At 55.5% G+C, this 44,447-nt stretch carries 42 protein-coding genes; 14 read left to right on the top strand and 28 right to left on the bottom strand.

The window, feature by feature from the left end; genetic code table 11:
- Window positions 1-850 (bottom strand): tRNA uracil 4-sulfurtransferase ThiI (gene thiI / locus H7A81_RS07705; protein ID WP_182057178.1); only part of this gene is annotated, 850 nt, incomplete at its 3' end.
- A gap of 233 nt (window positions 851-1,083) precedes the next feature.
- On the opposite strand from thiI, the gene xseB reads away from it, so the two are divergent.
- The 4 genes from xseB to H7A81_RS07685 all read left to right on the top strand — a co-directional run bounded on the left by xseB (window position 1,084) and on the right by H7A81_RS07685 (window position 5,147).
- The gene (gene xseB, locus H7A81_RS07700) at window positions 1,084-1,326 is read left to right on the top strand and encodes an exodeoxyribonuclease VII small subunit (protein WP_034831045.1); all 243 of its coding nucleotides are present in this window, start codon (window positions 1,084-1,086) and stop codon (window positions 1,324-1,326) included.
- The gene (gene ispA / locus H7A81_RS07695) at window positions 1,326-2,225 is read left to right on the top strand and encodes a (2E,6E)-farnesyl diphosphate synthase (protein WP_182057177.1); all 900 of its coding nucleotides are present in this window, start codon (window positions 1,326-1,328) and stop codon (window positions 2,223-2,225) included. The genes xseB and ispA overlap by 1 nt, the downstream gene beginning before the upstream one ends.
- A 19-nt stretch (window positions 2,226-2,244) precedes the next feature.
- Window positions 2,245-4,110, top strand: a complete 1,866-nt coding sequence (dxs, locus tag H7A81_RS07690) for a 1-deoxy-D-xylulose-5-phosphate synthase (protein WP_182057176.1) — start codon at window positions 2,245-2,247, stop codon at window positions 4,108-4,110.
- A gap of 62 nt (window positions 4,111-4,172) precedes the next feature.
- On the top strand, window positions 4,173-5,147 hold the full coding sequence (locus H7A81_RS07685) for an aldo/keto reductase (protein ID WP_182057175.1): 975 nt from the start codon (window positions 4,173-4,175) through the stop codon (window positions 5,145-5,147).
- A 149-nt stretch (window positions 5,148-5,296) separates the two neighbouring features.
- Here the strand turns inward: H7A81_RS07685 and pgpA are convergent, their stop codons facing one another.
- From pgpA to nrdR, 6 genes are all read right to left on the bottom strand, one after another.
- Window positions 5,297-5,785: a phosphatidylglycerophosphatase A gene (pgpA, locus tag H7A81_RS07680; RefSeq protein WP_182057174.1), complete on the bottom strand. Its 489-nt coding sequence runs from the start codon at window positions 5,783-5,785 to the stop codon at window positions 5,297-5,299.
- Window positions 5,775-6,752 (bottom strand): thiamine-phosphate kinase, encoded by a 978-nt coding sequence (gene thiL / locus H7A81_RS07675; RefSeq protein WP_034831036.1) that lies wholly within the window; start codon window positions 6,750-6,752, stop codon window positions 5,775-5,777. The genes pgpA and thiL overlap by 11 nt, the downstream gene beginning before the upstream one ends.
- A gap of 47 nt (window positions 6,753-6,799) precedes the next feature.
- Entirely contained in the window at window positions 6,800-7,219 is a 420-nt protein-coding gene (gene nusB / locus H7A81_RS07670) for a transcription antitermination factor NusB (protein WP_038648596.1), read from the bottom strand.
- Between the two features lie 19 nt (window positions 7,220-7,238).
- A complete protein-coding gene (ribE, locus tag H7A81_RS07665; RefSeq protein ID WP_034831031.1) occupies window positions 7,239-7,709 on the bottom strand; it encodes a 6,7-dimethyl-8-ribityllumazine synthase in 471 nt (156 codons plus the stop codon).
- A 93-nt stretch (window positions 7,710-7,802) separates the two neighbouring features.
- Window positions 7,803-8,906, bottom strand: coding sequence for a bifunctional diaminohydroxyphosphoribosylaminopyrimidine deaminase/5-amino-6-(5-phosphoribosylamino)uracil reductase RibD (gene ribD / locus H7A81_RS07660; RefSeq protein ID WP_182057173.1), 1,104 nt, complete (start codon window positions 8,904-8,906; stop codon window positions 7,803-7,805).
- A gap of 3 nt (window positions 8,907-8,909) precedes the next feature.
- Complete coding sequence (gene nrdR / locus H7A81_RS07655; protein ID WP_034831027.1) at window positions 8,910-9,359, bottom strand: transcriptional regulator NrdR; 450 nt, start codon at window positions 9,357-9,359, stop codon at window positions 8,910-8,912.
- 172 nt (window positions 9,360-9,531) lie between these two features.
- Between nrdR and lysM the strand changes: the two genes are divergently transcribed.
- Together lysM and H7A81_RS07645 are read left to right on the top strand one after the other, a co-directional pair.
- Complete coding sequence (lysM, locus tag H7A81_RS07650) at window positions 9,532-9,969, top strand: peptidoglycan-binding protein LysM (RefSeq protein WP_182057172.1); 438 nt, start codon at window positions 9,532-9,534, stop codon at window positions 9,967-9,969.
- 15 nt (window positions 9,970-9,984) lie between these two features.
- On the top strand, window positions 9,985-10,548 hold the full coding sequence (locus H7A81_RS07645; RefSeq protein ID WP_182057171.1) for a DUF3251 domain-containing protein: 564 nt from the start codon (window positions 9,985-9,987) through the stop codon (window positions 10,546-10,548).
- Between the two features lie 59 nt (window positions 10,549-10,607).
- Here the strand turns inward: H7A81_RS07645 and secF are convergent, their stop codons facing one another.
- The 5 genes from secF to queA are packed head-to-tail and all read right to left on the bottom strand — an operon-like array spanning window position 10,608 to window position 16,051.
- Window positions 10,608-11,576 (bottom strand): protein translocase subunit SecF, encoded by a 969-nt coding sequence (gene secF / locus H7A81_RS07640; protein WP_038648607.1) that lies wholly within the window; start codon window positions 11,574-11,576, stop codon window positions 10,608-10,610.
- Between the two features lie 10 nt (window positions 11,577-11,586).
- Complete coding sequence (gene secD / locus H7A81_RS07635) at window positions 11,587-13,434, bottom strand: protein translocase subunit SecD (protein ID WP_160867942.1); 1,848 nt, start codon at window positions 13,432-13,434, stop codon at window positions 11,587-11,589.
- Window positions 13,435-13,459: 25 nt separating this feature from the next.
- Complete coding sequence (yajC, locus tag H7A81_RS07630) at window positions 13,460-13,792, bottom strand: preprotein translocase subunit YajC (protein WP_034831018.1); 333 nt, start codon at window positions 13,790-13,792, stop codon at window positions 13,460-13,462.
- A gap of 25 nt (window positions 13,793-13,817) precedes the next feature.
- On the bottom strand, window positions 13,818-14,942 hold the full coding sequence (gene tgt, locus H7A81_RS07625) for a tRNA guanosine(34) transglycosylase Tgt (RefSeq protein ID WP_034831015.1): 1,125 nt from the start codon (window positions 14,940-14,942) through the stop codon (window positions 13,818-13,820).
- A gap of 38 nt (window positions 14,943-14,980) precedes the next feature.
- Window positions 14,981-16,051, bottom strand: coding sequence for a tRNA preQ1(34) S-adenosylmethionine ribosyltransferase-isomerase QueA (gene queA, locus H7A81_RS07620; RefSeq protein WP_182057170.1), 1,071 nt, complete (start codon window positions 16,049-16,051; stop codon window positions 14,981-14,983).
- Between the two features lie 105 nt (window positions 16,052-16,156).
- Here queA and H7A81_RS07615 point away from each other — a divergent pair, with 105 nt between their 5' ends.
- The 3 genes from H7A81_RS07615 to H7A81_RS07605 all read left to right on the top strand — a co-directional run bounded on the left by H7A81_RS07615 (window position 16,157) and on the right by H7A81_RS07605 (window position 19,947).
- Window positions 16,157-16,738 (top strand): ACP phosphodiesterase, encoded by a 582-nt coding sequence (locus tag H7A81_RS07615; RefSeq protein ID WP_182057169.1) that lies wholly within the window; start codon window positions 16,157-16,159, stop codon window positions 16,736-16,738.
- A 164-nt stretch (window positions 16,739-16,902) separates the two neighbouring features.
- On the top strand, window positions 16,903-17,712 hold the full coding sequence (locus tag H7A81_RS07610) for an inositol monophosphatase (protein WP_182057168.1): 810 nt from the start codon (window positions 16,903-16,905) through the stop codon (window positions 17,710-17,712).
- A 282-nt stretch (window positions 17,713-17,994) separates the two neighbouring features.
- Window positions 17,995-19,947: an acyltransferase family protein gene (locus H7A81_RS07605; protein WP_182057167.1), complete on the top strand. Its 1,953-nt coding sequence runs from the start codon at window positions 17,995-17,997 to the stop codon at window positions 19,945-19,947.
- A gap of 127 nt (window positions 19,948-20,074) precedes the next feature.
- Here H7A81_RS07605 and proY read toward each other — a convergent pair whose 3' ends face one another.
- The 6 genes from proY to phoB all read right to left on the bottom strand — a co-directional run bounded on the left by proY (window position 20,075) and on the right by phoB (window position 27,525).
- Window positions 20,075-21,430 (bottom strand): proline-specific permease ProY, encoded by a 1,356-nt coding sequence (gene proY / locus H7A81_RS07600; RefSeq protein WP_097117508.1) that lies wholly within the window; start codon window positions 21,428-21,430, stop codon window positions 20,075-20,077.
- 67 nt (window positions 21,431-21,497) lie between these two features.
- Window positions 21,498-22,817, bottom strand: a complete 1,320-nt coding sequence (gene brnQ, locus H7A81_RS07595) for a branched-chain amino acid transporter carrier protein BrnQ (protein WP_160867946.1) — start codon at window positions 22,815-22,817, stop codon at window positions 21,498-21,500.
- A 402-nt stretch (window positions 22,818-23,219) separates the two neighbouring features.
- A complete protein-coding gene (locus tag H7A81_RS07590) occupies window positions 23,220-24,323 on the bottom strand; it encodes a cobalamin-independent methionine synthase II family protein (RefSeq protein WP_182057166.1) in 1,104 nt (367 codons plus the stop codon).
- A gap of 173 nt (window positions 24,324-24,496) precedes the next feature.
- Entirely contained in the window at window positions 24,497-25,417 is a 921-nt protein-coding gene (locus H7A81_RS07585) for a PstS family phosphate ABC transporter substrate-binding protein (protein ID WP_045833908.1), read from the bottom strand.
- A 92-nt stretch (window positions 25,418-25,509) separates the two neighbouring features.
- Window positions 25,510-26,820 (bottom strand): phosphate regulon sensor histidine kinase PhoR, encoded by a 1,311-nt coding sequence (phoR, locus tag H7A81_RS07580; protein ID WP_160867947.1) that lies wholly within the window; start codon window positions 26,818-26,820, stop codon window positions 25,510-25,512.
- A 15-nt stretch (window positions 26,821-26,835) separates the two neighbouring features.
- Window positions 26,836-27,525, bottom strand: a complete 690-nt coding sequence (phoB, locus tag H7A81_RS07575; protein WP_034830536.1) for a phosphate response regulator transcription factor PhoB — start codon at window positions 27,523-27,525, stop codon at window positions 26,836-26,838.
- 197 nt (window positions 27,526-27,722) lie between these two features.
- Here phoB and sbcD point away from each other — a divergent pair, with 197 nt between their 5' ends.
- From sbcD to H7A81_RS07560, 3 genes are all read left to right on the top strand, one after another.
- Window positions 27,723-28,934, top strand: coding sequence for an exonuclease subunit SbcD (gene sbcD, locus H7A81_RS07570; RefSeq protein ID WP_182057165.1), 1,212 nt, complete (start codon window positions 27,723-27,725; stop codon window positions 28,932-28,934).
- Window positions 28,931-32,608, top strand: coding sequence for an SbcC/MukB-like Walker B domain-containing protein (locus H7A81_RS07565; protein WP_182057164.1), 3,678 nt, complete (start codon window positions 28,931-28,933; stop codon window positions 32,606-32,608). The genes sbcD and H7A81_RS07565 overlap by 4 nt, the downstream gene beginning before the upstream one ends.
- Window positions 32,609-32,800: 192 nt before the next feature.
- Window positions 32,801-33,220, top strand: a complete 420-nt coding sequence (locus tag H7A81_RS07560) for a cell envelope integrity TolA C-terminal domain-containing protein (RefSeq protein ID WP_182057163.1) — start codon at window positions 32,801-32,803, stop codon at window positions 33,218-33,220.
- Here H7A81_RS07560 and H7A81_RS07555 read toward each other — a convergent pair.
- Together H7A81_RS07555 and H7A81_RS07550 are read right to left on the bottom strand one after the other, a co-directional pair.
- The gene (locus H7A81_RS07555) at window positions 33,180-34,241 is read right to left on the bottom strand and encodes an AraC family transcriptional regulator (RefSeq protein WP_182057162.1); all 1,062 of its coding nucleotides are present in this window, start codon (window positions 34,239-34,241) and stop codon (window positions 33,180-33,182) included. The genes H7A81_RS07560 and H7A81_RS07555 overlap by 41 nt on opposite strands.
- Before the next feature lie 353 nt (window positions 34,242-34,594).
- The gene (locus tag H7A81_RS07550) at window positions 34,595-35,599 is read right to left on the bottom strand and encodes a phosphotransferase enzyme family protein (RefSeq protein ID WP_182057161.1); all 1,005 of its coding nucleotides are present in this window, start codon (window positions 35,597-35,599) and stop codon (window positions 34,595-34,597) included.
- Window positions 35,600-35,869: 270 nt separating this feature from the next.
- Here H7A81_RS07550 and eat point away from each other — a divergent pair, with 270 nt between their 5' ends.
- Window positions 35,870-37,234, top strand: a complete 1,365-nt coding sequence (gene eat, locus H7A81_RS07545; protein ID WP_034830527.1) for an ethanolamine permease — start codon at window positions 35,870-35,872, stop codon at window positions 37,232-37,234.
- 63 nt (window positions 37,235-37,297) lie between these two features.
- On the opposite strand, the gene mak is transcribed toward eat, so the two are convergent.
- On the bottom strand, window positions 37,298-38,209 hold the full coding sequence (gene mak, locus H7A81_RS07540; protein ID WP_034830525.1) for a fructokinase: 912 nt from the start codon (window positions 38,207-38,209) through the stop codon (window positions 37,298-37,300).
- Window positions 38,210-38,354: 145 nt separating this feature from the next.
- On the opposite strand from mak, the gene rdgC reads away from it, so the two are divergent.
- A complete protein-coding gene (rdgC, locus tag H7A81_RS07535; RefSeq protein WP_034830523.1) occupies window positions 38,355-39,266 on the top strand; it encodes a recombination-associated protein RdgC in 912 nt (303 codons plus the stop codon).
- Window positions 39,267-39,301: 35 nt separating this feature from the next.
- Here rdgC and H7A81_RS07530 read toward each other — a convergent pair whose 3' ends face one another.
- The 7 genes from H7A81_RS07530 to H7A81_RS07500 form a co-directional block, all read right to left on the bottom strand.
- Window positions 39,302-39,637, bottom strand: a complete 336-nt coding sequence (locus tag H7A81_RS07530) for a type II toxin-antitoxin system RelE/ParE family toxin (protein WP_370529942.1) — start codon at window positions 39,635-39,637, stop codon at window positions 39,302-39,304.
- An 18-nt stretch (window positions 39,638-39,655) separates the two neighbouring features.
- The gene (locus H7A81_RS07525) at window positions 39,656-39,925 is read right to left on the bottom strand and encodes a hypothetical protein (protein WP_182057159.1); all 270 of its coding nucleotides are present in this window, start codon (window positions 39,923-39,925) and stop codon (window positions 39,656-39,658) included.
- Window positions 39,926-40,129: 204 nt separating this feature from the next.
- Window positions 40,130-40,414, bottom strand: coding sequence for a pyrimidine/purine nucleoside phosphorylase (ppnP, locus tag H7A81_RS07520; RefSeq protein WP_034830521.1), 285 nt, complete (start codon window positions 40,412-40,414; stop codon window positions 40,130-40,132).
- A gap of 104 nt (window positions 40,415-40,518) precedes the next feature.
- Window positions 40,519-41,196, bottom strand: coding sequence for an AroM family protein (locus H7A81_RS07515; protein WP_160834046.1), 678 nt, complete (start codon window positions 41,194-41,196; stop codon window positions 40,519-40,521).
- A gap of 2 nt (window positions 41,197-41,198) precedes the next feature.
- Window positions 41,199-42,131 carry a DUF1177 domain-containing protein gene (locus H7A81_RS07510; RefSeq protein ID WP_182057158.1) on the bottom strand — a complete coding sequence of 311 codons (933 nt, stop codon included), beginning with the start codon at window positions 42,129-42,131 and terminating at the stop codon, window positions 41,199-41,201.
- A gap of 15 nt (window positions 42,132-42,146) precedes the next feature.
- Window positions 42,147-43,706, bottom strand: coding sequence for an OPT/YSL family transporter (locus tag H7A81_RS07505; protein ID WP_058961463.1), 1,560 nt, complete (start codon window positions 43,704-43,706; stop codon window positions 42,147-42,149).
- 170 nt (window positions 43,707-43,876) lie between these two features.
- A complete protein-coding gene (locus H7A81_RS07500; RefSeq protein ID WP_255478916.1) occupies window positions 43,877-44,332 on the bottom strand; it encodes an IclR family transcriptional regulator in 456 nt (151 codons plus the stop codon).
- Window positions 44,333-44,447: the final 115 nt, after the last annotated feature.

Genomic DNA, 44,447 nt, shown 5'->3' with positions numbered 1-44,447 from the left:
GCGCCTGAACGCCGTAGCGCTCAGCGACCATCGACGCTGCACGCACCATCATGCGTTTCAGCACGACGCCCATCTGGCCGTCGTCCACTTTCTCTAAGATCTCGCCCACCACCGGCTCGAAGTTGATCGCCACGAAGCGCACGCGATGCGAACGACCATAACGCTGCCACAGATAATGCGCGACCTGACGGACGCCGATTTCATGGGCGGCACCGCCGAGGTTGAAGAAGCAGTAGTGCACGCGGCAACCACGACGCATCAGCATATAACTGGAAACGCCGGAGTCGAAGCCACCTGAAATCAGCGACAGCACATCTTCTTGCGTCCCGATGGGGAAACCACCCAGCCCTTCATAACGGCCGGTGATCAGCAGCAGACGATCGTCTTCGATCTCGAGATTGACCGTCACATCGGGATTTTTCAACTGCACGCGTGCAGTCTCAATGTGCTGATTGAGACCGCCACCCACGTAACGCTCAACCTCAATCGAGCTGAAGCTATGTTTGCCACGACGCTTCACGCGCACGCAGAAACTTTTCCCTTCCAGACGCTCGCGATTCAGTGCCAGCGTCTGCTCGAAGATATCGTGCATATCGGTGTAAGGCTGATCCTCAACCTCCAGTAAATGGTGAATACCGGGGATGCGCGTCAGTTCATCAATAACGACGGTACGCAGTGCTTCTTTTTTAGCGCGTACTTCAATATGGTCCCAGTGACGCACCACGGCGATTTCGTCGTCGACAGTACGCAGGGTATTGCGGATGTTACCGGTCAGGATCTTGATAAAGCGCAGACGCACCGACTGACTTTTGATGGTGATTTCAGGGAAGAGCTTAATGATAAACTTCATGGCGACACAGCTTCGTTGGGCAAATAAGTGCTAAAACCATCGGCACTTAACTGGTAAAATCATATAATTACGGGTAACGCAGAAGCGCCCGCATCCGAGGCGCAAAAGTATACCACCTTTGTCAGATGACCGCTTCTGCAACCGCAATCACATTCATTATTTTGCTAATTAATCCTCGTCGGCTACCATGACCGATTGCAAGATGATTCCTAACCTGTGAGTCGACACTGATTATGCCGAAAAAAGCCGAAGCGCCAGCCAGTTTTGAAAGCGCATTACAGCAGCTGGAACAAATCGTCAGCCGTCTGGAAAGTGGTGAATTGCCGCTGGAAGAAGCACTGAACGAATTTGAACGCGGCGTACAGCTGGCACGCACCGGTCAGCAAACCCTGCAGCAGGCTGAACAGCGCGTGCAGATCCTGCTCAGCGATGACAAAGATGCCGCGCTCGCGCCGTTCACGCCGGAAAATGACTGATGGATTTCGCCAAATTACTCAACGCGTATCACGAACGCGTCAATCTGGCGTTGACACGCTTAATAGATCCACTTCCTTTTCAGAGTTCTCCTCTGGTGCAATCCATGCAATATGGGGCACTATTAGGCGGTAAGCGTCTGCGTCCATTTTTGGTTTACGCCACGGGCGAGATGTTAAAGGCCGATGCGGCCAGCCTGGATGCCCCGGCCGCTGCCGTTGAGTGCATTCATGCTTACTCTCTGATTCATGATGATCTGCCCGCGATGGATGACGATGCGTTACGTCGCGGACAGCCAACCTGCCATATAAAATATGGTGAAGACACAGCAATTCTCGCTGGTGATGCGTTGCAAACCCTGGCGTTTTCGATTCTGGCCGATGAGCCGATGCCCGGCGTCAGCCCGCAAGATCGCATTGCGATGATCTCCGAACTGGCTCAGGCCAGCGGTGTGGCAGGCATGTGCGGTGGCCAGGCGCTGGATCTCGCCGCAGAAGGCAAGCAAATCGACCTCGCCCAGCTCGAGCAGATTCATCGTCATAAAACTGGCGCTTTGATTCGCGCTGCAGTGCGTCTTGCCGCATTGACGGCGGGTGAACGTGGCCGTGCGGCACTTCCGGTCCTGGATACCTACGCCAACGCCATCGGACTGGCGTTTCAGGTGCAGGATGACATTCTTGATGTGGTGGGCGATACCGCGGTGCTGGGCAAAACTCAGGGCGCGGATCAGGCATTGGGTAAGAGCACTTATCCGGCGCTGATGGGACTGGATAATGCCCGCAGTAAAGCGTGGGATCTTTATCAGGAAGCACTGGGCGCGTTAGAAATCCTGGCAGCGCAGTCCTACAACACCACCGCATTACAAGCACTGGCAAGCTTCATAATTGAACGCGATAAATAACTTTCATAATGAGTCTCTGATGAGTTTTGATATTGCAAAATACCCGACACTGGCATTAGCGAGCACGGTTCAGGAATTACGTTTACTACCGAAAGAAAAACTTCCGGTACTGTGTGACGAGCTGCGTCAGTATCTGCTGGATAGCGTGAGCCGGTCTTCCGGCCACTTTGCTTCGGGTCTGGGCGTCGTCGAACTAACAGTCGCGCTGCATTATGTTTATAACACCCCGTTTGACCATCTGGTGTGGGACGTTGGCCATCAGGCCTATCCGCACAAAATTCTGACCGGACGCCGCGATCGTATCGGCACTATCCGCCAGAAAAATGGCCTGCATCCGTTCCCGTGGCGCGGCGAAAGTGAATACGACGTATTGAGCGTCGGTCACTCATCGACCTCGATCAGCGCCGGATTGGGCATGGCGGTTGCCGCTGAGCGTGAAGGCAAAGGGCGTCGTACCGCCTGTATTATTGGCGATGGCGCCATCACCGCAGGTATGGCGTTTGAAGCCATGAACCACGCAGGCGATATCAAACCTGACATGCTGGTGATCCTCAACGACAACGAGATGTCGATCTCGGAAAACGTCGGCGCACTCAACAATCGTCTGGCCCAGATTCTCTCCGGTAAAACCTACTCACGGCTGCGCGAAGGCGGCAAGCGTGTGTTGGGCGGCCTACCTCCGATCAAAGAGCTGGTGAAGCGCACCGAAGAGCACCTGAAAGGCATGGTGGTGCCGGGCACGCTGTTTGAAGAGCTGGGCTTTAATTACATCGGTCCGGTTGATGGCCACGATGTGCTGACGCTGGTGAGCACGCTGAAGAATATGCGTGACCTGAAAGGCCCGCAGTTCCTGCACATCATGACCAAAAAGGGCAAAGGCTACGCGCCTGCCGAGCAGGATCCCATCGCCTGGCATGCGGTACCGAAGTTCGATCCGGCCAGCGGTTCTCTGCCGAAAAGCGCGCCAGGCCTGCCGAGCTACTCGAAAATTTTCGGTAGCTGGCTGAGCGAAATGGCGGCGGACGATCCGCGTTTAATGGCGGTGACGCCGGCGATGCGTGAAGGTTCTGGCATGGTCAGCTACTCTCGTGACTATCCGCAACAGTACTTTGACGTGGCGATTGCTGAACAGCATGCGGTGACCTTTGCTGCAGGTATGGCGATTGGCGGTTACAAGCCGGTGGTGGCGATTTACTCCACCTTCCTGCAGCGCGCTTACGATCAGCTGATTCACGATGTGGCGATCCAGAAACTGCCGGTGCTGTTCGCTATCGATCGCGGCGGTATCGTTGGCGCCGATGGCCAAACGCATCAGGGCGCATTCGATATCGCCTTCCTGCGCTGTGTGCCCGAAATGGTGATCATGACGCCAAGCGATGAGAACGAATGTCGCCAGATGCTTTACACCGGCTATCACTATCAGGCGGGGCCAAGTGCAGTGCGCTATCCGCGCGGCACGGGCACTGGTGCTAAGCTGGAGCCGTTGGCCAGCCTGCCGCTGGGCAAAGGCATTGTGAAGCGCCGTGGTGAAAAGCTGGCGATCCTCAACTTCGGCACGCTGTTGCCTGAAGCACAGGCTGCCGCTGAAGCGCTGAACGCCACGCTGGTAGATATGCGTTTTGTGAAGCCCCTGGATGAAGCCTTGATTGCCGAACTGTCCACCAGCCATGATTCGCTGGTGACGCTGGAAGAAGGCGCGATCAAAGGCGGAGCCGGTAGCGGCGTCAACGAATACGTGATGGCGAAATGCCTGCGTGTGCACGTGCTGAACCTCGGCCTGCCAGATGAATTTATTCCTCAGGGCACGCAGGAAGAAGTTCGCCAGGATTATCAGCTGGATGCCGCCGGTATTCAGCAGCAAATCACTGACTGGCTGGCACAGTAATCCCCTCCCCGCTCCTGCTGCTATGCTTAGGGCATTCCTAACGCATAAGAGCAGGAGCTCCCATGAAAACAATTTGTTTAGGCCAAACCGACTTACAGGTTTCGCGTCTCTGTTTAGGCTGCATGACTTACGGCGATCCGATGCGCGGTAATCACGCATGGACCCTGCCCGAAGAGAGCAGTCGACCGCTGATCAAGCAAGCGCTGGACGCGGGCATTAACTTTTTCGACACCGCCAACAGCTACTCCGATGGCAGCAGTGAAGAGATTATCGGACGTGCGCTGAAAGATTTCGCCCAGCGCGATCAGGTTGTTGTCGCCACCAAGGTGTATTTCCCGCTCAGCAACCTTTCTCAGGGGCTGTCACGCAAGAACATTCTGCAATCCATCGACGATAGCCTGACGCGTCTCGGCATGGAGTATGTCGACCTGCTGCAGATTCACCGCTGGGATTACGACACGCCGATCGAAGAGACGCTTGAGGCGCTGAATGAGGTGGTGAAATCGGGTAAAGCGCGCTACATCGGCGCTTCTTCGATGCATGCTGCACAGTTCGCTCAGGCGCTGGATCTGCAAAAGCAGAATGGCTGGGCACGTTTTGTCAGTATGCAGGATCAGTACAACCTGATTCAGCGTGAAGAAGAGAACGAGATGCACCCGCTGTGTGAACGTGAAGGTATCGCGGTGCTGCCGTGGAGCCCGCTGGCGCGCGGCAAGCTGACGCGTCCATGGGGCGAAACCACGGCGCGTTCGGTATCGGATAACGTGATGGAAAAACTCTATACCGGCACCGAAGAGAACGATGCGGCGATTGCAGAGCGTCTGGCGACCATTGCCGCCGATAAAGGCGTGACGCGTGCACAGGTGGCACTGGCGTGGCTGCTGCATAAACCGGTGGTCACAGCCCCGATTATCGGTGCATCGCGCGAGCAGCAGTTTGCAGAGTTGGTTAAAGCAGTGGATGTGGAGCTGAGTTCAACGGATATCGCCGAGCTGGAAACGGTTTATCAACCGCATCCGGTGGTGGGATTCGAGTAATGATTTAACAGCCCGCGTCCTGCGGGCTATCCTGGTAGACTCATTACGTTCAGCGCTGCGTATTGCCAGCCCCTGAACGGCACCAGCCTGTTCTGAAGCTTTCGTACGCGTTGTGACAGAGGGCACGTGAGTTAGGCGCACCTGCCGAATTAAAGCACCAGCCCCAATCCATACAAAATTGCCGCTGATATCACGCCCGCGATAATGTCATCGACCATAATGCCCATGCCGCCATGCACGTTCTGATCGAACCAGCGAATCGGCCAGGGTTTCCACATATCGAAGATGCGGAAGATGACAAACGCGGCCAGCACCCATTGCCAGCTCATTGCTGGGATCGCCATCAGCGTAATCCACATGCCGATAAACTCATCCCAGACGATGCTGCCGTGGTCGTGCACACCCATGTCTTTCGCCGTGCGATGGCACAGATAAACGCCCACGCTAATGCCAATCAGCACCAGCAGCGAGTAAATCTGCAACGGCAGAAAGGTCATCAACCACCAAAAGGGAATCGCGGCAATCGAACCGGCGGTGCCTGGCATGATCGGGCTCAGGCCACTGCCAAAACCGGTTGCCAACAGATGCCAGGGATTGCTCAGGCGCAGGCGGCTTTTCGCTACATCTTTACTTCGCATTAAAGTGATCAAATCCCTTGTGATTAAAACGACGTGGCTTGCCATTTTCCAGCAGCGTCAACCCGTCGGCTTCAGGCGCAATCTGCCCGATGCAGGTATAAGGCACACCAAGATGACCCAGCGCCACGTCCAGCGCACCACGATTGACTTCCGGCACGGTAAAGCACAGCTCATAATCTTCGCCGCCACTTAACGCCCAGGTCAGCACCTGTTCCGGCTCAAAATGATCGCGCAACGCAGCAGACAGCGGCAACGCTTCCAGATTGAGGCGCGCACCAACGCGGCTCGCCGTGAGAATATGGCCGAGATCGGCAATCAAACCATCGGAGATATCGATCGCCGAGGTCGCCAGATTGCGCAGCGCCTGGCCCTGCAACACGCGTGGCATCGGGCGCAGATGGCGCTTGATCAACACTTCATGGACAGCCGGATCGTTCAGGCGATGACGATGTTGTAGCAGCGACAGGCCCGCCGCGCTGTCACCCAGCGTACCGGTAACAAAGATCCAGTCGCCAGGTTTGGCACCCGAACGCTTTAATGCGCGTCCTGTCGGCACCAGACCGTGAATCCCCAACGTCAGGCTCAGCGGTCCGCGCGTGGTATCACCGCCAATCAGCTGCATATCGTAGTAATCCAGCAGCTCAAATAAGCTATCGCTGAATGCGGCCAGCCAGCTTTCATTCACTTCAGGCAAGGTAATCGCCAGCGTCAACCACGCCGGATCGGCACCCATTGCCGCCAAATCACTGAGATTCACGGCCAGCGCTTTGTAACCCAGATCGGCAGGATGGATATCACGCAGGAAGTGCACGCCCGCCACCAGCGTATCGGTGCTAATGGCCAGCGTCTGTTTTTCGGGCACGTTCAGTAACGCACAGTCGTCACCAATTCCCTTCTCCACATCGCGGCGGGAGCTGGTAACGCGGTTAAAATAACGTGCGATCAGTTCGAATTCACCACAGGACATAAGTCAGGTCTCAATGAGAAAAAGGCCGGTAAACCGGCCTTTCGCATTTATTTTTTATTGGGTCGAATTTGTGGGGCTGCTTTATCCAGCACGCCGTTGACAAACTTGTGGCTGTCTTCGGCGCCAAACACTTTGGCCAGTTCGATGCCTTCGTTGATGGCCACTTTATAAGGCACATCAGAACGTTTGCTCAACTCATACAGCGAAAGACGCAGAATGGCTTTTTCTACCTGACCCAGCTCTTCCAGCTGACGTGACAGGTAAGGCTTCATCAGACCGTCCAGGTACGCGCTGTTAGTCGCCACACCGGCCAGCAATTCGCGGAAATAGCTAATATCGACGTCTTTGACGTCTTGTTCCGCCAGAAACTGGTATTCCACATCGGCAATGTCGTTGTTCGACAGCTGCCAGGAGTAAAGCGCCTGGACAGCGCACTCACGGGCGCGACGACGAGCAGCAGGTTTCACAAAATTCCCCTTCCAAAAATCAGGCTTTGATGGCTTTCAATACGTTAATCATTTCGAGTGCAGTCAGGGCCGCTTCGGCGCCTTTATTACCTGCTTTAGTGCCGGCGCGTTCAATCGCCTGCTCGATGTTTTCGGTGGTTAACACGCCGAAAGTCACCGGAATTTCGCTGGTCATCGCCACGTTGGCAATGCCAGAACTGGCTTCACCTGCCACATATTCGAAGTGGGCGGTGCCGCCACGGATCACGGTTCCCAGCGCCACGATCGCGTCGTGCTTACCGGCTTTCGCCAGTGCGCGCGCTGCCAATGGCAGTTCGTAAGCGCCTGGAACCCAAACCACAGTGATGTTTTCTGCTTTGACCTGGCCAATACGCTTCAGCGCATCCACCGCGCCATCCAGCAGGCTGTCATTAATGAAGTTGTTAAAACGCGCAATAACGATGGCAATGTGAGCATCAGGCGTGGCAACAGGAGCTTCGATAACTTTCATACATATCCTTTGGGTGTTTGATTTATGGCCCCGCAGAAGGGGGCGGATTCTATCATACTCTTCGGCGACGCGCTCAGGCTTTTCAGTCGGTGCTTAAGCGGGCGTCAGGGTCAGCCGCAGGTCCGCGCCAACCCTGCGCACATCGCTGAACTTCAGCTCTGGCGCATCAGCCAATTGTTCCAGTCCAGGCAGCTCACACAGACCGCGTGCCGCATTGCCCAGTAGTTTCGGTGCCACATAGACAATCAGTTCATCGACCAGTCCAACCTGCAACAGCGCACCGGCTAAACCGGCACCGGCTTCGACCCACACCGAGTTAATCTGCCGCTGGCCGAGTAACATCATCATCGCCACCAGATCCAGTTGCTCTCCGCGCAGCGGTACCGCAATCTGGCTGACGCTGTCTGGCCAGGTTTGCTGATCGATTTCACTACGCATCAGCCAGGTTTCACCCGGCTGACTCATCAGTCGATGTTGCGGCGTCACACGCTGCTGGCTATCAATCACCACGCGAATCGGCTGACGCAGCGTGGCTTCATCCAGCTGCTGGCGTGCATCTTCATTCAGTTCGCCCCAGCGCACGGTTAATGACGGATCGTCTGCCAGCACTGTGGCACTCGAGGTAAGAATAGCCGAACTCTGGGCACGTAATTGTTGCACATCGCGCCTTGCCGCCGCCGAGGTGATCCACTGACTTTCGCCACTGGCCATCGCGGTGCGCCCATCAAGGGATGCGCCGAGTTTGAGCTGAATCCACGGGAAGCCAGTGCGCATACGTTTCAGAAAACCACGATTCAATGCTTCCGCTTCGCTCATCATTAAGCCGTGGCTGACTTCAATGCCGGCCTGCTGCAGACGATACAAGCCGCGTCCCGCCACTTGCGGATTGGGATCCTGCATTGCCGCCACCACGCGACTGACGCCCGCAGTAATTAACGCATCGCAACACGGCGGCGTGCGGCCATGATGGCTGCAGGGTTCCAGCGTGACATAAGCCGTCGCGCCTTTAGCTTTTTCACCCGCCATGCGCAGCGCGTGCACTTCAGCATGCGGCTCGCCCGCACGGTGGTGCCAGCCTTCGCCGACAATCTCGCCGTCGCGCACAATCACGCAGCCAACATTAGGATTGGGTGTGGTGGTAAAACGTCCGCGACGCGCCAGTTCCAGCGCGCGCGCCATGTAGCGTTCGTCAGTCATGGCTTAGTCCTGTAAGCGGGCGATCTCTTCGCCAAAATCACGGATATCTTCGAAGCTGCGGTATACAGAAGCAAAACGGATATAGGCGACTTTATCGAGCTTCTTCAGCTCTTCCATCACCAGATTACCGACCAGCTTGCTGGGAATCTCGCGTTCGCCGGTGGCACGCAGTTGCGTTTTAATGTGGTTGACGGCGTTATCCACCGCATCGGCACTCACCGGGCGCTTCTCCAGCGCCTTCATCATGCCGCTGGCGAGCTTATCTTCGTTAAAGGGTTCACGCACATCGTTGCTTTTCACCACGCGCGGCATCACCAGCTCAGCCACTTCAAAGGTGGTAAAACGCTCATGGCACACCAGACACTGGCGGCGGCGACGCACCGATGAACCTTCACTGACCAGGCGAGAATCAATCACTTTGGTGTCCACAGCGGAGCAGAAGGGGCAATGCATGACGTTTCCTGTCGCGAGATAAATAGGCCACACAGTGTAGCGCGATCTTCAAAGCAACTGAATACACGCGACCGAATCACCGCCCGGCTCACAGACGCAGGATGTCACGCTCTGTAAACATGAAAAGCCACTAAGCTTAAACAGCCAATCCGGCACATTTGCAGGAGGTCACATGGGTCTGTTCAATTTCGTGAAAGAAGCAGGTGAAAAGTTATGGGATGCCGTCACCGGCGCTGACGATCCCAGCAAAAAACTACAGGATCATATTAATCAACTCGGCTTACCTGACAGCGATAAAGTCAAAGTCGATGTGCAAGGCGACACCGTTACCGTGAGCGGTGATGGCATTTCACAGGAGCTGAAAGAGAAAATCCTGGTGGCCGCCGGCAACGTGGCAGGGATTACCAAGGTCGATGACAAGGTCACCGTGACCGACAGTGCACCAGAAGCGGAATTCTACACGGTGAAAAAAGGCGACACCCTGAGTGCGATTTCCAAACAGCTCTACGGGAATCCCAATGAATACAACAAGATTTTCGAAGCAAACAAGCCAATGCTGACGCATCCTGATAAGATCTACCCCGGCCAGGTATTACGTATTCCGAAATAACAGAAAGGACAATGCATGACGATCAGGACGTTTTGGGCGCCCGCCGCACTTTCGCTGCTGGTGCTCAGTGGTTGTAGTTCAACGCCGACTTCACCGCAGGTCAAAGAGTTACATCAGGAAGTCAGCCAGCTTAACCAGCAGATGCGCAAGCTCACCAATCAGGCAACGGCGCTGGAAACTCAGGGTCAACTCAATGGGCAATCGACCCAGGGGGCATGGCTGTTGCCGCAAGCCAACACTCCCGTCGAGTTACAGACGCAGGTGGGCAAATTGCGCCTGTCACTGTCTCGCGTCGAGGGGGAAGCCAGTGGTAGTCGCGCCAACCTGAATATCCGTTCCACCGATGACCAGCCGATCCCCGCGCTGAGCGCCACCGTGGTATGGGGTGAGCTGGATCCAGCCAGTGGCAAACCGCTGAATGCGGAGAGTCTGAGCCAGACTATTCAGGTTGAAGCCAGTTTAACGCCGCGAAGTTCTGTCACAGTGCCGCTGCGCCTGAGCGGACTGACGCCGGAGCAACTCGGCTTTGTGCGCGTGCATGATGTGCAGAGCACAGCAGCCACCAAAACCGCGCCCTGATCAGCAGGCATAAAAAAACGGGCTGCCCTTAGGCAGCCCGTTTCATTTCATCAGCAGAATTAAGGCAGGATCGAAGGCTGATCTGCGCCCTCTTTCTCCACTTTCTGCACCAGCATGTGTTCACGCTTCATACCCAGTTTCAATGCCAGAGCAGAAGAAACATAGATAGATGAAACGGTACCGATGGTGACACCGATCAGCATGGTCAGCGAGAAGCCTTTCAGCAGCGCACCACCAAAGATGAACAGAATCAGAATCATCGCCAGCGTGGTCAGCGAGGTGATCAGGGTACGGCTCAACGTTTGGGTCAGCGACACGTTGGTGATGTCGTAAGAGGAGCCGCGACGGATCTTGCGGAAGTTCTCACGAATACGGTCGGAAACCACGATTTTATCGTTAAGCGAGTAACCAATCACCGACATCAGTGACGCGACAATCGTCAGGTCGATCTCGATGTGTGACAACGCCAGAATGCCGCAGGTGATGATGACGTCATGCGCCAGTGCCAGCACGGTACCCAGCGCAAGACGCCACTCAAAGCGGAAGCCGATATAGATCAGAATCGCAATCAGTGCCGACAGCAGCGCCATCGCACCGGCTTGCGCCAGATCGCTACCCACGCTTGGGCCGACGAACTCAATGCGCTTCACGGTCGCGTTCTGCTGCGTCGTCTCATTGATGGAGGTCACGACTTTGTTGCCGAGCTCCTGACCTGCTGCACCGGTGGCTGGCGGCATACGCACCATCACGTCGCGGCTGCTGCCAAAGTTCTGCACCAGCGGCTCCTGGAAGCCCGCTTTCACCAAACCTTCACGCAGTGCGTCCAGATCGGCCGGTTTTTCCAGGTTAATCTCAATCACCGTTCCGCCGGTAAAGTCGAGGCCCCAGTTGAAGCCTCGCACACCGATAATGGCGATAGACGCCACAATCAGCAGACCGGAGATGATGAATGCCAGCGTATCCCAGCGCATAAAGTCGACGACCTTACGCCCGTGGTTCAGCTGCTCAATACTATATTCCTGTGCCACAACGCACTCCTCAGATGGACAGCTTGTTGATGCGTTTGCCGCCGTAAACCAGGTTAACGATGGCACGGGTGCCGACGATAGCGGTGAACATTGAAGTCGCGATACCGATAGCGGTGGTGATCGCAAAGCCTTTAATGGAGCCGGTACCGACCGCATAAAGAATGATAACTTTGATCAGCGTGGTGACGTTGGCGTCGACGATACTGGAGAAGGCGCCTTTGTAGCCCTCATGAATCGCCTGCTGTACCGAGCGTCCGTTACGCAGTTCTTCTTTAATACGTTCGTTAATCAACACGTTGGCATCGACAGCAACCGCCAGCGTCAACACGATACCGGCAATCCCCGGCATGGTGAGGGTCGCACCCGGCAGCAGTGACATGATGCCGACAATCAGCACCAGGTTGCACAGCAGCGCGCTGGTCGCAATCAAACCAAATTTCTTATAGAACACCACCATAAACAGAATGGACGCGATCAGACCCCACAAGCAGGCTTCGAGACCCTGAGTGATGTTCTGCTGGCCCATCGTTGGACCAATGGTACGCTCTTCCACAATCTGAATTGGCGCGATCAACGCACCGGCACGCAGCAGCAGCGACAGCTGACGGGCTTCGTTCGGGTTGTTGATACCGGTGATGCGGAAGCTGTTACCGAGGCGCGACTGAATGTTCGCCACGTTAATCACTTGTTCCTGTTTCACCAGGATTGCACGACCGTTGGCGTCTTTCTTACCGCTGTCCTTGTACTCCACAAACAGGGTCGCCATCGCTTTACCGATGTTGTCCTTGGTGAAGTTCGACATCATGTTACCGCCCGCGCCATCCAGTGAAATGTTCACCTGCGGCTGGTTGTACTCGTCCATGCTGGACGTCGAATCGGTAATATGGTCACCGGTCAGAATCACACGCTTGTACAGCACCACTGGCTGGCCTTCACGCGTCTCTTTCACTTCCGAATCACCCGGCACACGGCCACTCGCCGCGGCAGTTGGATCAACGGTGGTGTTTACCAGACGGAATTCCAGGGTCGCAGTGGCACCCAGAATCTCTTTGGCACGCGCCGTGTCCTGAATACCCGGCAGTTCCACCACGATGCGGTCAGAACCCTGACGCTGCACCAGTGGCTCGGCAACGCCAAGCTGGTTCACACGGTTACGCAAGATATTGATGTTCTGCTGAACCGCATACTCACGGGCTTCGCTCAGACGCGCATCGGTCATCACCGCACGCAGCGTATCGCTGCCGACGCTGGAGATCACCAGATCGCGATGACGCGGTGACAGGTAGCTGATCGCCGCATCACGGCTGGCGCCGTCGCGGAAACGCACTTCTACACCGTAGTTAGCGATTTTATTGACGTTGGTATACGGGATGCTTTTGTCGCGCAGGTCACTGCGCAGGCCATCGGCATTCTGCTCTTGCAGCTTGCCCAGAGCGGTATCCATATCCACTTCCATCAGGAAGTGTACGCCGCCACGCAGATCAAGACCGAGTTTCATCGGCTGTGCAGCCAGCATGGTCAGCCAGCGCGGGGTTGCCGGCGCGAGGTTGAGTGCCACAACATAGTTGTCGCCCAACGCGGTAGTGATGGCATCACGCGCGCGCAGCTGTGCATCCTGATTGTCAAAACGGGCCAGAATGGCGCCATTTTCCAGAGCGAGGGATTTGCTCTGGATATTATCTTGTTTTAATAAAGTCTGGACCTGATCCAACGTCTGTTCACTGGCGGCGCCACCGCGCGCACCAGTGATCTGAACGGCCGGATCCTCTCCATAAAGGTTAGGAAGCGCATAGAGCAGGCCGACGAGAATCACGACGACCAGCATGATGTACTTCCACAAAGGATAACGGTTTAACACGGCAGTTCCCTTCGGGAAGAAAAAATTACAGCGCCTTCATAGTACCTTTCGGCAGAACGGCGGCCACGAAATCACGTTTTACAACTACTTCAGTGGTGTCGTTCAGGGCGATAGAAACGTAGCCGTTGTCAGCCACTTTGGTCACACGACCTACCAGGCCACCGCTGGTCAACACTTCATCACCTTTAGAGATGGAATCCATCAGCTTCTTGTGATCTTTAGAACGTTTCTGCTGCGGGCGCAGAATCATGAAATAGAAGATCAGACCAAACACCACCAGCATGATCACCAGAGAATAAGGACTTCCCTGAGACGGAGCGCCTGCTGCGGCAACGGCGTCAGAAATGAAAAAGCTCATTAAATTTCCCTCATTGATAGAATTATCAGACGTTTAACGGTGGAACCGCTTTACCCGTCCGTTGGTAGAACTCGCTAACAAAGTGCTCTAATTTACCCTCTTCGATGGCCTTACGTAAACCCGCCATCAGACGCTGGTAATAGCGCAGATTGTGAATCGTATTCAGACGTGCGCCCAGTATTTCGTTACAACGATCAAGATGATACAAGTAGGCGCGGCTATAATTGCGACAGGTGTAACAATCACACTCCGCATCCAGCGTTGTCGTGTCATCTTTATACCTGGCGTTACGGATTTTCACCACGCCATCGGTCACAAACAGGTGACCATTACGCGCATTACGCGTTGGCATGACGCAGTCAAACATATCGATACCGCGGCGAACGCCTTCCACCAGATCTTCTGGCTTGCCGACGCCCATCAAATAACGCGGTTTATCTTGCGGAATTTGCGGACAGACGTGTTCCAGGATACGGTGCATGTCCTCTTTAGGTTCACCCACCGCCAGGCCGCCCACAGCGTACCCATCAAAGCCGATATCTACCAGACCTTTAACCGAGACATCTCGTAAATCTTCGTAAACACCGCCCTGAATAATGCCAAACAGCGCGTTTTTATTGCCAAGCGAATCAAAGCGATCGCGGCTGCGTTGCGCCCAGCGCAGTGACATCTCCATCGAACGTTTGGCGTAATCCCAGTCAGCTGGATACGGCGTACACTCGTCGAAAATCATCACCACGTCTGAACCGAGGTCGTACTGAATTTCCATCGATTTTTCCGGATCGAGGAAAATCGGGTCGCCGTTGATCGGGTTACGGAAATGCACGCCCGCTTCGGTGATCTTACGGATGTCGCCAAGGCTGAACACCTGGAAGCCGCCGGAGTCAGTGAGGATCGGTCCCTGCCAGTTCATGAAATCGTGCAGGTCACCGTGCAGTTTCATGATCTCCTGGCCCGGGCGCAGCCACAGGTGGAAGGTATTACCGAGCAGGATCTGCGCACCGGTGTCTTTCACTTCTTCCGGCGTCATGCCCTTTACGGTGCCGTAGGTGCCCACAGGCATGAATGCCGGGGTTTCCACCACACCACGATCGAACACCAAACGGCCACGGCGCGCGCGCCCGTCGGTGGTATCTAATTCAAATTTCACATTGACCTCATTAGATAATCAGAGAAACAGTCTGATTATTAAGCTCCAACCACTTCGTCAGGAGCCTGTGGATTACGGGTGATGTACATGGCATCCCCGTAGCTAAAGAAACGGTACTGCTCTGCCACCGCGCTTTGGTAAGCCGCCATGGTATTTTTGTAACCGGCAAATGCTGACACCAGCATAATCAGCGTCGATTCCGGCAGATGGAAGTTGGTGATCAGCGCATCAATCACCTGATAGTGATAGCCCGGATAGATGAAGATCTGCGTGTCGTCGAAGAAGGGTGCAATCAGCGCATCCTGAGCCGCCTGCGCCGCGCTCTCCAGAGAACGCACGGAGGTGGTGCCCACCGCGACCACTTTGTTGCCACGCGCTTTACACGCCAGCACCGCATCCACCACATCCTGCGGCACTTCGGCATACTCAGAGTGCATGATGTGGTCATTGATGTTCTCGACGCGCACCGGCTGGAAGGTACCTGCGCCAACGTGCAGCGTGACAAATGCCATTTCGATGCCTTTCGCGCGCAGCGCGTCCAGCAACGGTTCATCAAAATGCAAACCGGCGGTCGGTGCGGCTACCGCACCCGGACGCGCACTGTAAACGGTTTGATAAAGTTCGCGATCCGCTTCTTCGTCCGGACGATCAATATACGGCGGCAGCGGCATATGACCGACGCTGTTAAGGATATCCAGCACTGCGCGGTCATCGGCAAATTCGATTTCAAACAGCGTATCGTGGCGCGCGACCATGGTGGCTTTGACGCTTTCGTCATCGCCCAGCAGCAGCTCTGCACCCGGCTTCGGCGCTTTTGAGGCACGCACGTGCGCCAGCACGCGTTTGTCATCCACCATGCGCTCTACCAGCATCTCGATTTTGCCGCCACTGGCTTTTCGGCCGAAGACACGCGCCGGAATAACGCGGGTATTGTTAAACACCAGCAGGTCGCCCGGATTGAGTTTATCCAGTACGTCGGTAAACACTTCATGGCTTAACGCCCCACTTGGGCCATCCAGCGCCAGCAAGCGGCAACCGCTGCGCTGCGCCTGCGGATAGTGGGCGATCAAAGATTCTGGCAACTCAAAAGCAAAATCGGCTACACGCATGCATCACTTCTTTCAGGACTCAAAAAACAGGCGGCATAGTTTAGCGGAAAAGCGGCAAATTCTGAACAACTGGCTGCATATCTGTGATTCTGCCTATAATGCGCCATGAACTTTCTCGCTCACCTTCACCTCGCACAGCTGGCAGACAGCTCCCTGCTGGGCAATCTGATGGCCGACTTCGTGCGCGGCAATGTGCAATCGCAATGGCCGGAACCGGTTGTGGCGGGCATCGCTATGCATCGCCGACTGGATGTTTTGACGGATAACCTGCCGGAAGTGCGTGAAGCGCGGCAATTCTTTCGCGCTGAAACTCGTCGCGTTGCGCCCATCACGTTGGATGTCATCTGGGATCACTTCCTCGCGCTGCACTGGGACCAGCTGCACCCTTCCCAATCGCTGGCCGCGTTCACGGCGGCAGCCGAGCGTGAAATCATGCCGCAACTGCCCGGCACGCCAGAAGGATTCATCGAACTCAATTCGGTGATGTGGCGCGAGCGCTGGTTTGAGCACTATGCCGAACCAACGCGGCTGGCCCGCGTATTGAGCGGTATGGCACATCGCCGCCCGCGTCTGGCAGCACTGCGCGACTCCTATCAGGATTTTGTCGATCATTATCAGCAACTTGAACCGCTGTTCTTCCAGTTCTATCCGCGCCTGATGGACGCTGCGCGCCACCAGCAACTCTAAACCCGCTTTTTTTCACAATCCCAGCATTTCCGCCTCTTGCCAGCCGCAGTCATCTGCGGCTTAATGAAACCTTTCTTAACTTTTGTTAAGTAGGTCACACCGCCAGGTCGCCTTTTTCGGCGTTTTTTGTCACTTCGTTTGCCAGAAAATGATAAGAGGGAAAGATGTCATCAGCTACGCTAACCGAACTTGACGCGCGTTATCACTTTGCCTGTGATGTCGCTAAAACTGCAGCCAGCCGCGCTTTATCCTGGTATCAGCAGCGTCATCAACTGGTGATTGAGCATAAAAAGGATTTACAGGATGTGGTTAGCGAAGCCGACCGCAACGTTGAAGAATTGGTCAAGCACCTGATTTACGAACGCTTTCCCGATGATGCTGTGCTGGGTGAAGAGAGCGGTGGTGAAACTACAGGTGCGCGCTTTGTCTGGGTGATTGACCCGATTGATGGCACCAGTAACTTCCTGAATGGATTGCATAACTGGTGCGTGTCGCTGGCGATTGTCTGTGAAAATGAGCCGGTAATTGGCGTGGTCTGCGATCCCAACCATCATGAAACCTTCCATGCCTGTCGCGGTAAAGGTGCCTGGGTCAATGAAAAGCGCATTCAGGTGCACAGCGCTCAGCATCTCAATCAGGGCGTGCTCGGCATCAGCAGTTCGAACAGTCAGCCGGTAGAGCCGCTGACAGCCTTTATTGGTGGCTTGCTGTCACAGGGCGGGATGTTCATCCGTAATGGCTCTGGCGCATTAATGAGTGCCTGGGCCGCCGCTGGTCGTTTAATTGGTTATTACGAAGCGCATATGAATCCGTGGGACGGTTTACCCGGTATTGTATTGATGCGTGAGGCCGGCGGCATAACCAATGATTACCTTGGTCACAACGGTCTGCAGCAGGGCAATCCTGTGCTGCTCGCCAATAGCGTTATCTACCCTCAGCTCAAAGCACTGTTACCCGCGCATATCAGCCTGTAGCCGATTCACCACATCATGAAAGATAAGCCTGAAGGATAATCCGGGCTTATCTTTTCGCTATTTATGCTTCAGCGGTGTAAATACAAACAGCACCTTAATCTGCGATTATTCTAATTTTCTTCCGCCCTGATATTTAGCGGCTAAAAGCGCGTATTCTGTCAGCGTCAATCATCCCTTGTAATACCCATTTTTCTCCTTTGTAACTTTTTTCGGCGACAGGATGCGCCGATTTATTTTTTCTGGAACGCATAACCATTCTTATCCTAACTTCTGGGTTAAATTATGACTGCGAATGCCTCTCACCGTTATCGGGCGGATATTGACGGCCTGCGCGCCGTCGCCATCATTCTGGTGGTACTCTTTCACTCCGGCGTCACCTCGCTGCAGGGTGGCTTTATTGGTGTCGACCTCTTCTTTGTTATTTCCGGCTTTCTGATCGGCGGTATTATCAGCAAGGAAATATCCGAGGGTCGCTTCTCATTTTATCAATTCTATTTACGCCGCATTAAACGTATCGCTCCCGCGTTATTTTTCATGATGACGATATTGCTGCTACTGGGCTTCATCCTGCTCTCACCGCTAGAGTTCAGCCAGCTGGCCAAATACAGCCTGGCGGTATTTATCGCCGTACCCAATATGCTGCTACTCAAGAGCGGTGACTATTTCAGTACCGATTCCGATTTAAATCCCCTGCTCATGACCTGGTCATTGGGAATAGAAGAACAGTTCTATATTGTGCTGCCATTCATTCTGCTTTTGGCCGTACGACTCAAACGTTCGATGCGCTCTGTGGTACTGATACTGAGTGTGATCTCTTTGGTGGCCTGTATCGGGATCACACCGTTTGCCACCACCCATGCCTTTTATCTGTTGCCAACCCGCGCCTGGGAACTCGGTGCCGGTGTGCTGCTGGCGCTGTGGAAACCACACCCCCTCACCGGCCGAGCGGCCAGCCTGCTCAATCTGCTGGGCTGGGTGATGATCATCGCCGCCAGCCTGTTGCTTAGTAGCCATAGCCAATTTCCGGGCTGGTTGGCGATCATTCCCGTACTGGCGGGTTGCCTGATGATCGGTGCGCGCAGCGAGCTTAACCAGTTACTGTTAGAAAATCCGCTGATGCGCTTTATCGGCAAGATCTCTTATTCCTGGTACCTGTGGCACTGGCCGCTGCTAAGTCTGGCGCGCATCTGTAGCGATCACCCCCTTTCCGTCTGGCAAGGTTTGATGATTTGCGGCGCAGCGCTGGGTCTGGCCTGGTTTTCGTGGCGCTTTGTCGAGCAACCCTTCCGCCAGACGCGCATGGGCACGCGTTGGGTGATCCCCGGCTACTGTGCCTCATCCCTGATTGCGGCGGGTGCGATGCTGCTGTTGTGGCAAACCGGGGGCATGAAATCGCGGGTTAGTGAACTCGTCGTGAATGCGGACAGCTGGAAAATTTCGGCGCAGCGTAATCCGTGCTTGCTTGATTACGGGGCAAACCTGCCCTCCGGGCATGAGGAGTGTCATCCAAACACCGATCGCCCCGGTATCGCCTTAATTGGCGACAGTCACGCTGCCGCACTGCGTGCTTCGGTGTCGGGCTATGCACAACGTCAGCATAAACCGCTGTATCAACTCACCAAAGCCTCCTGTCCGTTCCTGATTGGTGCCACACGCGTGGTGAGCCAAATGCCACATCATGCGCAACAATGCATCACCTTTAATCAGGAAGTGCTGAAGATGGTGCTGAGCGACAAGGTGGACGAAGTGGTAATCAGCGCCTATTGGGCATCGGGTATGAGCCTGTTGCCAGGTGCCGGTTTCCGCGAAACCGATCATCCTGAAAAGAGTAATCTTGAGGCGCTGCAAGCGGGTATGGATCGCGTGGTGGCTCAGCTGACTCAGGCGGGCAAAAAGGTCACGGTAATAGAGGATGCGCCTTCAGTGGACGTTGACCCGCTGCGCTACAGCAATAACCGTAACATTCCGATTCGTCGCGAACTGAGCGCCTGGCTGAGCAAGTGGGAAGCTCCGCCGCTGCTCTCTGAGCGCACCAGATTGTTCCAGTTCCCGGAAGAGGCCGTGGAGAAATTATTGCAGCGCTATAAGCAACAAGGCGTACGCGTGTTATCGCTGCGAGAGAATCTGTGTAATGAGCAGGGTTGTTTGATCACCAGCGGAGGATTGCCGCTCTATTATGATGACAATCACCTGAGCCCGGCGGGCGGAGAGATTGCGTTGGGTAGCAACTGGTAGTCGTGCTTCGGCCTGCGCTTTTCATCATACTTAAAAGCTCAGGGCGGGAATCTCTCCCGCCCTGAACACTACCTATCCTTCCACGCATAACGGGCAAACATTCCACCCGTGATGCGCATCAGAATGATCAGGCTTTCCGCTTTTTCGCCAGCGGCCAGGCCAGCAACAGCAGCACAATCCACGCGAAGCCAACATACAGCGACACGCGCGTGTCAGGGAAATAACCGATCAAGGCAATGATGAACACCAGGAAAGCCACGCCAAACCAGGCAGTTTTGCTGCCGCCAGGCAAGGCGAATTGCAATTTACCCGCCTGCTCTTTGCCAATTTTGCGGCGAAACGCGATTTGCGACAGCAGAATCATGATCCACACCCACACCGTGGCGAAGGTCGCCAGCGAGGCGATCACCAGGAACACTTTTTCCGGCATCAGGTAGTTGAGATACACGGCGATAAGCATCGCCACCATCATCACCAGCACAGTGACCCACGGAATTCCGCGATCCGAGACCTTCTGGAACATCTTCGGCGCATGGCCCTGCTGCGCCATGCCGTGCAACATACGCCCTACGCCAAACACATCGCTGTTGATCGCCGACAGTGACGCCGTCAATACCACAAAGTTAAGAATCGATGCCGCCGCTGCAATGCCCAGATGCTGGAAAGTCAGCACAAAAGGACTGCCGGAGGTGCCAACCTGGTTCCACGGATAGATCGACATGATGACAAACAGCGTGCCGACATAGAACACCAGAATGCGCAGCGGAACCGAGTTGATGGCGCGTGGGATTGACTTCTCAGGCTCTTCCGCTTCACCGGCGGTAATCCCGATAATCTCAATACCGCCATAGGCAAACATCACCATCTGCAGTGACAGCAGCATGCCGACAATGCCGTGAGCGAAGAAGCCGCCGTTGGTCCACAGGTTATGGATACCCGTAGGCTGACCGCCGTTGCCGATGCCCCAGAAAATCATGCCAAAACCGGCGATGATCATGATGATAATGGTGGCGACTTTGAAGAAGGAGAACCAGAACTCGACTTCACCAAACACCTTCACGCTCATCAGGTTAATGGCACCGATAATCAGCACCACCGACAGCACCCAAATCCAGTGCGGTACTTCCGGGAACCACACACCCATGTAGATACCAAAAGCCGTCACGTCGGCAATCGCCACAATCAGGATTTCAAAACAGTAGGTCCAGCCGGTGATGTAACCTGCTAACGGCCCCAGATAGTCCTGCGCGTAGCGCGAAAACGAGCTGGCCTGCGGGTTATTCACTGACATCTCACCCAAGGCACGCATGATGATGTACGCCACCGCACCGCCGATGATGTACGCCAGCAGCACGCTGGGGCCTGCCATTTTGATCGCATCCGCCGAGCCGTAAAACAGCCCGGTACCGATTGCCGATCCCAGCGCCATAAAACGGATGTGGCGCGTGCTCAGTCCGCGTTTGAGCTTGTTGGTTTCTTGCATAACACCAATACCTTGTAAATGAAAAAACCACGGGCAAGCCCGTGGTTGAAATTAACAGCAATGTCGATTACGAGTGGGCAGCGACCTGTTCGCGTCCTTTTGCCCGATCGACCACCGCGGCAATCACCAGCATCACCAGCGATGGCGGCAACCAGGAAAGTCCCTGATCGGCCAGCGGCAGGTGCTGGCTGAACAGCGGCAGCACATCTTTAAAATTGGTGGTTTTGATGGCATCAACGATGCCAAACAGCAGGCTCACCAGCATGGTTGGCGCGATAATACGCGCGCTCTTATTCCACCATTTCAGGGTGAAGCTCAGCACCACCAGCACGATGCACGGTGGATAAATCGCCGTCAGCACCGGAATCGAGATCTGAATCAGGTGGCTCAGGCCGAGATTCGACACCACCATGGAGAACAGACCCAGAATAAACACCAGCGCTTTATACGACAACGGCAGGTATTGCGCAAAGAATTCCGCACAGGCGCAGGTCAGGCCAACCGCCGTCACCATGCAGGCCACGAAGATCAGTGCTGCCAGGAAGAAGCTGCCCATGCCGCCAAAGGTCTGCTGCACATACGCATGCAGAATCGCTGCACCATTGGCATTCTGATCAACCAGGCCAGCACTGCCAGAACCGAGTTTGAACAGGCTCAGGTACACCAGCGTCAAGCCAACACCGGCAATCACGCCCGCCAGCATGGTGTAACGGGTCAGCAGTTTCGCATCTTCAACGCCGCGAGAACGTGCCGCATTGACGATAACAATACCAAACACCAGCGCACCCAGCGTATCCATGGTCAGATAGCCGTTAACGAAGCCGCTGGAGAAGGCCGCACGCTGGTAATCAGCCGTAGCAGGCGCGATACCACCGGCCGGCCACAGCAGTGCTGCCAGACCGAGAATGGTCAGCGCCACGATTTTCAGCGGAGCGAGGAAGTGGCCGACGGTGTCCAGCAATTTGCCAGGATACAGGGAAATGCCAATCACCAGCGCAAAATAAATCAGGCTGTAGATAAACAGCGGCAGCGCGCCATCACCGGTCAGCGGAGCAATCCCCACTTCAAACGACACGGTCGCCGTACGCGGCGTGGCGAACAGTGGGCCCACTGCCAGATAGCAAACCGTTGCCAGCAGCAGACCTGCGGCTTTACCAATTGGCGAGCTGAGGGCATCAATGCCGCCGCCCACGCGCGCCAGGGCGATAACGGTCATCACCGGCAAGCCAACGGCCGTAATCAGAAAGCCGAAAGCGGCAACCCAGACGTGTTCGCCAGACTGAATCCCCACCATCGGTGGAAAGATAATGTTTCCTGCGCCTACGAACAGGGCAAACGTCATGAAGCCCAGCGCCAGGATATCCTTGGAGGTTAAACGATGTGTCATAAACTTCTGTACTGCCTGTAGCTGATGTTGCGGTGGAAGTTGAGTGCGTGTTGTCCTCTGCATGCACAAAAACAAAGGCTTATCTGATGAATTCAGAGCGTTATGCGGGCCTAATCGTTAAAGCGCAGGTGATTTAATCTACTTTTCTTCTGTTCGCAGAGGGATAAATCGACAACGGCGCAAATTAAAACGTTTATAGCGAAGAAAGGCAATACGGGATCGGAAAACCAGAAGGATATAACAATAAAGTGACACAAAGCAGTGTATCAGCGGGGAATAGCGTGAAAACACCTCAGATGATTTGCTTAAAGTTTCCGCATCACGGGAGATCTCCTCGCAAAACCGGGCTCTTAAATGCACAAAAGGCGCGATTTACGCGCCTGTTTGCACAAGTTTACAGCATCACCACACCTGATTGGCGATATCGACCACCAGACGAATCTTCTGCCACTGCTGCGCTTCCGTCAGGCTGTTGCCCTCTTCTGTCGAGGCAAAGCCACATTGTGGGCTGAGGCAAATCTGGTTCAGGCTCACAAACTGAGAAGCTTCCTGCAGGCGCGCTTTCACCTGCTCCGGATCTTCCAGTTCACCGTTCTTAGTCGTGATCAGACCCAATACCACTTGCTGATGGCCGGGTTTGATAAAGCGCAGCGGCTCAAAACCACCGGAACGCTCGTTGTCATATTCGAGGAAGTAAGCATCAATATTCACCTGACCAAACAGAATCTCGGCCACCGGCTCATAGCCGCCTTCGGAAATCCAGGTTGAGCGGAAGTTGCCGCGGCACACATGCAGACCAATGGTCAGGTCAGCCGGTTTATCTTCCAGCGCTTTGTTCAGCACCTCAGCGTAAATACGCGCCAGTTTCTGCGGATCTTCACCGCGCTCACGGATCTGCTGCTGCTGATCCGAAGAGCACAGGTAAGCCCAAACAGTGTCATCCAGCTGCAGAAAACGGCAGCCCGCCGCGTAGAAAGCCGCGATCGCATCTTTGTATGTCTGCGCCAGGTCAGCAAAGTACTCTTTCAGATCGGGATAGACGGTGGCATCGATCACTTTACGGCCACCACGGAAGTGCAGCACGCTTGGGCTTGGGATGGTCATTTTCGCCACGGCGTCGCCCGCAATGCTTTTCAGGAAGCGGAAGTGATCCAGCATCGGGTGATGTGGATTAAAGGCCACCTTGCCGGTGACTTTCACGCCGTGCGCTTTGGTTTGCACGCCGTTGAACTGGATGCCCTGCTCCGCTTCAAATAACTCAACGCCTTGCAGATCGCCAAAGAAGTCAAAGTGCCACCAGGCGCGACGGAACTCGCCGTCGGTGACCACTTGCAGGCCGTTAGCGCGCTGCTGCTCGACCACATGGCGTATTTCTTTATCTTCTACCTGACGCAGCTGCTCAGCCGTGATCTCGCCATTGGCAAACTGCACGCGCGCTTGCTTGATCGCCGCAGGACGCAGAAAACTGCCGACGGTATCGGCACGGAACGGTTGTTGTTGTGGCATGTTCACTCCTGGCTAAACGCATAATTGCGTCAGGGTATAATTTCATCTGGTTATTTATAGCCATCTGGATGGCTATATGTCCAGAAAGAGTGACATGCTGAAACAAATTGGGCAATGGAAGAAAATTCAGGTGACATGAATAAAATTCATGATCGGATGTTCGTTCTTCCATTTTACTCAATGGCGGCACGTGCCTGGGCCATCTGGCTTTCGGAAAGTGGCAAATAACCGGCTTCAGTTACCCGGCGCTGCCCTTCAGGTGATAACACCTGATGCAGGAACGCATTCACCAGCGGCGGCAGCGGTTTGCCCGGCGCTTTATTGACGTAAATATAGAGCGGACGCGACCACGGATAGCGGCCGCTGCGAATGGTTTCGGCGTCCGGCATCACGCTATCGCCGCTGGCAGTGACGATGGGCACCATCTTCACGCCGCTTAAGTGAAAACCAAAACTGGCATAACCAATGCTGTTGGGTGTTGCCGCGACGGCCTGCACCACCGCCGCCGAGCCGGGAAACTCCGCGACGTCCGAGCGGAAATCCCCTTTACACAGCGCCTGCTGTTTGAAGAAGCCCCAGGTACCTGATGCCGAATTACGGCCAAAACGCTGAATGCTGCGTCGCGCCCAATCTCCCTGGTTGAGGCCAAGATCGCCCCAGTGCTGCGGCACCGAGTGCGCACCACACAGACGAGTGACAGAGAAAAGGGCATCGAGTTGCGGTTGATCGATACGCGTTAGCGGGTTGTCCTGATTGACCACCACCACCAGCGCATCCATCGCCACCGGCACCGCCAGCGGGGGATAGCCGTAGCGCGTGGTAAACAGTTGGCGTTCATCAATTTGCATCGGGCGGCTCATCGCCCCGAGCTGGGCAGCGCCTGCCGCCAGCGCGGTGGGTGCGGTTGAGGATCCAGCCGCCTGTACCTGAACGTTAACGCCCGGTGACTGGCGGCTGAAATCCTCGCCCCATAAGGTCATCAGATAGCCGAGGGTGTCGGAACCGACGCTGCTCAAATTGCCGGTGAGCATGGTTTGTTGGCTTTGTGCCAGCGTAGAGCACAGCAGCAACGTGAACAGCAACAGCGATCTCATCAGGTCTTCCGCAAATCAGGTCAGGAACATTGAACTGCACATTCTGTCGCGCCGCGATTCATCACGCAATCAATTGCGCCACTTCATCGTGCTTAACTGACCTTACTGTGCACGCTCTTCGCCACAATCAAACGTGGCGGCAGCACGAAACTAAAACAGGTTTCCTGATGCGGAATACTGGTGATTTCCAGCCGTGCATTATGGTGGCTCAATGCATGCTTAACGATCGCCAACCCTAAGCCACTGCCCCCGGTGGCGCGCGATCGGGCTTTATCCACCCGATAGAAACGCTCGGTGAGGCGCGGCAAATGCTCCTCGCTGATCCCCGGTCCGTTATCGCACACTTTGAACTCCGCGCCCTCTTTGTTACGCAGCCAGCTAATATCGAGGCGAGTCCCTTCCGGCGTGTGATTCACCGCGTTGTACACCAGATTGGAAATGGCGCTGCGCAGCTGTTCATCATTACCGAAGACTTTGAGGTGCGGATCGGTGCGGAAATGAATGCTGTGCCGGCCCTGGCTCAGCGTTTCCGCCTCGCGCTGCAACAGTTGCAGCATGCCCGGAACATCCACCGTCTCTTTGAGATCGATAGCCGGTGCGGCCTCGATACGTGACAAAGTCAGCAGCTGTTTCACCAGGCTATCCATGCGGCGAGTCTGCTCCTGCATGGTATGCAACGCCTTGCCGCGCGTGCGCTCGTTCATCGTCGCATCGTCCATCATTTCCAGATAGCCCTGCAGCACCGTTAACGGCGTACGCAGTTCATGACTGACGTTGGCAAAGAAGTTACGCCGCGCCCCTTCCAACTGGTGCATTTGGGTGACATCGCGCGCCACCATCAACCACTGCCCTTCGCTATAGGGCATCACACGGAATTCCATATGATGTTGATTGTTCAGCACCAGCGTCAGCGGCTTGTCAAAATCGCGTTGGCGAATATAGCGGGAAAACTCAGGATAGCGCAGCAAGTTGAGGATGTTCTGGCCATTATCTTCCGGCCAGCGCAGCCCGAGATGCTGTTGTGCCAGCCCGTTGCACCAGAAAATGGTGCCCTCTTCGGTGGTCAGGATCACTGCATCCGGCAGGGATTCCGCGCCGCTACGAAAGCGCTTAATCAGGTTACCCAGCTCGCGACGTCGACGGCGGTTACGCAGTTGCATCTGGTACAAGCCGTAGAACAAGGGCTCCCAGCTACCGCGACCGGCGGGCGGCGTCATGGAACGATCGACCCACAGCCAGTGCGACAGACGCATCAGATTTCTAAAGTGCCAAAACATCACACCCGACACCGCGATCAGCAGTAGCCAGGGCAGATAACCGAACAGCAGACCAAGCACCAGCGCGGGCAAACAGACCAGCGCCAGCTCAGTCAATAATCTCTTCCAGGAGAGTCGTTCCAGCACGGTAAAAGACTCCGTTTAGTAGCGGGCAGAGAAACGATACCCTGTTCCGCGTACGGTTTGAACCATGCGATCGTGGCCAGATACTTCCAGTGCTTTACGTAAACGACGGATATGCACATCAACGGTACGATCTTCCACGTAGACGTTGGTGCCCCATACATGGTTCAGCAGCTGTTCGCGGCTGTAAACACGCTCCGGGTGCGTCATAAAGAAGTGCAGTAATTTATATTCGGTCGGTCCCATTTCCAGCGGGGTACTTTCCGACATCACGCGATGTGAGGAAGGATCCAGGCTCAGGCCCTGCATCTCAATCACCTCTTCCACCGCCATCGGTGAAATACGGCGCATCACCGCTTTGATACGTGCCATCAGCTCTTTCGGTGAGAAAGGCTTGGTGATGTAGTCATCGGCGCCGACTTCCAGACCGCGTACGCGATCCTCTTCTTCACCGCGTGCCGTCAGCATCATCACCGGGATGTCGCGCGTCATGGCTTCACGTTTCAAATGTTTAATAAACTGAATACCGCTGCCGCCAGGCAACATCCAATCCAGCAGAATTAAATCAGGCCAGGGTTCGATCAGCTTACCAATCGCGCTGTCATAGTCTTCTGCCTCAATAGGCTGGTAATCATTCTGTTCCAGCACGAAACATAACATTTCACGGATGGGAGCTTCGTCTTCCACAACCAAAATGCGCTTAGCCATTATAACTCCTGCTTTTGTGACAATAGGTCACTGGGATTTGCGGCGCCATTATGCGTCAGTTTTATGACACTTTTATGAAAAACCCGACCTATGATAAATAGTTAAAAAACAGAAATGTGACAACGATTATCGCTTTTTTTTCTTTGCGATCTGAAGAGGTTATAATTCGCCTTCGCTTAACGAAGCAGGGAGTATTCATGCGCATCATTCACACCGCGGATTGGCATCTCGGTCAGTTCTTTTACAGCAAAAGCCGGGCGGCCGAGCATCAGGCCTTCCTGGACTGGCTGCTGGCACAGATTACCCAGCATCAGGTGGATGCCTTAATCATCGCGGGAGACCTGTTTGATACCGGTTCGCCACCGAGCTATGCGCGTGAAATGTTTAACCGCTTCGTGGTGGCGCTACAGCCGACGCACTGTGAGCTGATTGTGCTGGCGGGCAACCATGATTCCGTCGCGACCCTGAATGAATCACGCGAGTTACTCGCCTGTTTAAATACGCGAGTGATCACCAGCGCCACACCACAGGGCGAGCAGCAGGTGCTGACGCTGCATCAACGCGATGGCACGCCGGGCGCGTTACTGTGCGCGATTCCCTATTTACGTCCACGCGATATTTTGCGCAGCCAGGCGGGGCAATCCGGGCGCGAGAAGCAGATATCACTGCTGGAAGCGATTGAGCAGCATTATCAGCAGTGTTATGCCACAGCGCTGGCCGAGCGGGCAGATCGCGCACTTCCCATCATTGCCACCGGTCATCTCACCACCGTTGGTGTGACGAAAAGCGACTCGGTGCGCGATATCTATATCGGCACGCTGGATGCCTTCCCGGCGCAGGCGTTTCCCGCCGCGGATTACATTGCCCTTGGCCATATTCACCGTGCCCAGCGCATTGCCGATAGCGAACATATTCGCTACAGCGGCTCACCGATTCCGCTCAGTTTTGACGAACTGGGCCGCGAAAAGAGCGTGTTCCTGCTGGAGTTCAGCGCTCAGCTGGATAGCGTCACTCCCCTCCCGATCCCGCAGTTCCAGCCGATGCAGATGTTGAAAGGCTCAATGGCGGAGATCGAACAACAGCTGGGCGAATTTAGCGAGGGAGATCGCGAGCAGCCCGTCTGGCTCGATATTGAAATCACCACGCAAGAATATCTCAGCGATTTGCAACGCCGTGTTGAGCAACTGACCGAAGCCCTACCGGTGGAAGTGCTGCTGGTACGCCGCAGCCGTGAACAGCGTCAGCGCAGCCTGTCGCGCATGGATAATGAAACGCTAAGCGAATTGAAAGTCGAAGAGGTGTTCGCCCGCCGTCTGGCGCAGGAAGAGCAATTGGATGCCAAACAAGCCGAGCAACTCACGCAACTGTTCCGCACCACCCTCGCCGCGCTGGAGAATCCGTCTGTATGAAAATCCTGACGTTACGTTTTAAAAACCTCAATGCGCTGCGCGGTGAATGGTATATCGATTTCCGCCGTGAACCCTTTGCCAGCAACGGATTGTTTGCCATTACCGGTGCGACCGGCGCCGGCAAAACCACGCTATTGGATGCCATTTGCCTGGCGCTTTATCACCAGACGCCGCGCCTTGGCGTGCTATCCCAGACGCAAAACGAACTGATCACCCGTGACACCGCCGAATGTCTGGCTGAAGTAGAATTTGAGATCAAAGGCGAAGCCTGGCGCGCCTTCTGGAGCCAAAACCGCGCACGCGGCCAGGCGGATGGCAAATTGCAGGCACCGCGTGTCGAGCTGGCGCGCGTGGCGGATAACCAGATTGTGGCCGATAAGGTGGGTGACAAACTCAAGCTCATCGAAACCCTTTCTGGCCTCGATTTTGACCGTTTCACCCGTTCAATGATGCTGTCGCAAGGCCAGTTCGCTGCCTTCCTCAACGCCAAGCCGGGCGAACGCGCCGAACTGCTGGAAGAACTCACCGGCACCGAAATTTACGGCCAAATCTCGATGCAGATTTACGAGCGCTGGCGCACCGCACGCAGCGATCTGGAGACACTGCGCGCCCGCGCTGGCGGCATGATGCTGCTGGATGAGACGCGTCGCACAGAGCTGATGCAGCAGGTTGAAGCCTTAACGGCGCAGGAAAAAACGCTGAGCGAGCAGCTTGAGCAAGCGCAACAGCAACAACAGTGGCTGACGCACTCGCAACAGCTGGCGCAGGAGCAGCAGCAAATCGAACAGGCGAACCAGGATGCCGAACAGGCATGGCAGCAGGCGGAGAGTGATCGCCAACGCCTGGCACGCGCGGAACCGGCTGAAAAGCTGCGAGAAAAACTTCAGCAGCGTGAGCAGTTGCAACAAGATTACCAGCTCGCAACCCAGCAGGCGCAGCACTTACACACGCAGCAGCAAAATGCGCAAACCGCGCTGCAGCAGGGTGAAAAAAGTTATCAGGCGGCACAGCAGGCGCGTGAGCAGGCACTCGCCGATCAGCAGCAGCTTGAAACCTTGCTTACCGAACAGGTGATTCCGCTCGACCAACAGCTCGCCAGCCGCGCACAGCAGCTGACGGAGCAGCAGCGCCTGCATGCGCAACAGTCACAGACATTGCAGCAAAGCCAGAACGCGCTCAGTCAGCATCTGCTAACCCGTGAGCGCTTACAACAGCAGCTGGCAGAACAGCAGACATTTCGCAGCCGTGAAGCGGCGGTAGCAGACTGGGGGCCAGAACTGACGCGCTGGCAAGCTGATATCGCTCGTTTCGATGAACGCGAGCAGGCGCTGACACAACTTCGTGCGCAACAGCAGCAGCAAAACGCGCAACTGACCCAGCAGCAGCAGGCGATTGCCGAAGGTAATCGCAGGTTACAACCTCTGCAGCAGGCTGAGACGCAGGCCAGCCAGCAACGTCAGCAAGCGGAGCAGGCACTCACTTCACTTGAGACTGAAATCAGCAGCACCTCACTGCGTGACGCGCTGACACAGCATCAACAGCAGCGCGCGGCACGCCACCAGCTCAGCTTATTAGCGGCACGCTGGCAGTCGCTGCAGCCGCAGTTGCACCAGCGGCAACAAAAACTCACGCTGTTACAGCAACAGCATCAGCAAGACGAACGTGCTTTGCAGGCACTGCGCGACGATTACAAACGTGAGAACCAGACGCTGCTCGATCTGCGCAAAATCTGCGAGCTGGAGCGCACCATTGCACAGTTGGCTGATGAACGCGCCCGGCTGCAGCCCGATCAGCCCTGCCCGCTGTGCGGTTCGTGCCAGCATCCGGCTATTGCGCAGTATCAGCAATTACAACCGGGTGAAAACCAGCAGCGGCTGGCGGCACAGGAAGCGCGGGTTAACAAGCTCAAAGAATCAGGCACGGCGAAAAGTGAACAGCACAAGCTCTCGCTGCAACAGCAGCAGGTGCTGCAACAGGAGATTGCCGAATTCGAACAGCAACTCGCGGTGGCGCGCGAGCAGTGGCAAGCTTTCAGCAGTGAGCTGGCACTTACCTGCACGTTAGATCAGCAGGAAGTCTTTACGGCGTGGCAACATCAGCAGGATGCGCAGGAAGCCACGCAGCAGCAGCAACTGCAGCAGCGCGAAAATGCGGCGCGAGCGTTACAACAGGCCAAAGACGCGCATCTGGTACAGCAACAGCAGTGGCAGCAGCAGCATAGCGCACAACTGCTGGCACAACAGCAACTGAACAACCTGCAGCAAACGCTGGATGAACTTAATCAGCGAGAAACTCAGGAACACAGCGCCTGGCAGCAGTTAGCGCAGCAACTGGAACAGCAGCTTACGGCACATCAGTTTGCGCTGCCCGATCGCGATGCCCGCGCCAGCTGGCTGGCTACGTTGCAGCAGCGCTGGCAAGCCTGGCAGCAGAGTGAGCGCTTGCTGGCCGAGTTACAGCCGCAGTTGGTTAAAGCCGACAGCGAGCAGAACAACCTGCAAAGCAACCTGACGCGCGAGCAGCAGCAGCTGGAGACATTGCAGCACGCGCTCAGCAGCCTGCAACAGCAGCACGCAGAACAGCAGCAGCAGCGTCAGCAACTGTTTGGCGATCGCCAGGTGAGCGTTGCGCGTCAGCAGCAGCAGGCCTTGCTGCAACAGTGCGAACAGGCGCTGGCGCAGCAGTTACAACTGTGGCAGCAGGCACAAAGTCAGCTGCACAGCCTGAATGGTCAGTGTGAGCAAATTGATAGCCAAATTCAGGCCATGCATCTGCGTATGCAGGCGGCAGAAACGGCGTTTAACAGCGCACTCCAGCAGAGCGACTTCGCCGACGAGCAGGCATTGCGCAGCGCGTTGCTGGACGAACAGGACATTCAGCATCTGCGCCAGCATCTGCAAGCCCTGGAGCAACAGCGTCAGCAGCAGATTACCCTGCACCAACAGCTGGCGCAGCGCGTCACTGCCCATCAGCAACAGCGCCCTGCCACGCTGAGTGACGAAGTGGCGGCGGGTATCGCTGAACAGCTGGAATCCTTGCGTCTGGCCCTGCGCGACAATGCCCGTCAGCAGGGTGAAGCGCAGCAGCAGTTGCACAGTGATGCCCAACAGCGTCAGCAGCAGCAATCATTACTGACGCAGATTGCCAATGACGAGCTGGAGTTGACGCAACTGGGTCGCCTGAATGATTTAATCGGTTCAGCCAAAGGCGACAAATTCCGCCGCTTCGCCCAGGGATTAACGCTCGATCATCTGGTATGGCTGGCGAACCGTCAGCTGGATCGCTTACACGGACGCTACCTGTTGCAACGCCGTGTCACCGATGAGCTGGAGCTGGAAGTGGTCGATACCTGGCAGGCCGATGCCACGCGCGATACCCGCACGCTGTCCGGCGGCGAAAGCTTCCTGGTGAGTCTGGCACTGGCGCTGGCGCTGTCTGATTTGGTCAGCCATAAAACGCGCATTGAATCGCTGTTCCTTGATGAAGGCTTCGGCACGCTGGACGCCGAAACACTCGACACCGCGCTGGATGCCCTCGACGCATTGAACGCCAGCGGTAAAACCATCGGCGTGATCAGTCACGTTGAAGCGATGAAAGAGCGGATTCCGGTGCAGATCAGGGTGCGGAAGATGAATGGACTGGGTTACAGCAAGCTGGAGTTGCCGGGGGAATAAACGTCCGTCCCGCCATCAAATGAGCCTCCTTTCACAGGGTGCGGCTGTCTGGCCGCACCTGACATTCAGCTGTGCGTCGTGCGAGCCATTGAGCGAAAAATTCTGGATCTAATCAGAGTCAGAGAAATGCCATAGCAATCCCCTTACTGCTCGGTAAACTGGCCACCATGTTTTGCAAATCCGGGCAAATAGATGAACGTATTTCGCCGTGTTGCTGGCACATTGTTGTTGAGTACCCTACTCAGCGCCTGCCAGCATGCCCCATCGCATCCCATGGAAAGTATGACCAACCTGTGCCAGCCACAGAGCGAACCGGGCAGCGCATCCTGCAAATGGGCTGATGAGATGCAGCGACAGCTCAACCGGAAATTCACCGACGCGGTACATTACGCAGGACAGCAATGCATGGTGCGACTGGAGTGGCAAAACAGCGGGCGCTATGCAGTCACGCAGACGCAAGGTGATGAAACCCTGTGTCTGCGCGCCTGGCAGTTAATTGGTCAGTCGAAAGGATTACCGCCGCCGCCGGATCGTACCCAGCCCGCGTGGTTCGGCTTTGCACCGCATCAGGCTAACTCGCCAGCCCATCCTGTCGCCACTGGCGCGGGCTGATGCCAAACCAGCGCCGGAAAGCGCGTGAAAACGCACTGACTTCGGAATAGCCCAGCAGCAGCGCCATCTCCGAGATGGGTAGCTGCTTCTGTTGCAGATAATGCGTGGCCATTTCGCAACGCACTTTATCCACCAGCGCGGTGAAGCTGATGCCCTCTTCGCGCAGCCGCCGTTGCAACGACCAGCTCGACAGCCCCATTTTATCCGCGATCTCTTCCAGCACCGGTTCGCCCTGCATCAACGATAAGTTGACCTGCGAACGCGCCTGCTCCACCACGCTTTGCAGTGAAGCGCTGCTATTCAGACGACGGATGGCATCTTGCATCACCATTAACAACATCGGATCCTGCTCTGGCATGGTGCGCAGCAGATCGCGTTTGGGGATCAGCAGTGAATTGAACGGTTGATCGAACCATACCGGCGCATCAAACACTTTGCAGTGCTCGTGCCACTGCTCCGGTCGCGGGTGCTCAAAGTGCACCTCGCGCGGCGCCCAGTTTTTGCCGGCCACGTGACGGATCAGATTGAGGAACATGCCGAGCGTCAATTCCGCATCCTGCCGACGTGAGAGGATCGCCCCGTGCCTTACCTGATAATCCAGCCGCCAGCAGTCGCCTTTGTCGATAAGACGCGTCAGCGTATCGTGCTGATGCCAGGGAAAAGCATTCACCACGTTGTGCAGCGCCTGCTCCAGCGTCGGTGAACATAAGCCGATGTAGCCAATCAGCCCTAATGACTGCGGTTTGAACTGCTTGCCGTAATGCAAACCGAAGTTATCAAAACCAGAGTGGCGCGCCGCTTCTTCCATCACGCGGCAATAGTTGACCAGACCAAGGCTGAGCGTCGGGCTGGCCAGCAGTTCGGAATCAATGCCGCTGATACCAAAAATACGATCAACATCGCCGCCTTTGTCGGTGATAAAGGTGCTTAAGCCGGTTGCAGCTGCTGCCAGTACGCCACGGTTGTTGGCTTGTGCCGAGAGCGAGCTGTACGCTTCAGAAGGAGTCATCAGTGATTGCATCGGAACCTCACAGGGATCGCGCGAGTGAAACTAATGGTGGGATCCAGCAAGATTCGTACCATGACGCTTGAAGAGGCCGCCATCAATGATGACCCGACTAGATTCGGTACCCTTTATCAGCGTGCGCGTTGATGCGCACCTTGCTACAAGTCCAGTGGCATGCTGAAGCCTGTGCAGTGATGCGCATCTGGCTAAGCGCAGCTCAAGGATACGGAGGCATTCCGTTGCGCCCCGCTCACGCTCAGCACACAGCATCAAGGATGCGATTTATGGCGCAACGGCGTGAAAGTCCCCTCCAGAGATCGCAATTAATTGCGCCGCTACGACGCACTGCTGCCCGCTACTGGTGCAACTCAAACACCAACCGGCAGCTGATTGGTTTCCAGATAGCGACGGCATAGACGCACCGAGTGATCGGCCCAACGCGGCCCAAGGCTCAGCGCCATCTCGGTGTCTGCATGGGTGCCCATCCATGCGGTCATCTGGATACGACGTTGAATCAACAGCGTCGGCACCAGCGCCATCTCCTCATCACTGATGTGCGCCACACGCTCGTAGCCCTGGATCCAGTTATCCACCCATTCGGCGGCACGCGGATGATGCTCAACAAAACTGATCGCCGCCGCCAGATCGTGCAGATACCAGCCCATGCCGCAGTCATCAAAATCGATCACCCGGGTTTCACCTTTGTGCAGCAGCAAATTGGTGAGGCGCAGATCAGCGTGGATCAAGCCATAACGATCCTGTCCTTTACCAAAGCCCTGCAACTCTTGCCCGACCCGCGCTACCGCTTCAGCGACAATGCCATGATCGGCAGGATTGAGATTGGGCGCATCCTGCCAGCGGCCCCAGTGGCTGTGATCGCTGACCATGGTGTGATGATCCCAAATGATACGCTGGAAGCCAGCCGGTTTTTGCCAGCTGCGACTGTGCTGATGCAGGCGCGCAGTGATGTGCCCGAGCTGCTGGAAGGCTTTGGGATCGACCTCGGTGGTGGGCATCTCGCCCTCGATCCAGTGGAACAGCACCGCATGTCGCATGCCTCCATCGGGCATGGCTATTGTCAGCACCGTTTCGCCATCACTGGCCGGGATCGCCTGCGGCACCATAATGCCAATCTCACGCAGCGCGTCGAGCCACAGCAGCTCACTCTGGATATCCGCTTTGCTGTGATAGTCAGGTCGATGCAGGCGCAACGCATAACGCTTACCGCCCGCCAGCAACAGGAAGGTGGCGTTCTCCGAGCGACAAAGTAGCTTCAGCTCGCCCTGCAAGGGCGCGGGATAACAGGCCAGCGCCTGCTGTGCCAGCACGGTGGTTTCCGCATCAGTAAGGGTATCGGATTGTTTGGCGCTCATTCATCTGTCTCCAGCATCAATCTTAAAGGAAGCAAGTGTTATCAGCATGGGATGACGGCGTTCTGACTGCTTGACCGCAGATAACCCAAAGTTGACCGCAGCGTACATCTGGCACTTTTCTTGCCTCAGAGTTGACCGTGGAGGACAAAACTCACTGCGCCTGCGTCAAGTTTTCCCGCTGCAGGCGGCGGCATTATCACTTCACTGTAGTGCATAGAACAAAACAGCGCGGTGCAGCCGCCGCACAACAATGACGACGGGGAGACGATTATGACGAGTAAGCTCAAACCCACGCTGGGCACTCTGCATTTGTGGGGTATCGCGGTTGGACTGGTAATTTCCGGGGAGTATTTTGGCTGGAGTTATGGCTGGGGCGTGGCGGGCACGTTGGGGTTCCTGATCACCACTGCGCTGATCGCCACCATGTACACCTGCTTTATTTTTAGCTTTACCGAGCTGACCACCGCCATTCCACACGCCGGTGGCCCGTTTGCTTACAGTCGCCGCGCCTTTGGTGAAACCGGTGGTTTGATTGCCGGTCTGGCGACGTTGATTGAGTTTGTCTTCGCCCCACCGGCGATTGCCATGGCGATCGGTGCTTATCTCAACGTGCAGTACCCGGATCTCAACCCGAAAACCGCTGCGGTCGGCGCTTATCTGGTTTTCATGACCCTCAATATCCTCGGCGTGAAGCTGGCGGCGATGTTTGAACTGGTGGTGACGGTGCTGGCGGTGCTGGAACTGCTGGTGTTTATGGGCGTAGTGTCGCCGGGCTTCAGTATCGCCAATTTTGCCGCTAACGGTTGGGCGGGTAGCGATCATTTCGGTATGCCAGCCCTTTCCGGCATCTTCGCGGCTATTCCGTTTGCCATCTGGTTCTTCCTCGCCATTGAAGGCGCCGCCATGGCCGCCGAAGAGGCCAAAGATCCGAAGCGCACCATTCCCAAAGCTTACATCACCGGGATTCTGACGCTGGTGGTACTGGCGATTGGCGTGATGCTGCTGGCGGGCGGCGCAGGCGACTGGCGTAAACTGTCTGACATCAACGATCCGTTGCCGCAGGCGATGAAGATGATCGTCGGCGAGCATTCAAACTGGATGCATATGCTGGTGTGGATTGGCTTATTCGGACTGGTCGCTAGCTTCCACGGCATTATCCTCGGCTATTCACGTCAGTTCTTTGCCCTGGCGCGCGCCGGTTATCTGCCGCAGGGTCTGGCGAAACTGTCACGCTTCCAGACGCCGCATCGCGCCATTATTGCCGGTGGCGTAATTGGTATCGCGGCAATCTACAGTGATGGTCTGATCAACCTGCAGGGCATGACGCTGACGGCGGCGATGATCACCATGGCAGTATTTGGCGCCATCGTGATGTACCTGATGAGTATGCTGAGCCTGTTCAAATTGCGCCGCACCGCACCCGACATGGAACGCAGCTTCCGCGCACCGGGTTATCCGATTATTCCCGGTATCGCGCTGGTGCTGTCACTGGTGTGTCTGATTGCCATGCTGTGGTTCAACCCGGTGATTGGCGGCCTGTTCGTGGGGATTATGGTGGTGGGATATATTTACTTCCTCGCGACCAAAACTCAGCGTCAGAATGCGCCGCAGGATGCGATGTTGATGGGTGAGTAATCGCGGGACCAGAGGGCGCAAACCTGCGCCCTCGTTAAAAGGTCGCTATTGAGGCGACCTTTTTTACGATTTCAGCGGCCACAGCCATGCCGCTCCGCGCACACCACTGGAATCGCCGTGCACCGCTTTCAATACCGGCGTTTCACACTCGCGACCAAACACCCACTGCTTCATCAGCGCAGGCACGGTCTGATAGAGGCGATCGTTATTACTCATCCCGCCGCCCAGCACGATCACATCCGGATCGAGCAAATTCACCACTTGCGCCAGCGACTTAGCTAAGCGCATTTCGTAACGGCTCATCGCCAGCTCTGCTACCGGATCCTGCTGCTCAATCAGTTTGATGATCTCTGCGCCCTTCAATGCTTTACCGCTCAAACGCTGATAATCGATGGCAAAGCCGGTGCCCGATACAAAGGTTTCAATACAGCCCTGCAAACCGCAATAGCAAGGCACTTCTTCGCGATGGCGAAGTTCATCTTCATCCATCCACGGCAAAGGATTGTGGCCCCACTCGCCCGCATTACCATTGCCGCCAATGCGCGATTCACCGCCAATCGCCACGCCCGCGCCCGAGCCAGTGCCGATGATCACTGCGAACACCAACGGCTGACCCGCACCGGCACCATCCACCGCTTCGGAAACCGCTAAACAATTCGCGTCATTAGCGATGCGCACGTCACGATTCAGCGCCTGCGCCAAATCCTTGTCCAGCGGCTGTCCGTTCAGCCAGGTGGAGTTGGCGTTTTTTACCCGCTGGGTGTACGGCGAAATGGTGCCGGGAATGCCAATGCCGACCGACCCTTTTTCTCCGGTTTTCTCTTCTGCCAGCAGCACTAAATCAACAATCGCCTGCACCGTGGCAGCATAGTCATCGCGCGGGGTATTGACGCGGTGACGGAACAGCTCTTGCCCCTGATCGGAGAGCGCAATCACTTCAATCTTGGTACCGCCTAAATCAATCCCAATACGCACGATTTATTCCTCATTATTCGTTCAGGTGACAGATACAGTAGAAGGCTGAATCGGGAAAGGCAATGAAACCAATCCGATGTTTCGCTATCATGCGCGCTGACTTTGAGACTTGTGCGCCCGATCGCACCCACGGTAAGGAATCCCGATGTTGTGGTTTAAAAATATGATGGTTTATCGTCTGAATCGTGACATCCCGCTGTCCGCAGACGATCTGGAAAAACAGCTCGACGCCTTCACGTTTTCGCCGTGCGGCAGCCAGGATATGGCGAAAACCGGCTGGGTGTCACCGATGGGCAACCGCGGCGAAGCGCTGACGCATGAAATCAACGGTCAAATCGTGATTTGCGCGCGTACCGAGCAGAAGATCCTGCCTTCGCCGGTGGTGAAGCAGGCGCTGGAAGCGAAGATCGATAAGCTGGAAGCGGAACAGAGCCGCAAGCTGAAGAAGACCGAGAAAGACTCGCTGAAAGATGAAGTGCTGCATAGCCTGCTGCCACGCGCGTTTAGCCGTTTCAGCCAGACGTTTATGTGGATCGATACCGTGAACAACCTGATCATTGTCGATTGCGCCAGCGCTAAAAAAGCCGAAGACACCCTGGCGCTGTTGCGTAAAAGCATCGGTTCGCTGCCAGTGGTGCCGCTAACGCTGGAAACCCCGATTGAGCTGACGCTGACCGAATGGGTGCGTTCTGGTGAGTTGCCGGCCGGTTTCGCGCTGATGGATGAAGCAGAGCTGAAAGCGATTCTGGAAGACGGCGGCGTGATTCGCTGTAAGAAACAGGATCTGATCTCCGATGAGATCGCCACCCACATCGAAGCTGGCAAAGTAGTGACCAAACTGGCTCTGGACTGGCAGGAGCGTATTCAGTTGGTGATTGCCGACGATGCCTCGATCAAGCGTCTGAAGTTCAGCGACACGTTGCGTGAGCAGAATGACGACATCGACCGCGATGATTTTGCCCAGCGTTTTGATGCTGATTTCACCCTGATGACCGGCGAACTGGCCGCATTGATCAGTAATCTGGTGGAAGCGTTAGGCGGCGAAGCTAAGCGCTAAAGTCTATTTAAACTCAACCCCGTACTAAGCGGGGTTCATTTCAAAATTTGATAGCGATACAAAGTGGTGACAAAATCCTGTTTCATGCTGAGAAACATCACGATTTGCACCGTCTTTCCATCAAAATCGTAAAGCACACGATACTCGCTATCAGGGTCTAACCTTTCACGCAGGTTCAAACCTCGTTGCGATAACTGATGACTAAATCGATACCGCAAAGGATCCTGCATAATGGCTGCCACGGCATTCATCAGCAGGTTGTCGACAAACTCTGCCGCCAGCTTTGCGCCAATCGTTCCAATTTTATAAGACTCAATATCTTTCAGGGTCCATTCCGCCATCGGCGCAATAGCGATTCGAAACTGACGCATCACGGGCTCATCCCTTTATTACGTTCTGGCGCGACGTAATCTCTCTAAAACTTCTTCAGGTGTCATTCCCTGATCGTCATTAATTTCCTGTTTTGCGATCATTGCCAGCTTAAACAGCGCATTAATCTGTCTTTCTTCTTCGATTTTCTTTAACTCGGCTTCACGCTCTGCTGCAGTTTGGACAAACAGCTCAGCAACGCCATTTTTAGTAATAAACACGCCGCCCTCAAACAGTTCAGGACTTCCTAAACCTTCGCGAGCAGCCTTTTGAGACATCGTCTGTGCCATAAGTATGCATCCTCAACTATGCAGCGAAAACGCGCTGGGAGATAAACGAATATAAGCCTAGCACTCACACGCCCAAGAGGGCAAATTTATACTAAATTTGCACACAACGAGTATCATTGCGGTGTTGCTGCTTCACAAAAAATAAAACCGGCAACTCTATGCAGAATTCCCGGTTTAGTTGAAGCTAATGTTGAGGTTTATGTCTTACAGATAGCGGCAGAGATAAGACGTTGGCTCAGCCACCTGCAAGTGGAATTCGCTGTGGCCCGGCACGTTGAAAACCGAACCGGCTTCGTACCATTTCCACTCGGTTTCACCTGGCAGCAGCACCTTCAGTGCGCCGCTCACGACCGTCATCTCTTCCGGCTGTCCTGTACCGAAGGTGTATTCACCTTCTGCCATCACGCCAACGCTGGCACGGCCAATGGTCACGCTGTCGAAACCAATGGATTTCACTTTCCCGTCGAAATACTCACTTACGTTGAGCATGTTACTTCCTCACAGCACATTATGGTGTCTGGCAGATTACAAGGGAACTCGCTGATCTGTCACGCGAAAAAGCAATACAGATCGCGACTTGTGATCGGCCTCAGTCAGACGATCAACTCTGCCGCTAACTTCGCCACCAGCACGTTGGATAACAGTACCGGAATGCCCAGCATTTTCTGCAGGAAATCCCGGTGCTTCTGGTGATAGCCAATACAGTCGAGCACCACCACATCCGCCCCCTGCTCTTGCAGCGACAGGCCCGCCTCGATCAAATCATTTTGCTGTGCCAGATAAGGGCTGGCGACGGCAAAGCATGGCGCGCTGTTCAGATTCCGCCATTTACTGGCCTGCTCAGCGATCTGCTCTTCTACCGGCACGACAATCCCCACTTTATGTTCCTGCACGATGGCCTTGACCAGTGGTGGGATAATGCGGTCCGGCTCCAGCAGCAGCGCCTTTTCGGTTTTCAGCGTGCCAAATTCACCGGTACACAGCAGCAAAATCGTATCGTAGCCCTGCTGTTCCAGCGCCGTAATCTTGCGTTGCAGTCCCTGCTCAACTTTTGGCCCCGACAGGCGCACCTGCTCGCCGGTGGTCATACGCGAAACCAGCACTTTCTCACCCGCTTCAGGCGAGAAGAACTGCTCCACCTCAGCGAGTGTCAGCCCGTCGAGTAATCCGGCGTGAGCGACTTGCTCTTCCGGTAAGTGATCCTGCAGCAGCGGCAGAATATCGCTACGCGGGGATTGACCAATCGTTAAGGTAACCAGGGACTGTTTCATCATTAGGCTTTCCGCGTACGCAGGTGACTGAGACTACCATACAAAGAGAGTAGTAATGCGTACTCTTGTTTGTCATAGAACTGACAGGTTTCACGGCCAAACTCTTTCGCCACTTCCACCGCAAACTTCACGGTCGCCGCGATATCGACTTCATGGCTGGCACCGGTGCCGCAACCTGGCACGACCGATTCCGCGCAGATCGCCACGCCAACCACTGGCACATCGGTGGCGGTTGACGGCTGCAGGATGCTGTTAAGGTGATACACACCATTGCCATAAGGCGTGATGTCCTGCGTAGTGATCGGGAAGGTCACAGCAGGAAGACCGCTGGTCATCTCCATAATGCGCAGCAGATCTTCTGATACGCGCAGGATGTAACCCTCTTTCACTGTCGGCGAGATCGCGTAGCCTTTATGATTCAGGATACGGTTACCTTTGGTGGTATCGATGGAGAGAATCGCGTCCACGCCGTCGATCACTTCATTGTCATTCATGGTGATGTCATCGCATGGCGAGTCCATGAAATCCACCGGCTCATGCGGACGGGTTGGCGCATCCGGGCAGATGTGAGTAGTGATAATCACGTCACCCGCCAGTACATCGCCTTTAGTCTGCATCTGTGCCAGCTTCAGCGCACTGCTCACCGCCGCCACTGCGCCATCTGCATCCGACACCATACCGATACGCGTTGGACGCGCACCGATGCCGCCCAAACGACCGACAATGCCCAGCGTGGGTGCAGTGCCGCCTTTGCTCTTGCCCTGCGCACCAGGAATATCAATGCGCACGAAATCAGTACGCCCTTTCGGGCCGGTGACGCGCTTGAAGCTGGCGGTCACGCCTGGGTAACTGGCAAAAAGATCCACCACTTGCTGGCCATCCACGTAGGCGCTATCGAGTAACTCAAAAACCTGCAGTGTCTGCTGTAAACTCATATTGAATTCCCTGGGTTATTTCTTGGTGCTACTGGCAAAAAGAGAATGGAAGAAGCTGTACAGCGCGTCGCCCGCAATAAACCCTGCGGCCATCACCTCCATCGGTGAACGTCCACGCTCGCCCCACACTCGAATGATCAGGATACGCAGTGCGATCCCCACCATCACCGCCCAACCTGCTGCGGCGTTGTTGATTAACAAACCGGTCGCCAGTAATACGCCTAACTGACGCTTCGGCCCACCGATAAACTGAATAATCGCCCCCGGAATCGCCCACATCAGCAAGCTTCCGGCAATGCCAGGCTCGGCACCGGCCTGAATGGTTTTGGCGTAAACGCGTGCCACTGGTGGCAGCAGGTTTTCGGCGAAGAACAGGTTGTGTGCGTACCACACCACTGGAATACAGATCACAAAGGCGATCATCGCGGCGATTAACTGGATACGGCGGCCCCACAGCTCTTGCTGTAGATCGGCACCGTTACCGCGCAGGATAAAGCCGGCTTTCAGGTCGTAGCCCATATCGGCAAAGGCCGGTCCTGTTGCGGCGGTGAAGCCACACAACAGGCAGAGCGCCAGCGGCGGGAAGCCGAGCAGAATTCCGAGGATCAGGGTTATCAGCGCTACGGCAAAGGCCGGGAACCAGCCTGAGTGCATCGCGGCGATGCCGACAATCAATTCATGCACGAAGGCAGCAAACGCGGCATACACGATAAACAGCACCAGCATCGGCAAGCCCATCTGGCTCCACAAACCGCCCGCCAGTGCCAGCAGCGTGGAGATGATGATGTAGCCAACGGTGCCGAAGCCGAGGGAACGCTTCACTTCGCTGTCGCTGCGGCTGACATTCAGCTGATCGTTGCGACGGCTGACAATCACCTGCACGACCTGAATCAGCGCCACCAATCCTGCGCCGACCATCATGCCGTGTGGGATATACAACGCATTGATATCGATACCAGCAACCGGTTGCGCATAAGCACGCAACAGAAAACCAATACCCAACATGCTCAGCGCCCAGATATTGCCAATAAAAGCAGTACCGAAGGCTGACATGGGGATTTTCAACATCGAACCGGCAATGCCGCCGACAATACCCACCACCAGCAACCACGCCTGACGGCCGCCTTTATCGCCGGCTTTGATCGCTTCCGCGGCTGCCACGCCCGGTGGCCACGCATTGCTGGCCGGGAACACGCGGGTATCGAACAGGCGGTATAGCAGATAGGCATCCAGCAGCATCGCCGCACTGACACCGACAAACAGCGGCAGTACCAGCTGTGGTTCACCCAGCGCCCACGGCACGGCAATCGGCATCAGCAGACTGTTCGCCGCACCAAAGGTGGCAGAAGAGATGGCGGTTTGCGCAAGGTTCTGTACTTCGATGGAGCGATAACGACGGAACCATTGCAGAGGAATGCGCGCCAGCAACATGGCAAACAGCGCACCGATAATAGAGGTATTGGGTGTCACCCCAATGGTGGTAATCAGCTGAACCCCGATGATGGCACCTGCTACAGACAGCAGAACCAGCATTAAGCCCACGCCGATACTTTTTATTGGATTATGTTGACGCATATTATCCCCGTATTTTCACCCTGTAGAAAACGCGTAATACGTTTTATGCCCGACACGCGGGACATCAACGCTTTTAATAAATCGTTCCCTGATTTTTGAAATAGGCAGGTCCGAAGACCTGCTATTTCCCTGGTGTGGCGCGAATAAACGCCTTTAAATCGAAAATAAGGTTATGCGCCGTATTTCTCGGCCATCAATGCAGCCGTTGCGCGCAGTTCGCTGAGCAGCGCGTCCGGATAACCCGGGGCCGCTTCTTGCGAGAGAAACGAGAGACACAGTGCGGCACTTTCGCCGCGATGTTTATTGGTGACCGCCACCGCCAGTGAGCTGATGCCTGGCAACGTCTCATTGCGTGCCAGTGCCCAGCCCTGCTGGCGAATCACCGCTAATTCTTTACAGAGTGCATCAATGTTCAGCGGCGAGTTTGCGGATGCGGCTTGCCAGTCATCGGCAAAACGCGCACGCACTTCGTCATCACTCAACTGTGCCAGCAGCACGCGCCCGGTAGAGGTACCGGAAAGGGAAACACGCGTACCTGGCGGCGTGACGAGTTGGGTGAAAAAACGGCCGTGATACATGCGCATCACCAGAACGTCTTGCCCATCCAGCACGGAGATGTACCCCATCGAGCGGAAGCGCGTCGTGTAGGGACAGAGTGAACGTGCGGGTGTAAGACCGTGGGGTCGACGGGTACATAAAATAGATGAGCAGTGTGGTTGACGAGAGATGCGTATCAGTCAT

It is taken from the genome of Pantoea sp. ME81 (assembly GCF_903970985.1).
Taxonomy (GTDB): Bacteria; Pseudomonadota; Gammaproteobacteria; order Enterobacterales; family Enterobacteriaceae; genus Pantoea; species Pantoea communis.
Note: the sequence above shows the minus strand (reverse complement) of the source record. Positions and strands in the feature narration are given on the sequence as shown.

Excerpts from the sequence above, each read along its gene's own strand:
- H7A81_RS07565 (WP_182057164.1), top strand. The coding sequence starts at position 28,931 with ATGAAAATCCTGACGTTACGTTTTAAAAACCTCAATGCGCTGCGCGGT.
- proY (WP_097117508.1), bottom strand. The coding sequence starts at position 21,430 with ATGCAAGAAACCAACAAGCTCAAACGCGGACTGAGCACGCGCCACATC.
- H7A81_RS07645 (WP_182057171.1), top strand. The coding sequence starts at position 9,985 with ATGACGATCAGGACGTTTTGGGCGCCCGCCGCACTTTCGCTGCTGGTG.
- nrdR (WP_034831027.1), bottom strand. The coding sequence starts at position 9,359 with ATGCATTGCCCCTTCTGCTCCGCTGTGGACACCAAAGTGATTGATTCT.
- H7A81_RS07555 (WP_182057162.1), bottom strand. The coding sequence starts at position 34,241 with ATGCAATCACTGATGACTCCTTCTGAAGCGTACAGCTCGCTCTCGGCA.
- ispA (WP_182057177.1), top strand. The coding sequence starts at position 1,326 with ATGGATTTCGCCAAATTACTCAACGCGTATCACGAACGCGTCAATCTG.
- queA (WP_182057170.1), bottom strand. The coding sequence starts at position 16,051 with ATGCGTGTAGCCGATTTTGCTTTTGAGTTGCCAGAATCTTTGATCGCC.
- phoB (WP_034830536.1), bottom strand. The coding sequence starts at position 27,525 with ATGGCTAAGCGCATTTTGGTTGTGGAAGACGAAGCTCCCATCCGTGAA.
- H7A81_RS07685 (WP_182057175.1), top strand. The coding sequence starts at position 4,173 with ATGAAAACAATTTGTTTAGGCCAAACCGACTTACAGGTTTCGCGTCTC.
- eat (WP_034830527.1), top strand. The coding sequence starts at position 35,870 with ATGACGAGTAAGCTCAAACCCACGCTGGGCACTCTGCATTTGTGGGGT.
- brnQ (WP_160867946.1), bottom strand. The coding sequence starts at position 22,817 with ATGACACATCGTTTAACCTCCAAGGATATCCTGGCGCTGGGCTTCATG.
- H7A81_RS07590 (WP_182057166.1), bottom strand. The coding sequence starts at position 24,323 with ATGCCACAACAACAACCGTTCCGTGCCGATACCGTCGGCAGTTTTCTG.
- H7A81_RS07505 (WP_058961463.1), bottom strand. The coding sequence starts at position 43,706 with ATGCGTCAACATAATCCAATAAAAAGTATCGGCGTGGGCTTAATGCTG.
- sbcD (WP_182057165.1), top strand. The coding sequence starts at position 27,723 with ATGCGCATCATTCACACCGCGGATTGGCATCTCGGTCAGTTCTTTTAC.
- yajC (WP_034831018.1), bottom strand. The coding sequence starts at position 13,792 with ATGAGCTTTTTCATTTCTGACGCCGTTGCCGCAGCAGGCGCTCCGTCT.
- H7A81_RS07530 (WP_370529942.1), bottom strand. The coding sequence starts at position 39,637 with ATGCGTCAGTTTCGAATCGCTATTGCGCCGATGGCGGAATGGACCCTG.
- rdgC (WP_034830523.1), top strand. The coding sequence starts at position 38,355 with ATGTTGTGGTTTAAAAATATGATGGTTTATCGTCTGAATCGTGACATC.
- H7A81_RS07510 (WP_182057158.1), bottom strand. The coding sequence starts at position 42,131 with ATGAGTTTACAGCAGACACTGCAGGTTTTTGAGTTACTCGATAGCGCC.
- H7A81_RS07560 (WP_182057163.1), top strand. The coding sequence starts at position 32,801 with ATGAACGTATTTCGCCGTGTTGCTGGCACATTGTTGTTGAGTACCCTA.
- thiL (WP_034831036.1), bottom strand. The coding sequence starts at position 6,752 with ATGTCCTGTGGTGAATTCGAACTGATCGCACGTTATTTTAACCGCGTT.
- xseB (WP_034831045.1), top strand. The coding sequence starts at position 1,084 with ATGCCGAAAAAAGCCGAAGCGCCAGCCAGTTTTGAAAGCGCATTACAG.
- H7A81_RS07525 (WP_182057159.1), bottom strand. The coding sequence starts at position 39,925 with ATGGCACAGACGATGTCTCAAAAGGCTGCTCGCGAAGGTTTAGGAAGT.
- H7A81_RS07550 (WP_182057161.1), bottom strand. The coding sequence starts at position 35,599 with ATGAGCGCCAAACAATCCGATACCCTTACTGATGCGGAAACCACCGTG.
- lysM (WP_182057172.1), top strand. The coding sequence starts at position 9,532 with ATGGGTCTGTTCAATTTCGTGAAAGAAGCAGGTGAAAAGTTATGGGAT.
- pgpA (WP_182057174.1), bottom strand. The coding sequence starts at position 5,785 with ATGCGAAGTAAAGATGTAGCGAAAAGCCGCCTGCGCCTGAGCAATCCC.
- ribE (WP_034831031.1), bottom strand. The coding sequence starts at position 7,709 with ATGAAAGTTATCGAAGCTCCTGTTGCCACGCCTGATGCTCACATTGCC.
- H7A81_RS07500 (WP_255478916.1), bottom strand. The coding sequence starts at position 44,332 with ATGGGGTACATCTCCGTGCTGGATGGGCAAGACGTTCTGGTGATGCGC.
- H7A81_RS07605 (WP_182057167.1), top strand. The coding sequence starts at position 17,995 with ATGACTGCGAATGCCTCTCACCGTTATCGGGCGGATATTGACGGCCTG.
- H7A81_RS07610 (WP_182057168.1), top strand. The coding sequence starts at position 16,903 with ATGTCATCAGCTACGCTAACCGAACTTGACGCGCGTTATCACTTTGCC.
- ribD (WP_182057173.1), bottom strand. The coding sequence starts at position 8,906 with ATGACTGACGAACGCTACATGGCGCGCGCGCTGGAACTGGCGCGTCGC.
- dxs (WP_182057176.1), top strand. The coding sequence starts at position 2,245 with ATGAGTTTTGATATTGCAAAATACCCGACACTGGCATTAGCGAGCACG.
- ppnP (WP_034830521.1), bottom strand. The coding sequence starts at position 40,414 with ATGCTCAACGTAAGTGAGTATTTCGACGGGAAAGTGAAATCCATTGGT.
- H7A81_RS07615 (WP_182057169.1), top strand. The coding sequence starts at position 16,157 with ATGAACTTTCTCGCTCACCTTCACCTCGCACAGCTGGCAGACAGCTCC.
- H7A81_RS07585 (WP_045833908.1), bottom strand. The coding sequence starts at position 25,417 with ATGAGATCGCTGTTGCTGTTCACGTTGCTGCTGTGCTCTACGCTGGCA.
- H7A81_RS07515 (WP_160834046.1), bottom strand. The coding sequence starts at position 41,196 with ATGAAACAGTCCCTGGTTACCTTAACGATTGGTCAATCCCCGCGTAGC.